The sequence below is a fragment of the Chitinophaga vietnamensis genome, from assembly GCF_902167635.1.
Classification (GTDB): domain Bacteria; phylum Bacteroidota; class Bacteroidia; order Chitinophagales; family Chitinophagaceae; genus Chitinophaga; species Chitinophaga vietnamensis.
In genome coordinates this window covers 1-57,671 of the sequence record NZ_CABHMS010000010.1, presented here as the reverse complement: position 1 = coordinate 57,671, position 57,671 = coordinate 1, and the positions used below count along the sequence as shown (strand labels likewise).

Here is a 57,671-nt window from a genome sequence, read left to right as displayed (position 1 = left end):
CCAGGGTCTGAGAATGAATTTACCTTCCCAGGTTCTGATGATAGAGCGCTGTACATCGAAATCCAGCCACAGTTGCAGGTTGTCGGCACTCAGCTGATCCCATTCTGTGTGACGCACACGAACGATGATCTTGCTTTGTCCGGCTACAGATACGAGCGGATAAGTAACGCCGTTTTTCACGAGGGAGTTGTTACCACCCACAGTGATACGGATCCTTTCCATTGTACCTTTTTTAACGAGGCCACCAGCGAGCAAGGTGTCGGCGCCGTTACGCAGCGTCAGCAGGTCATACACACCCGGATGAATTGGTAATGAATCCCAAACCTGGCAGGAATCAGCTTTTCCTTTTTTACCATGGTCGTCTTCATCCCATCCGCAGCGATCTTTGTCTTCCCAGTTGTCGTCTGCATCCTTACCGCAGGTGTCCACTAATACCTCTACTTTACGGATATCGAGCAATACTTTGTCGAAAAAGCCCGGATCATCGGAGAGGAAGAGGCTTACTTTCTGCTGGTTAGCCGGAATGGGCTCCTGTGTGCTGGAGTTATCCTTTTTACAGGCGTACATCAGTGTGGCACAGGTAACAGCTATCGTTGCCATTAAAAGCCCCGGCTTGCGGAGAGTGTTTTTCATAAATGTTGATGGTTTTTAAATGCAAGTAATGATTATAATTTTTTAAAGTATCTGGTTGAAAAATACTTGTCTTTATAGAACGCCCTGTCTGCTCTCTTATTGCTATCGCTGGCGCTCTATAATAGATGAGGCCGGGTCTTAAAAGTTTAAATCCCCCGGAAAAAAATTCCCGGGGGATCAGCTATTTTTTAATTATATATTAAAGATGAATGAATTATAAAGAATGATACTGTAATATCGTTGCCCCCAAAGGCGGCACCCGGAGCGAAAGCGTATAGTCCTTCCCGTTATATAGTTGTTTTACGGCAGTTTGCATACCTGTATTCACCACGCCGCTACCATAATATTTAGGGTCATCGCTATTGAGTATCTCCTGCCATTGCCCGCCCAGCGGCACTCCCACGAGATAGCCCTCCCGGGGAACCGGCGTCATGTTCAACACCACCAGCAACACATCATCCGGCCGGATACCTTTACGCAGGTAAGCCAGCACACAGTTGTCATAGTCGTTCACCGTGATCCATTCAAATCCTGCTCCGTCGAACTGCTGCTCATACAAAGCCGGCGAGCCGGTATACAGCTTGTTCACATCTCTTACAAAATCCTGCAAACCCTTATGGGGCGTATATTTCAGCAGATGCCAGTCCAGCTCCGTCTTGTAATTCCATTCAGACGTTTGCCCGAACTCATCTCCCATAAACATCAACTTCGTTCCCGGATGCGTGAACATATAACTATACAACAGGCGCAGGTTCGCAAACTTCTGCCAGTCGTCGCCAGGCATTTTATATAACATGGGCGACTTGCCATGCACCACCTCATCATGACTCAGCGGCAGCATGAAGTTCTCGCTGAAAGCATATACCACGCTGAAAGTAAGGTCATTCTGATACCATTTGCGGTGCACGGGGTCTTTCTTGAAATAATCCAATGTATCGTTCATCCAGCCCATCATCCATTTCATGCCAAAGCCCAGGCCTCCCATGAATGTAGGCCGCGACACGCCATAAAAAGAAGTGGATTCTTCTGCAATGGTCTGTACATCCGGAAACAGCGCGTAGATCGTTTCATTGAGCTTCTTCACAAAACTGATGGCCTCCAGGTTTTCATTGCCGCCCAGCTCATTGGCTTCCCAGGCGCCCTTATCGCGGGAATAATCCAGGTGAATCATAGACGCCACCGCATCTACCCGCAAACCATCTGCATGGAATTTGTCGAGCCAGAACACCGCATTGCTCAACAAAAAGGAACGTACTTCATTGCGCGCATAATTAAAGATATAACTGTTCCAGTCAGGATGATAACCCTTACGCATATCCGCATATTCGTAGGTATGCGATCCGTCGAAGCGGAAAAGGCCATGGCTGTCGTACGGAAAATGAGACGGCACCCAATCCAGGATTACGCCGATGCCGGCATGATGGAAGGCGTCGATCATCTCCATAAAATCCTGCGCAGTGCCAAAGCGGGAAGTAGGGGCATAGTAGCCGGTAAGCTGATATCCCCAGGAACCATCGAAAGGATGTTCCATCACGGGCATCAGCTCCACATGGGTGTAACCCATATCTTTCACATAGGGCACCAGCATGGAAGTGATCTCTTTATAAGAATAGAACCGTTCATGATCGGCAGGATCAGGCTTGCGCCAGGAGCCGAGATGCAGTTCATATACGGAGTAAGGACTATGCAGGGAATTGTGTTGTTTACGTTGTTGCATCCACTCGGCATCTTTCCAATTATAGTCGAGCGAATGCACGATGGAAGCGGTTTTGGGGCGTAGCTCCCACATATGTGCGTATGGGTCGCCTTTAAAAAGTTCTTCGCCGCTGTTGGAGCGGATAAAATATTTATAGAGAAATCCAGCCTTGACACCCGGCACAAATCCTTCCCAGATGCCGGATTGATCCCAGCGTGGAAAGAGCGTGTGACTGTAGCGGTCCCACGAATTGAAGTCTCCGGTTACGGCTACGAAAGCTGCATCCGGCGCCCATACGGAAAAGTAGGTGCCTTCTTCCCCGTCGAGGGTCAAGGTGTGCGCACCGAATTTTTCGTATAGCCGGTAGTGTGAGCCCGACTGAAAAAGTGCAATATCTGCTGATGTAAAGAGGGAAAAGGGTATAACGGATGGCATAACGCGATAAGTATCTCCGGTCATAAGATCTTTTATTGGGTGTCTGGATGTTAACAAGATAGTTTAAATTTCGCGAAATGATAAAAAAGAAAAAGGCGCCTGTGGAGGCGCCTTTTTCTTTCTATAATAAGCGGGTTTAGAATTTACGCTTGAACGGTGGTTTGGAGCCGCCGGAAGATTCGCGTCTGTCGCCACGGGGCCCACCTTCGGACGACCAGCGTTTGCGCGGGCCATCGAAACTGCGTCCACCGCCGCCACGGCTACGTTTGTCGCCATCCTGCGACATTTCAATCCTCACGGAGCGGCCATTGTATTCTACCTTCTTGAAGGCCTGGGTCACTTTATCTACCACATCATTTTCAACTTCAAAGAAAGAATATACGCCTTTCAGATCGATGCGGCCAATCTTGTTACCACGCACACCGGTATTGTCGCAGAGGTAGCGGAGCATATCGCCGCGGTTGAAATCGTCCACAGAACCGAGGTTGATGAACAGGCGGGTAAACTTGCCGCTGCCCCTGCTGCCACGGTCTTCGAAGGAACGTTTTTCTTCTTTCACGTTCAGGTCCGGAGCATCCTGGTAGTATTCCAGGAACTGGTTGAATTCGAGAGAAGCAAAGCGTTTGATTAACTCTTCTTTGCTCATGGAAGCAAATTCTTCGTTGATGCGTTCCAGGTAGGGATCGATCTGTTCTTCGTTCACGGTAACGTTGTGTACGCGGTGAACGAGGGCGAACAGTTGTTTTTCACATACGGCGAAACCATCCGGCACTTCGGCTTTGGTGAATTTCTTGCCGATCACCCGCTCGATCTGACGGATCTTGCCGATGTCGCGGCTGCTGATGATGGCGATCGATACGCCGGATTTGCCCGCCCTGGCGGTACGGCCGCTGCGGTGGGTGTAGTTCTCTACGTCGTCAGGCAGTTCGTAGTTGATCACGTGTGTAACGTTGTCAACGTCGATACCACGGGCGGCCACGTCTGTCGCTACCAGCACCTGGAGGGCTTTTTCGCGGAAACGTTTCATTACCTTATCGCGCTGTTGCTGCGTCAGGTCGCCGTGCAGGGCATCGGCATTGTAGCCGTCTTTGATCAGTGATTCCGCGATCTCCTGTGATTCGATCTTCGTACGGGTGAAGATAATACCAAAGATATCGGGGTTGTAATCCACGATACGTTTGAGGGCGGCATATTTTTCACGCGGACGAACCACGTAGTATTCATGTTCAATATTGGCGTTACCGCTGTTCTTGTTGCCCACAGTGAGCTCGAACGGATCTTCCATGTACTTCTGTGCAATGCGGCGCACTTCCTGTGGCATGGTGGCGGAAAACAGCCAGGTAGTTTTTTCTTCCGGTGTGTTGGAGAGGATGCTGTTGATATCTTCCTGGAAGCCCATGTTGAGCATTTCATCCGCTTCGTCGAGTACGGCGTAGCGTACGTTTTCGAAGTTGATGGCGCCACGGTCGATGATATCGAGCAGGCGGCCCGGGGTAGCTACCACGATGTGCACGCCTCTTTTCAGTTCACGCAACTGCTGAACGATGCTGGAACCTCCATAAACGGCTACGATACTTACATCGCCAAGATATTTGCTGAAGTTCTTCAGATCGTTGGTGATCTGCAAACAGAGTTCGCGTGTAGGGCAAAGGATCAGCCCCTGAGGTTTGTGCAGTTTCACGTCGATCTGTTGCAGCAGTGGCAGGCCAAATGCCGCCGTTTTACCGGTGCCCGTCTGGGCAAGGCCTACAAAGTCACGGTCTCCACTCAACAATACGGGTATCGCTTTTTCCTGGATGGGGGTTGGGGCAACAAAGCCCAGGTCCGTAATCCCCTTCAAAATAGGCTCTTGTAAGCCCAGTGATTCAAATGTTGTCATTGATTTGCATTGATCAGGCTCCGTCGGGAACCTTATGTATAAGCTCCTAGCTGTTGGCTATCGGCTGTTAAATTTTTTCGTTCTTACACCAGCTCGCCTTCGAGGTCGTAGTCAAATGCCTTGGTGATGCGCACTTCCACAAAATCGCCGGGTTTCAGGCGCCTGGTGGTGTTGATGATCACTTCATTGTCCACTTCCACTGAATCAAATTCAGTGCGTGCAAGATATCTGCCGGATTCTTTCTTATCTACAATTACCTTAAATACCTGGCCTATCTTCTCCTGGTTCTTCTCCAGCGAGATCTCCTGTTGTACTTCCATGATCTCCTGTGCCCTTCTCTCCTTTTCTTCTGCCGGCACATTATCTTCCAGCGCATAGGCGCTGGTGCCTTCTTCGTGGCTGTAGGTGAATACACCCACCCGGTCAAAACGCATTCTTTCCAGGAAGCCTTTCAGTTCTTCCACATCGTCTTCCGTTTCACCAGGAAAACCGGCGATGAGCGTGGTGCGCAGGCAGATGCCCGGCACTTTCTCCCGGATGGCATGCACCAGGGTTTCGATCTCTTCACGGGTGATCTGGCGCTTCATGGCCTTCAGCATCGCATTGGACGCGTGTTGCAGCGGCATATCGAGGTACTTGCAGATGTTCGGAAATTCGTTCATCACATCCAGTATCTCCATCGGGAATTTGGTCGGGTAAGCATAGTGCAGACGGATCCACTCCAGGCCTTTCACGCCGGCAAGCGCGCGCATCAGGTCACCCAAACGGCGTTCTTTATAAAGATCGAGGCCATAATAGGTCAGCTCCTGCGCGATCAGCATGATTTCTTTCACACCGGAATGCACCAGTTTTTCGGCTTCGGTCACTATCGCTTCAATCGGCTTGGAAACGTGCTGGCCGCGCATCAGCGGGATCGCACAGAAAGCGCAGGTACGATTGCAGCCTTCTGCGATTTTCAGGTAAGCATAGTGAGATGGAGTGCTCAGCAATCGTTCTCCGATCAGCTCTGCTTTATAGTCGGCATCGAATTTCTTGAGGATCAGCGGCAGTTCCATGGTACCGAACCAGGCGTCCACACCTGCGATCTCAGACTCGAGGTCGCCGCGATAACGTTCGCTGAGGCAGCCCGTAACATATACTTTGTCGAGCTTGCCGCGCTCTTTCAACGATACCTGCTCCAATATCGTGTTGATCGATTCTTCTTTGGCTTTGTCAATAAAACCACAGGTATTCACCACTACTATATTATGATCGCGCTTTGCACTTTCATGCACTACATCGATGTCATTGGCCAGGAGCTGTCCGCTCAGAACCTCTGAATCTACCATGTTCTTGGAACAACCAAGTGTAATAATGTTAACCTTGTCTTTCTTTAAAGTTTTCGTCTTCAAGGGCGAATGTTTTAGAGTATGCGGTTCAGTGCATTCCCTGAACCGCTTACCGCCACGAAGACACACAGACACTAATTGAATAAAACAGCAGACTTACTGTACGTGACTTGAGCCTTAGTGGGGGTTGAGTAAGGAAGGTGCAAAGGTAACAAAAAGAATTGATAATTATGAAATTTAAGATAAGCGATTGCAAGTGAAGGATTTGTAACCGCTTATCTCAGGCCTCAGGCATGTAGATTTGCCAGCGCCTTATCGGCACGTTCACGCGCCAGCTTGCGTTTATAATGGTACCACCATTGCGGGGCCATCTTGATCATCAGGTTATTCATACCCCGCAGGCCTACAATATGATAGAGGCCATTGAGCTTGCCGGTGAGCGATTGATCCAGGGCGCGCAGGCTCATGGCAAAACCGCTGTCCATATATTCCATATGGTGCCAGTAGCCGGCCGGCATGAACATCATATCGCCGTGCTCGAGGATAGTGGTATACCCCTGGGCATGGTTCAGCGCCGGGAACTGTTCCGTATCCAGCTTCTCATGCCAGTTCACAAAATTGGCAGCGCTTTCCACTGTAAAGGGCATGCGATAAATAAAAGGCGACTGCTTATTCTCCAATAGCAACACTCTTTTACGGCCAATGAACTGGGTATGGAAGATGTGCGACAGGTCAATATCGTAATGCATGTGGGCTACCGAGCCCGCCCCGCCAACAAAGAGCATGGGGTATTTTTTGAGAAAACCTTTGGCCAGCTGATCAGGCCAGGTAAAATCTTCAACCAGCTGCGGGGCATGCTGGAAGATATTGAAGAGGAAGATGCGCAGCTCCACAGGGCCACGCTGGATCATGTCCAGGTAGTCGCCGAAGGTGATATAATCATCCGCACCGTTCACCAGGGTGTTGGCGCCAGCCCGCTGATTGTTATAAACCCCTACTGTTTTGTCGCCTACTATGGACTTAAAATAATCCCAAGTCCACTTATTAAAGGCTGGCCAGTTTTTGCTTAAACCCGAAATAACAACTGGTTTGCGCGGCTCGTAATACTTCTTTCTGAATTCCTCCGGTGTAATGTTTTCAACTCGATCTATGTTTGTGATGATCATAACTACGAATTGTTAAATTAGGGTACAAAAAGGCTACTTCTATAAAATCAAATTTAAGTAAAGGCAGGTTTTAACACAAGTTACAAAAACCGATCCGGGGAGTGGAGCGCCCGGATCAGTTTCGTTTAAAGTAAAATTTCAAATAACTATCAATCAGTTTCTCAAACGTTCATTACAGCATATTCGTTATCAGCTATTTAGGCTGAAGAGAGAATCTACAAATGCTTCTTTATTAAATACTTGCAGATCTTCCATTTTTTCACCGATCCCGATATATTTTACCGGTATTTTGAACTGGTTGGCGATGGCCAGCACGACCCCGCCCTTGGCGGTACCATCCAGTTTGGTGATGGCAAGCGAGGTCACTTCTGTGGCGGCGGTAAACTGGCGGGCCTGCTCTACTGCATTCTGGCCGGTGGAACCGTCCAGTACCAGGAGCACTTCGTGTGGCGCGTCAGGGATCACTTTTTTCATCACGCGCTTGATCTTGCTCAGCTCGTCCATCAGGTGCAATTTGTTATGCAAACGGCCGGCAGTATCGATGATGATTACGTCCACGTCTTTGGCGGCGCCGCTCTGCACCGTATCGAATGCTACGGCGCCAGGGTCGGAGCCCATTTGCTGCTTTACGATGGGCACGCCTACCCGGTCGCTCCAGATGGTCAGCTGGTCTACTGCCGCAGCCCGGAAAGTATCTGCCGCACCTAATAACACGGATTTACCGGCCTTCTTAAAGTTGTAAGCCAATTTGCCGATGGTGGTGGTTTTACCAACACCATTCACACCTACTACCATGATCACATAAGGCTTTTTATCGGCGGGCACATCGAAATCGCGGAAGCCGCTATCGGGCGCATCTACCAGCAGTGCTGCAATTTCTTCTTGCAACATCTTGTTTAATTCACTGGTTCCCAAATATTTATCCTTAGCTACACGTTGCTCAATACGGTCGATGATCTTTACGGTAGTATCCACGCCAACGTCGGCAGAAACGAGGGCGTCCTCGAGGTTATCGAGCACTTCGGTATCAACGGTAGACTTCCCCGCGATAGCCCGGCCGATCTTGGTGAGGAAATTCTCTTTGGTCTTCTGTAGTCCCTGATCCAGGCTTTCCTTCTTCTCCCGGGAAAATAATTTATTGAAAAAGCTCATAGTACGTTTATTGGGTACGGGTGTTATGCCCCGTTTTTAATTGCATTAATCACATGCGGTATCCAGGTCGCTAAAATACGTCTTTTGTGTTAACATTTGTTGGACCACACCAATAATGTAGAGAACATGTGCATTACTACAGACCGCTAACAACACAAAAAGCCGTCCGTTTAACGGGACAGCTTTTCAGTATGATTAGTAAAGCCGAATTACTTAGCGTTGATGTGCTCCTGCACTTTATCTTTGTGCACGATCGCTTCTTTAAAGGTGTAAGCACCAGTTTTAGGAGAACGTACAGCTTTTACTACTTTCGTCCACACCTTAGCGTCAGCTGCTGCTTTAGCATCTTTCACTTTCGCGTTCTTGGATGTTCCTTTTGCCATGATATGTATTGTTTTTATGGTCAAATGGCTATATGGCTTTGCAACAAGCCATTAACCACGAACAATTAACTATTTAATTTCTTTGTGTACAGTCACTTTTCTCAGAATAGGATTGTACTTTTTCAGCTCCAGACGTTCCGGAGTGTTCTTCTTATTTTTATTAGAGATGTAGCGGGAAGTACCAGGAAGACCTGAGTTCTTATGCTCAGTGCATTCCAGGATTACCTGCACTCTATTACCTTTTTTTGCCATTTTGTATACAAATTAAGTGAGTCCTAGAATTAAATTTCCTGACCAGCTGCACGCAATTCCTTCACTACTGCATACAAACCTCTTTTGTTGATGGTTCTCAAACCGTCAGCAGATACTTTCAAAGATATCCATTTGTCTTCTTCCGCCAGGAAAAAACGTTTTTTCTGCAGGTTAGGCAGAAACCTTCTCTTTGTCTTGATATTGGAGAAGGAAACATGGTGACCTGTAATCGGCTTCTTTCCTGTCACCTGACATACTCTTGCCATGATCTAAAAATTTAGGAATGCAAAAGTCGGACTTTTATGCGGATTTTGCAAATATTATTAAATGAATTTATTAACAAATTTGAAAAATACTGCCTGCAAAGGCATTCCGACACCAAGACCCACTCCTGCATCAAATTGACAATCAAATAGTTAGGAGCAAATTTCACATCTGTCCCCCAACATTTTTTATTTCTTATAATAATACCACCAGGCTACGCAACACGGCTCCTAATCTTACCGCGTCGAGTACACGTTGCGGTTCGGTGCCATGTTTTACCACAGCTTCTTCATGGGAGGTAACGCACATTTCGCAACCGTTCAGCGCCGATATCACGAGGCTCAGCAGCTCGAAGAACTCTTTACCTAATACCGGGTTAGCCATGATGCTCATCCGGATACCGGCCGGCGTGCTAGTATAAAACTCCTTGTTCACGAAATGCCTGAAGCGGTAAAATACGTTATTGGCATTCATCAGGGAGGTGCAGCTGATCACCTCAGCGATTTCCTTGTCGGTAGCGCCTTCCTGCTGTGCGAGCTTTTCAAAAGCGGCCTGCAGGGCCTGGTGCTTTTCGTTTACCGCAACTGCCACGCCAATGAAGTAAGCCTCTTTTTTAGAAAGGGTGGCTGCTCCCAGCGAGTTAGTCACGTTGATCTTCAGATCTTTCAGATAACGGGCATCAGCCGTAGCCAGTGCCTGTAATTTATCGGATGCCTGCGCGCCTGCCAGTCCTACAGACTCCAACAGTTGTGCTACGGTATCCTGGTTAGTAGTTGCAAACATAATTGCGGTTGCTTTTAAAGTACGCCGGGCCGCTGGAAACGGCCCGGAGAAACTTATATATAAATAAATCGGGAAAACTTAAGCAGTGAGGGTAGCTTCACCTTTCTGCCAGTTGCAGGGGCACAGCTCATCTGTTTGCAGCGCATCCAGTACACGCAGTACTTCTTTCACGCTACGGCCTACAGACAGGTCGTACAAAGACACCCAACGAACGATACCCTGAGGATCTACGATATAGGTAGCACGGTAAGCAACTTTCTCGTTCGCTTCGAGGATACCCAGTTCAGTGGCGAGGGATTTGGAAGTATCCGCCAGCATAGGGAATTGCAGGCCACGCAGGTCTTCATGATCTCTTCTCCAGGCAGCGTGAACAAATTCGCTGTCGGTAGAAGCACCGATCAGTACTGCATCACGGTCAGCGAAGTCCTGTGCATGTTTGTTGAATTCGGCGATTTCGGTAGGACAAACAAAAGTGAAGTCTTTAGGCCACCAGAACATCACCATCCATTTGCCGGAGTTTTTCAGTTCTTCGGAAGACAGTTCATAGAACTCTTTACCTTTCTCAATGGAAACAACAGCCGTTTTTTTGAATTCGGGAAACTCAGACCCTACGGATAAGATAACATTTTTCATGATGCTATTATGATTTTTGATTTACAGACAATCCTTAAAAATAATTTCCGGCGCAAAGATCACTTTACCTTCATTATTAATCAAATAGATTTTTAAGATGTGACATTGAAATTCTCTATATATAAGCTTTTTCAGTGCGGCCCGCCATATACTTAAAAAAGTTATTGTTGAGGTAACATTTTTATGGTATTTCCGTAACAATTTGGCACGTTATTTAGTTATATAAGCGGATCTAATTTTAAACCGAATGGAGATGAAAAAGAAATATATTTTTCTCGTGATCATTACGATAGGACTTGCTTTGATTCCGTTTATCAAAAACAGCATCATCAAACAGGATGAATTTGACGCTACCAGAGATCTGTTCATCTGATGTTTAGCGGGTCCATTGCCGTTCAGAAAGCCCCCATTCCGGGGTCAGGGCTCCATGTGCTTTCAGGTTCGTAATGCTTCCATATAGCAGCGCCTACCTTCCTCAGCAGCTGCCAGGCTTCGTTATCCCGTTTCCAACTTTGATCCGCATTGTTTTTGGTAGTGATACAATATATATAGTCGCCATGCGGCGCATTTACCATAATCACTTCGGAACGTACCTCATCCACTGCGCCATTCTTCGACGCTGTTCTCACATTTGGCGGTACTTGTAATACCCCTTCTGTATCCCAATAATTGCGGGTAAGGTTGCGGTACATCCGCTCGCTCGCCGCCTTGCTGATCACTTCTCCCTTATATATCTTCTCCATCAATGTGGCCATTTCGCGCGGGGATGTCTGGCCCCAGCCAAATACTTTCCGGATCGCTTCCCTGCCGGGTGTGCGGGAGTTGACGCGCGTATTCACAAAACCATTCGACTCCAACCACTTGTTGATCTCTGTGCCGCCGCCAGCAAGGGATTGCAGCCAAAGGCTGGCGGTGTTATCGCTCATGGTGAGCATGAGCATCACTACTTTATCCAGGTAGATCTGTTCACTGTCTTTAAACGATCCCAATATATCTTCTCCTGCATATAACAACGAATCGCGGTAGCGCAGCAGCTGGCGGTATTGCAGCTCCCCTTTGGCTATTTTGTTGAAAACGCCGATCAGGATAGGTATTTTAACCATGCTGGCGGTGGGGAACACTGAATCGGCATTGATGGCGACTGTTTTTCCGGAAGGAAGATGATGTACGTAGATGCCCGCCTGGCCATGAAAGGACTGCAACATGGGCGTGAGGATGTCGGCAAGCTGCTTGTCGGTTTTCTGGGCGTGGAGGCTGGCGCAGAGCGGCAACAACAGGAGCAGCAAAAGGGTCTTTTTCATACGTGGAAGTTTTATTTGTGTTTCATTCCCTGGCGCACCACAGCGCACCAGGGAATGAAATGTTTACGTTACTTCATTGATCAGGTCCGCGAAGTTGCGGATACCGATCTTCTTGGCCGACGTATAGCCTTCAGCGTAGGCCACTCCTACCATCTTGCCGAGCATCTTGGCGCGGTACACCACACTGTCGAAGAAGCCTTGCGAAGAGATATACGTTTGCGGCTCGTTATCTTTCGGCGCCAGGAACTGTGAGCTGAAACTCTTGATAGCCTCCAGTTTGCGCTCGATCACGGGGGTGATATCCACTATAAAATCCGGTTCGAGGTAGCGGTCCTGCAGGAAGTGGAACACCTGTTTGGGACGCCATGCGGCTTGTGGCTGGCCATCGAGAAAGGTCTCTACTTTCCGGAGACCTGCCAGGAAGCAGCTGTCGGCGATAAGTTGCGCGGCGCGGCCATGATCCGGGTGGCGGTCTTCGATGGCATTAGCCAGTACAATATCAGGCTGATATTTTCGTATAGCCGTGATAATAGCCATTTGTTCTTTTGTATCGTTGCGGAAAAATCCGTCGGCGAGGCCGAGGTTTTCCCTGATGGCCAGGCCCATCACTTCTGCGGCAGCCTGTGCTTCTTTCTCGCGCAGTTCAGGCGTGCCGCGGGTACCGAGTTCTCCACGGGTAAGATCTACCACGCCTGTTTTCATGCCTTGCTGCGCGTGTACCATCAATGTGCCGGCACATCCCAGCTCTACATCGTCGGGGTGTACGGCTATCGCAAGTATATCCAGTTTCATATTCGAAAAAATTGAGGGAGCAAAGATAGGTCAATCTTCGGAGCTGGAAATAAATACGCCTATCTCACAGTCCTTGCCAGGCTGTTTTTCCTGCAAGGGCTTGCCGGACAATATTTCCAGGCCACGGAAAGTTTTCATATCTATTGCGTATAGCCGTGAGCCGTTAGTAGGCGTCGCCTGCTTGTTATTGACGAAATAACAGAACGCGGTATCGGTACCATGATGTTTACGCAGGAGGCTATCGTATGCGGGCGACTGACTACTCAGGAATTTCCTGATCCGGTTGCGCGCAAAGGTGATCGTTTCTACATACACCACTCCGTTTTCAGCACGGGCTCCATATTTTGCCACTGTTTTAGGGCCGGCTCCTTTTGCAACAGTGATGATGGCGATCTGGCTGGGCGCCATCTGTTGCAGGGCGCCCGATGCCACTACGGCGCTATCCAATACAAAAACAGGATCGTTATCACTTTGCGATTGTGCAAAGGCGTGGCTGGCAGCAAACAAAAATAAGGCAGTGAGTAAATGCTTCATGTTGACGAAGGTAGCCAATTAATTATAGGCGCGGTAGTGTTGGTACATTTCAAGTTCCTGGACGATCACCTCGATATCTTTATCTTCCTGTTTGTCATATTCACTTTTGAGGTTACCACCGAAGAAGAAAGCCACCGTTTGCCAGAGGCGGGCATTGAAGCCGCCTTTCAGCTCCTTGATGATATCATAACAGTTCTGTCCTGTTTCGCGGTTGATCAGTTTCATGAGCACCTTGCCCTGATATACAGAGAGGTTCTGTAGCTTATCGCCAAACTGGGCTTTGAGTTCTTTTTCTTTGGAAGCGAGGTATTCTTTGCGTTCTCTTTTGCTGGAAAGTGTGGCCAGGTGCATGTTTACATCCTTCAATACCCTTGCGGCAGATTTAGCATAGGGATATGTTACATATACCGCATTACGCAAACGGCTCCAGCGCTCCTGTTGTTTGCGGATGGCGCGCGGCATCTTATCTACCACATCAAAAATCGCTAATGTAATCACGGGGATAGTATCGTGCCCAACCACGATGGCATGCAATGCAATGGAGTCGGCGCCATGGGCTTGCTGGGCCATGGCCGTGCGATGGCACAAGGTTATGCCAAACAACAGGGATAAAGAAAAAAGAATCTGTTTTAACCGACGCATACCACTTTTAACGCTACTTGCATGTGTAATGTTACCACAAGTTAAACAAAGATTTCAGATTTATCAGCATCCGCTGCGCTATTCCTGTAGCGGCTTCATTTTCAGTTTATTGACCGCAAAATCTGTGATCGCTTTCTCTACCGAAGGTACATCTTTGCTGGTAAGATAGCTGCCGATCACATGTGCGCCCGCATTGGGTATGGCGATCGCTTCTTTAAGACTGTCGGGCGTTCCGAGCTGCTTTTCCATGTTAAGTATCGCAGATACTTTTACGGTAGGATCCTGGTGTTGTTCATCTTTATAATAATAAAGATTGAGCACCGGCTGGTGTATCTTCTTAAATGTCTCTTCCGTCATTGTGGTCTCGAGCAGGTTTTCGAGTTGCACCACAGCTTCGAGGCGGTAGCTGTTATTCCAGTATTGCGCATGTACGCTATTGGTGTCGTTGGAGCGGCGGAAATCGCCTTTGGATGCAACCCTGGCCAGTTGCAGGCCCCAGGGGTCGTTGGCAAGGAAGGCGAGCTTGTCGTTGATGGCGATATTGGGCGACATATTGATCACGGCATATACATCATTCGGAAACGCCGCAGCGAGTTGCAGGGCAAGCGTACCGCCAGTGGAGGTACCCATCACGATCACTTTTTCACCCAGGGCCTTGCCGATGCTGAGCGCGGTTTTGGCATCTTCCCAAAGGCCGGTGGCAGTCATATGCAACAAAGGATCCGAGGTATCGATGCCGTGGCCGTCGAGGCGCGACAGATAAAGGTTACAGCCGAAACGCGCTGCGAAATTGCGGTGCACCGGATCGCCTTCTTTCTGGCTGGCAGAAAAACCATGCAGGTATACTACTGCGTAAGGTGTTTTATGATGAAGGGAATCGGCCCAAACGATGCGGGCCTCATTATCAGGCTTGAGGTGATGGGCCGCTTCCCGCTGGCTGATAAACTGTTCCAGCGCTGTTCCCGCCTGGGGCACCACGGGCAGGGTGTAGCTATAAACGGGCGTGGCAGGCTTAGGTCCCAGCAGGACAAGGGCAGTAAGAGCGGCTATAACGATCAGGGCTATACGTAACCATCTTCTCATAAAAAAATCCGGATTTTCAGATGAATGAATTTATGTATTCAGGTATAAAAGGAAACAACTATTTCAGGAATTAATAATCATTTCACTTCGCCTGCTCCATATCCATACATCGGAAAATCCGGATCAAGGATGCTGTTATTATCTTCTCACACGCTGCCAGATGCTCAGGGCCGTACCAAAGATGGTGATCAGTACGCCTATCCACAGCACATTGATGTAAGGGAATACCAGTGCTTTCATCACCACGTAATCATTGAAGGTAGCAGCTTCTTTCACCTTCAGCTCGATCTTGTTATCTGCCGGCATGATCTTGCTGAAACGCACATTGAGGGCCAGCGGCGCGAGGGTATCTTCCACGCTGTATTGATAGCTGCTGTCGCGGATGAAGTAGATCGGTTGCAGTTTGAAGTGATCGTCTGTTTGAGTATATACTTCGAGCTCCGCGCCCACTGCGAGATCGCCGGCTTTAGGCGCGTAGTTGCGGTTCTGTGGTTTGGTGTTCAGTCCTTTCAGCACAATGAAACCTTTGGAGAAGAAAATAGAATCGCCCTGTTTCACTTCGTGTGCCACATATTTGGAAGTATCTGATTTCGCATCTTCTTCCTTGTTGGGAGCGCCGGTCACATAGGTGAAGATATCTTTGGTAAGATAGTGGCGGGAAGAAGGATTGGAAGAAAGGCTGTTTTCTTTTTTATTGACGAAAGCATCCGGGTAGAGGCTGAAGCGTTCCAGCACATTGCCGGTGGCTTTGTCTCTCCTTTCGTAGCGCGTTACATAATATACTTTCGGATCGCCGGCAGCGGTGGAGTCGCCTACGTAGGTAACGTGATAGTCGCCCATCTGCACCGGCATATTCTTGGGCAGCATGATGTTTTCGCGCGGATTCTGTTTGCTTTCTTTCCGGAAAAATCCATCTCCCAACATCTTCATCTTATCGATCGAGATCACTTCTTTTTTGGCAGAAGAAATGAGCGCGCCAAGTAACACGAGACCGAAACCGATATGGGCTACGGAAGCGCCGGCATTTTTTATTTTGCCTTTCAGGCCGGTGAAGATATAGCCAAGATTGCCTACCACTGCGTAGATGCTGGCGAAGAGCATCAGGTAGATGGCAGTGAGGAAACCGGCGCCATAGTCGCTGTACGTGATGTTTCCTTTCCAGATGACCAGCAGTGTGAGCGCTAATGAAATGATGGTAGGCGGCAGCAGTTTTTTAGTGAGCTGGCGGCGCGGCGTATCCTTATATTTCATGTATTGTACGATGGCAGTGAGCACGCCCAGTACAATGGCGATCCATATTTGTATCTTGTTATAATGGAACATCACATCGGAGGGCGGTGCGAGGTCGTCCAGTTTGAACAGGCTTTTCAGGCCGGTGAAGTTGAGCAGTTTGTTCCATACGGGGATGGAGGTGGTGAAGGTGATCTGGATTGCTGCAATGAGCAGGATCAGCGAGCCTACAAACAGCCAGAACTCACGGGAATAGGTACTTTCTTCTTTACGGTCGCCGGGTATCTCCTTTCTCCTCGCGATCATCATCGCGAAAGAAGGTATGGCGAAAACGGCCATGAATACGAGCAGCTGGCCGCTCATGCCGAGGTCGGTGAAGGAGTGTACGGAAGTATCGCCCAGTACGCCGCTCCTGGTGAGGAAGGTGGAGTACAGGATCAATATAAAGGAGATGATGAAAAAGAACATGGTGGATTTGAGCGCATGCCCGGTAGATCTGAAAGCCAGGCAGGTGTGCAGACCGGCCACCATGGTGAGCCAGGGCACGAGGGATGCGTTCTCAACAGGATCCCAGCCCCAGTAACCGCCGAAGTTGAGCGATTCATAGGCCCAGGCGGCCCCCATCATGATACCGGTACCGAGCAGCATGGTAGCGAAGAGCGCCCATGGCATGACGGGTTTGGTCCAGCTGGTGTAATCGCGGGTCCAGAGGCCGGCGAAAACAAAAGCGAAAGGCACGATCATAGAGGCGAAACCGAGGAACAGGATGGGAGGATGTATCACCATCCAGTAGTTCTGCAACGTAACGTTGAGCCCATTACCATCTTTGATGAAGCTGAGGTATTCCGCTTGCTGGAAGATAGGCGCCATCTGGTTTTCTTCGGCCTGGCGCAGCAGCAGGAAAGGATTGCTGCCCACTTTATAACCGAGGATAAAAATGCCGAGCAACATGCTGCTCATCATTAATTGTGCAACGGACATGACCGACATCACAGGCGCTTCCCATTTACCGGAAGTGCGGATGAGTACCAGGCCCAATATGCTGTTCCACATACTCCAGAGCAGGAAGCTACCTTCCTGGTCGGACCAGAGGCTGGATAAAAGATATTGATAGGGCAAGTCGCGGGAGCTATTGCGCCAAACATATTTGTATTCAAAAAGGTGGCTGTGCAGAATATAGTACAGTATTGAGAAGACGGCCAGTACGGCGGCGGATTGTACCACGAAAGCCCAGCGGGCCAGTGATTTCCAGGATGTCTTTAATGTTTCTTCCTTTACAGTTACAGTGCGGTAATAGGCTACAGTGGCTACCATCGATGCCACGAATGACAATACGGCGAAGAAATGGCCCAGCTGGCCCGGTAATAAATGTTCCCCTACAAACTTCATAATAAATATTTAGGGATTTTCGATTTTTTGATTTAGGAATTTATGCCCACATAAATTCTTAAATTCAAAAATTCGAAAATCAAAAAATTACATTGTTTTCGTGCCCATTGCCACCTGGTCGTTCTTGTATTTGGACGGGCATTTCATGAGAATCTTGTTGCAATGGAATTCGGCGCCTTCCATTTTTCCGGTGAGGACCACAGATTCGGCTTTTTCGAAATCGGTAGGTTTGGCGCCGTAGAAAACGACGCGGCGGGTTTCGCCGGTTTTATCTTTTACGTAGAAGCTGAACAGGTTGGCATCTTTTAATGGATCATAGCTCATCACTTGTGTGGTATCCAGTTTGCCGATCACATGGAACTCCTTCCCTTCTTTCTGGCGGGCAGTAGCAAAGGTTTCATAGGTGCTGAAATCGCCTACCATAGTAACGATCACGCCTATTGCCACCGCAATAACCACCAGCAGAATAATATTTGTTTTTTTCATATGAAAATTATCTACCAAGATTTCGCCCCGACGGGGCTTTATTATCTACCCTCTTAATTGATCCGCAAAATTAACGCAAAATGACTTGTGCAAGATACTTTTTACATAAAAGGTAGACGATGTTCGCAAAAAAAGATCGCTTACATCAGAAGAATAGTATCTTTGCGCCGAATTTAGAAAAGTAAGACGCTATCATGACTGATTTATCTCAATTTGACCCTAACTCAGTGGGCTTGCTGTCGAACAACATCTTCGGCCTGCCATTTTCAGAAGAAGATGCCAAACTGGTGCTGCTGCCCGTTCCCTGGGAAGTAACCGTATCTTATAGCAATGGTACGGCCCGCGGTCCGGAGCACATCTTCAGGGCTTCTTTACAGGTAGACCTTTACGATGCAGACGTAAAAGACGGCTGGAAACAGGGCTTCTACATGCGCGAGCCAGATAAACACCTGCTCCTGCGCAGTGACTACCTCCGCAAAGAAGCAGAACTGTACCTGAAATTCCTGACAGAAGGTGGAGATATCTCAGAAAATGAGTTCCTCAAAAAAACGCTGGTAGACGTTAACAATGGCACCCGCGCTATGAATGAATGGGTGTACAACCAGACCCGCGACCTCCTCGCGAAAGGCAAGCTGGTAGGCCTTGTTGGCGGCGACCACAGCACGCCGCTCGGCTACTTCAAAGCCATCGGCGAACATAAAGGCGATTTCGGTATCCTTCAGATCGACGCACACTGTGACCTGCGCGATAGCTATGAAGGATTCAAATACTCACATGCTTCCATCATGTTCAACGCCCTCGCAGAAGTGCCACAGCTCAAAAAGCTGGTACAGGTGGGCATCCGCGACTATTGCGAAGAAGAAGTAGATTATATCAATGATCATGCTGACCGCGTGAAAACTTTCTTCGACAAAGACATCAAAGAAAGACAATTTGAAGGCGAGACCTGGAAGGCTATCTGCGACAGCATTGTAGCGGAATTACCGCAACAGGTGTACATCAGCTTCGATATCGACGGGCTGGATCCCAAGTTGTGCCCGCATACTGGCACACCAGTGAGCGGCGGCTTTGAAACAGAGCAGATATATTATCTCTTCAAGCGTGTATTGGCCAGCGGCCGTCAACTGATCGGGTTTGACCTGAATGAAGTGAGCGCCTCTCACGACGAGTGGGATGCCAACGTAGGTGCGCGTGTGCTGTTCAAGCTCTGCAACCTGCTGGTGAGCGCTCATTCCTAAACGATACGTACATGTACAAACTGCGCATATTACATCCCAACGCGGCCAGCAGGCTAAGGCTCCTGCCTGTGATGCACGGCCTCGTCGGGATTTTATTTCTCTTCAATGCCATCGGCATTTATCGCGGACAGCAGCCCAACTGGTTCCTGGTGGTGTTTTTCATCGTACTGGGCTTTGCAAGCCTCGCCTTCCCTTTCATGGCCAGGCGTTTTAAAAAATTCACCGAAGCTAACGTGGTAGCGCGGATGGTACAGGTATTTATCTGTCTTACCGGCAGCCTGTATTTTCTGTCGCACCTGCAACCATTGGCAGGCGTACTGCTTTTCATTACCGGATTGGGCATGGCCTATATCGGCTGGGTGGAGTACCGCATCTTCCAACCCGTGTTCATCAGCATGGATACTACTGGCATTATGCTGCCTACCACCTTCTCTCAAAGGCTGATTGGCTGGAACGAGCTGAATAACGTAATTTTGCGCAACGACCTGTTCACGATCGACTTCAGGAACAACAAGATCCTGCAACTGGAAATACTGGACGAACCGGGAGCCACACAGCGGGAAGCGCTCAATGCCTTCTGCCAGAGCAGGATCCATTAATATTCTAAATACAGACCATGTTAAAACAGACGCCTTATATATTGTATTCCGATGGAGAGGGAAATATCTTTGAAGATACCTCCCTCCATGTAACCGGCCGCAGTGGCTGGGATGCGTGGCCCATCGAAGCAGATGAATGGATTGAGTTGCCCGATGGCGGAAACCTGTATGAGCTGCCAGGCCGCCGTGGCATCGGCATCAATGCGAAGACCGGCGAAATGGAGCTTTGCGACAAAGGCTGGGCTGTAGCGGCTTTCATACCACCGGCACATACCGGCTTTTATCTCGCAGCCTATGAGACCATGCCCGATGCGCCCACCCTGCCGCTGTTCTGCTACACTGCGGTAGGCTGGCTCGATGGTAAATTTTACGTACCGGCCACACGCATCGAAGCGGATATCCGCCAGGAGTGCGCCGGCTTCGATGATAAAAAAGTGAAGCAAGGCGTGAAACAGTTGCTGGAAGCGTATCCGCATAACCGGCTGGTACAGCACCTGGCCGACAACTGCGCACTGACCTACCATTGCCCCGCTGCACGTAATTATTTTATGGGCAGATGGGAATGCCCGATCCCTTCTTCCCCCGCCTGTAACGCCAATTGCGTGGGATGCATCTCTTTCCAGCCGGAAGAAGAAAGCATCGTATCTACACAGGACCGTCTGCGTTTCAAGCCTACGGCAGAAGAGATCGTGGAATATACCGTGCCTCACCTGGAAACAGCGCCCTATCCTATCGTGAGCTTTGGCCAGGGATGTGAGGGCGAGCCGCTGCTGATGTGGGAAACCATCCGTGAATCGATTATCGAGATACGTAAGCATACCCCTAAAGGCAGCATCAATATCAATACGAACGGCAGCAAGCCCGATGCCGTGAGAGCCTTGTGTGAAGCGGGTCTTAACAGCATCCGCGTGAGCCTGAACTCCGCGCAGGAAAAGTATTATACCCCTTATTACCGCCCTAACAATTATCGTTTTGAAGATATCGTTGAAAGCCTGAAAGTGGTACGCGAGTTTGGCGGCTGGACCTCTATCAATTATTTCGTGTTTCCTGGTATGACCGACAGTGCAGATGAATATGAAGCGCTGCGTAAGCTGATCCGTGAAACCGGCCTGAATATGATCCAGTGGCGCAATTTCAACATCGATCCTGACTGGTATCTTGGCAAATTAAATATTACGGAAACCGGCGAATGCCTTGGTATCAAACAGCTGCAAGAGCTGATCCGGGAAGAGTTCCCGGATGTGAAGTTCGGTTATTTCAATCCGCCGATGGAGCGTATCACCGGCGATTATATGAAAGACTTCGCTCATTGATCTCCATATTCTTCCAGTTCCAGTATGTGCCCATCTCTATGCGCGCCATCATCACCGAAACGGTATTTGCGCGCATAGGCTGATGGCGACATGCCTGTCACTTTTCTGAAAACCCGGTTAAAGGTGATGGGGTTGTTGTAACCGGTAGCATAAGCTACAGAGGCGATACTGTCGAACTCCCCGCTGATGATCTTCTTACAGGCAGCATTGATCCTGATCTCGTTCAGAAAACCCAGATATGTTTTGCGTGTGTGTTTCTTGAAGTATTTGCAGAAGGCATAAGTGGTGAGATGCGCCACCGATGCGATCTTGCCCAGTGTAATGTTTTCGGCGTAATGTTCCAGTGTATATTGATAGATATCGTTCATGCGGAGACCTTCCGATTCGCTGTAAGCATAGCGGGAAAAGCCCGTGGATAGCGACTTCCAGTCTTTCACCTGTTTGGAGAAGAAGAGCAGCATGCTCACGAAGGCGAGCAATCTTTCCGGGCCGTGCAGGCGGGAGATGCGGAGGATATCTGCCGCTGTTCTCTCTTCATAAGCCGCGGGCAATTGCAGGCTGGTGCGGGTGAGAAGGAGGAATTTTTTTACGGTATCCATCTCTGGCAGTGCCAGCAAGCCTTTGAGGGCATTGTCGTGATCGAAGAAGATATGAATGGCGTGGATGTTCTTTTCCTGAAGGTTTTCAAAATACTTTGCATCGCCCTTGAACATGTGCGGTTGGTTGGCGGCGATCACATAGATCTCTCCGGCTTTGAAGGGCTGGGTGTAGTTGCCTGCGATGAGCGTGCCTTCCCCTTTGATGATAAGTGTTACCTGCGCTTCCTTGTGGCGGTGCAGGTAGTTGTAGAAATAGGGAAGTATGTCTTCCTGTATTACTACAGAGCCTTCGTCGGCAACAGGTACGGTAAATTGAATGACTTTCATTAACCAATTTTACTCCTTTTTTGCCAAAAACCGTATTTGCAGGACAATATTTGTTTATCGTTTAACAATTTTTAATAATCCTTTCGAGAGAAGGAATGACAATATCTGATCAGTTTTGGTTAATCGTGATAAAGAAAATCTTATTTACACCATCTATTTTTGATTTGAAATCATGCTGAATTATTATATCAACCACTTATATCAAAGAGGAACAGGAACATATATTTCCTACGGCAACACTTTATCTATTCAACCAGTAATTCATCATCTATGCTTTTAAAAAAGAGGAATAGCTGCCTGCTATTAATGCTGCTATTGTGCCATGTTATTGCGGTGGCGCAACAGGGGCTTATTTTACGTGGTAAGGTCACTGCAGAGGATGGCAGTGTGATCCCCGGCGCCGCGGTAAGAATGAAAGACAACAAAAGCAAAGGCGCCGTAACGCAGGAAGACGGCAGCTTCAGCTTCAATGCCGGTGTGAACAGCGCAACGCTGATCGTTACCGCCATTGGTTTTGCGCCACAGGAAGTGAATGCCGGCACAGGCGCGCCTGTTACGGTGAAAATGCAGAAAGATACCAAAGCGCTGGACATGATCGTAGTAACGGCACTTGGTGTGAAGCGCGACAAACGCAACCTCACCTTCAGTTCGCAGGAAGTGAAGTCGGAAGAGATCACCCGCACCAAAGAGCCGAGTGTGCTCAATGCCCTTACAGGCAAGGTTTCCGGCGTACAGATCACTTCCACCTCCGGAACGCCTGGTAGTTCTTCCCGTATCGTGATACGTGGCGCTACCTCCATCCTGGGCAACAACGAAGCGCTGATCGTGATGGATGGCGTACCTATCGATAACAGTGAAACCAATAGCAACCCCGGTGGTGGCGGTGGTTCCAGCCGCTTATCCGATATCGATCCGGCTATCATCGAAAGTGTGAACGTATTGAAAGGCGCTGCTGCTACTGCATTGTACGGTTCTGCCGGTGCGAGAGGCGTAGTGATGATCACCACCAAAAAAGGCCTGGTGAACAGCAAACCAACCATCACTTTCAATTCCGACCTGGGTTTTGACTGGGGCATTCTTCCGGAGAGACAGAATAAATATACGCTGGGATCCGGAGGAAAATATTATGACGGAGTAACCAACAAGGCCGGTGCGTCCTGGGGTGCCCGTATAGACACATTGCGCGTGAACGGCCAGCCAATCAAAACACATAATCTGATGAAGGAATTTTACAGAACAGGCATCTACACCAATAACAGTTTGTCTGTAACCGGTGGTACAGATAAATCAGGTTACCTGCTGTCCTATTCTTATCTCAATCAAACCGGTATTGTTCCGAACGATGATTATAAAAAACATAATCTCTTCGCAAAATTCAATACGACCATCTTTGATAAACTGACAGCCACATTCCAGCTAGGTTATTCCAATGCTGAAAAGAACACACTGCCGGAAGGTTACGGTCTTACAAGCCCGCTGTTAGTACTGAACGCAGCCCCTGTCTCCTACGACCTGAAGCCTTACCTGCAACCCGATGGTACGCAGCGTCTATATCGGGTGCTACGCAACAATCCTTACTGGATTGTCGACAATGTGCTTAACCACACTAATACCAACCGTTTCATGCCAGTGCTGAATTTCTCCTATGCACCTAACAGCTGGTTATCAGTAACGGAAAGGCTCGGAGCAGATATCTATAACGTACAGCAAGATTTTCATGTGAATACAGGTGATGTAAGCTATGTAACGGGTTACATACAAAATACCAACACTGCTTACCGTTATTACAGCCATGATTTCATTGTGCAGGCGAGGAAAGAGTTTGGCAAATTCAATACCAGCCTGATGGTGGGTAACAATATGCAATCCACTTACAGCCAGGATGCCACGCAGGCCGGCCAGGGGCTTGCCATCAGCGGGTTCTATAACATTTCCAACGCGAGTAAAGTTACATCAACAGAATCACATGTGCTCTCCCGCAAAGTAGGGTTTTATGCACAGGGTGATGTGGAGTTCAATCGTTACCTGATACTGGCCTTGTCTGGTAGATTAGATGGTTCCTCTGTACTGTCTACGGATCATATGTATTACCCATATGGATCAGCAGCACTTGGTTTTGTTTTTTCCGAACTGCTTTCCCCTTCATTAAAAGAGAAGATCAACTTCGCCAAACTGCGGGTATCGTTTGCAGCTGTGGGCAACGACAATGTATTGCCTTACAGTAATAAAACACCTTATACACAAGCGAGCAAACAACCAAATAGTGACTATTCCATTGGCGGTTACATGAGCGGATTGTCGTTCCCTTATCTGGATCAGAACGGCTTTGTACGAGTAAGCACATTAGGTAATCCGAACCTCCGCAATGAATCCATGAAGGAGTTTGAAACGGGCCTGGAAACGCGCCTGTTCAACAACCGTATTGGCTTTGAAGGCTCTTACTTCCATCGCAAAATGACCAACGGCCTGATCCCGGGCGCGCAGATATCTCCTGCCACCGGCTACACCGGCACTACACTTAACTCTGCAGAGATGACCACCAATGGTGTGGAGTTGTTGCTCAATGCCACTCCGGTGAAGAGCAAAGATTTCAGCTGGGATATAACTGCCAACTTCTCCAAAATAAAAACAATGGTAGACAAAATCGCTCCCGGCGTACCTAATACCAATATCGGGTTTGTATATGCCATTGAAGGCCAACCTTACGGAGCTTTCTTTTCCGACAAGTTTGCCAGAACAGCTGACGGGCAATTACGTATAGACGCCAACGGTATACCAGTAAGAGCAGACGCTCCCGGCATTATCGGCAATATCAGCCCTGACTGGATAGCTGGATTGAGCAACAATTTCCGTTATAGGGATCTGTCGCTCAGCTTCTTTTTTGACATGAAAAAAGGCGGCGATATCTACAACCAGGACGAACAATATGGCTATGCATATGGTACGGCCAAAGTAACGGAAAACAGAGATAAACCACTTGTGATCAAGGGCATCAGCGACGTAACCGGCAAAGAGAATACGGTAGCGGTGAGTGCGCAATCGTACTATTCTGCCATGTACAACATTGGTGAAAACTTCATCCAGGACGGTACTTATATCAAACTGCGTAATGTGTCTTTATCATACAATTTCAAACGTGCATTGCTGGCTCATTCCAGACTGAAGGACCTGTCGCTTACAGTAACCGGCCGCAACTTGTGGGTGTACAAACCTCATTTTACCGGTCCTGATCCGGAAGTAAATTCTTTTGGTTCCGGCAATGGCAGCATAGGTATGTATGCGTACTCTACGCCCACCACACGCAGCATCCTGTTCAGTCTGAAAGTATCATTCTAACGGTGACGCCTATATTATTTTGAATGGAAAAACTCTGATCATGAAAAGAATCAAGCTATATATATGTTCCCTGGGATTACTGGCTGCCACAACCAGTGGTTGTAAGAAGTTCCTCGATGTAAACAATGACCCGAATAACCCATTGGATGTATCGGAAAACCTGTTGCTCGGTCCAGCCGAAGCCAACGTGTCCAATGTGATTGCTTCCGGCAATACCTCCATGCTCATTACCGCCTGGATGCAGCAAACCGCGCAAAACCAAGCCGTTCCCAACAGTGACGTATATCAGGTGAACAGTGGTACTTTCAGCGGCTACTGGAGCTCCTTCTACAATGTTACTTTATACAATCTCTATCTGTTGCAGCAAAAGTCGGCCAAGAATGGCAATTCCGCCTATACAGGTATCGCGAATGTATTATTTGCTTACACACTAGGCAATGCAACTGATCTATGGGGCGAAATACCCGACAGCAAAGCATTTCAGGGCGGCGAAAACCTGACGCCTGCTTACGATAGTCAACAACAGATATATACCCACCTTCAGGTATTGCTCGATAGCGCCATCACGCAACTCACAGCTAACCGTGGTGGCAAAAAACCCGGCAAAGATGATTTTTTTTACAAGGGCGACCTCAACAAATGGCTCAAAGCAGCTTATTTGCTGAAAGCACGCTTTTATATGCATCTCAGCAAAGCGCCGGGCTTCACGGCAACTGCACAAGCCGACCTTGCATTGAATGCGCTGCAAAACAGTATGACTGCTAATTCCGATGATATGGTATTTCCGTATGATGGCAGTCCAAATTCATCTTGTCCTGTTTTTCAGAACTATAGTACCTTATCGTCTTCCACAGTGGTATTATCTTCTAAACTGGTGGATTCGCTGGTGAAACGCAATGATCCTCGCCTGCCTAAGTTAGTAGCTCCCGCCCCTTCAACAGGCCAATACAATGGTAGGATTCCTGGCGATGATATGCCTGGTGCTATTATTGATTACTCCACCCCCGGCCCCTTCTATGGCAGTGCTAATTCCGGCAATTATGTCCTGAACTACACAGAAGCCATCTTCCTGAAAGCCGAAGCCACCTTGATTAAATCAGGTTACGCAGCGGCATCACCGATCTACCGCGAGGGCATCAAAGCACATTTCATCAAACTCGGCATCGATACCACCGGCACAGCCGCACAGGCCTATCTCGCTGCACGCGGCTACCTTACCGCCGCTGATGCCTGGGAAAAGCTGATGGACGAAAAAGCTACCGCCAACTTCCTCTCCATCGAAAACTACACCGACTGGAGAAGAACCGGCTACCCTCACCTCAACCTCGTGAAGAACGCCGTTACCACCACCATCCCTACCCGCTTCCTCTACCCGCTGACGGAAAGGTCCTCCAATCCCCAACCACAGCAGGATGCAAAGATCACAGACAAGGTATGGTGGAATCAATAGGAAATTGTCCTGCTCAGGATTATAAGGATTAAAAGGATTAGCAGGATTTTATTACAGAATTAAAAAAGGATTCGCGAAGATCATGTCGATTTGATCTTCGCGAATCCTTTTTTAATTCTGTAAAAAAATCCTGCTAATCCTTTTAATCCTTATAATCCTGAGCAAGACTAACTTCGCGTTTCAGCCACATAAATCCTGCGGCAGACAAGATGCATCCTCCGGCTGTGATGAGCCACCAGGGCTGGAAGCCGAGGCGCTGCACCACGAAGGCGCCGGAAGTGGGAGAAACAATATTGGCCAATGAATAAGAGATCGTATACAACGCCGCATATTGGCCTCTGTTATGATCTTTGCTGCGAGATATCCAGAAACTGTTCATGAAGGGCAAACAGAACATCTCCCCGAAAGTGATGGTGACCATGAAGATGACCGCCACCAGCCACAATGGCGGCATCAACGCCAGTAACACATAAGCAATACATACCGTTAATGCCCCGCGGGCAATAAAATAAAGATTGGATCTGGTGCCTTCCAGTCGGTACACCATCACCATCTCGATGAGCGCGATCATGATACCGTTGATAGACATGTTCAGCCCGATCGACCATTCCTCCATGTGCAACACATCCTTGAAATAAAGCGGAACAATGCTGGAGAACTGGAACAGGCAGATCGCGTTGATGGTACCGAAGATGATAAACCAGATATAGATACGATCGTGCCATACATGGCCGCCGGGTAGTTTTGCTTTCTTTTCCTGTTTGGGCGGCGCCGGCACTGGTGGCAGGAATACGCGCATGAGCAAGGCCGCGCCCATGCAGGTGCCGCCATCTACCCAGAAGAGCAGGTTGTAACTGTGTTGCGCCAGCAAGCCGCCGATGGCGGGCCCTACAGACCAACCGAGGTTCACCGCCAACCTGTTGAGCGCATAAGAACGGGTCCGGTTCTCCGGCAAGCTGTAAGCCGCTATGGCAATACTGTTGGCCGGACGGAAGGCGTCGCCAACGGAGCTCATCACAAACACACAGGTACAAATCTGCGGAAAGGTGTGCATCTGGCCCAATAAAATAAATAATAAACCGTTAGAGAAGAGGCTCCAGAATTGTACCTGGTAAAAGCCGATCCTGTCAGACAGCCATCCGCCGAGCAGCGCGCCAACAATAGCGCCGCTGCCAAAGCAAGCCATCACCAGGCCCGCCTGCGCGATGCTGAAATGCAGGTGCTTGGTAAGATAAACCGTCATGAACGGTATCACCATAGTACCCGATCTGTTGATCAGCAATACCAATGACAGCCACCAGGTGGCGGGAGCCAGGCCGGAATAAGCATTTCGATAAAGTCCGATGGTTTGTTGGATAGGTTTCATAAGCACTCTTGCAATTTAACAAGATTGTGGCAGGATTTTTTCTGCTTTATAATATTTTAAAGCAAGATGTAAGCAGAATATATAACTTTGAACCAAAGTGGCGGCAAAAACTATGGAGAAAAAAAACAGCAAAAAAAATCTACAGGCACTGGGCGTAACGATTGGCGTACATGCGTTACTGTTAGTAGCATTTGCGTTCGCGGGCTTCTCCGCGCCGCCGCCATTGCCCGACCAGGACCTGGGTATGGAAGTGAACCTCGGTACCTCCGATGATGGAATGGGAGATGTTCAGCCGCTGAACCCCAATCCGCCTGCTGCCTCCGCGCCTGCGCCCGCCCCCGCAGAAAGCGAAGCCACTGCTGCCAAAGACAATGCAGAACCTCCACGGGATATCGCCACACAGGATGAAGAAGATGCGCCCGAAATCAAGAAGCCGGAGAAACCCGTAGTAAAGCCTCCCAAAGAATTACCGAAAAAACTGGAGCCCAAACCGGAGAAGCCAGCGAAAAAACCCAGCGAAAATCCGCCCGCTCCTGCCCCGCCAGCTCCCAAGCCCAAAGCAGTATACGGCGGCGGCGCCACCGCCCATGCCAATAGCGGCAATGGCGCAAATGGCTCCAACAATGCTACCGGCGAAGGTAATACCGGCCGGCCGGGCGACCGTGGCCAGCTCAATGGCGATCCTAACGCTAAAGGCTATACGGGCGGCGGACTCGGTGGCGGACGTTCCGATTTCCGCCTCAATGGCCGCAACCTGATCGGCAGGCCCAATGTTACTTACGACAGCAACGAATCCGGCTATATTGCCATCAACATAAAAGTGAATCAGCAAGGCAACGTGATCTCCGCCACCTTTAACATGCGCGGTTCCACGCTCAGCAACGCCCAGCTGATAGATATTGCGAAGAAAGCCGCTACACAGCTGAAATACAATGCCAACCCGGACGCGCCGGAAGAACAGTTTGGCACCATCCGTTTTTATTTTAAAGCAGAATAATATTTTTTGTCAGGGTGAGTGAGAGAGAAGTGTTGGGAAAATTTTTCACAACGGTTAAAATCTATTGCTCCTTTGTTTCCTATTTTCCATCCTATGCGTAGAGCAACAACGCGCCATAAAGCGTTATTCCGAAAAACCTTTTATCTTTTCAAGCCAACAATGACTGTTACTAACCGTATCTTTCTTTTGTGCGCGATCCTTATGTTTGCCGGCTGTAGTATTGCCATGGCACAGTCTTTCGCCGGATATCATACCAGCCATTATGCCGGTATCTATGGCGTGCTGTCCAACCCCGCCAGCGCTGCCGGCACCCGCTACCGCTGGGATGTGAACATCATCGGCGCAGATGGCAAAGCAGGCAATACCTACGTCAAATACCCGAAATCACTGCTCTTCAATATACCGGATACCTTCCGCAAGAACCAGGATTTCTTTCTGGATACATCGGCCAAACGCAAACAGAATGGCTGGGAGATGGCCGAGATACTGATGCCCTCCGTCATGTACTCAATCGATGAAAGGCAGACGGTATCCTTCATCTGGCGCATCCGCAGCAGCGCCAATGGCGGCCCGCTCAGCACCGAGCAAGCCAATTTCTTCGGCAACAGTTTTCCGAATGCGGCTTATACAGGCCGCAATTACACCATTGAACATGCGGCCGTAAGCGCGCATGCCTGGAATGAATTTGGCTTCAGCTATGCCCGCGTGATCAAAGAAACTTACAGTGGCGTATGGAAAGCAGGTATCACTTTGAAATACCTGGGCGGTATCGCCGCCGGCTATGCGGCAGTCGATAATGCCACCTTCGGCCTCAATACCCGTCGTGATGCAACTATCTACAGCGGCACGCTCAAATACGGCTATAATGAACAGGCCGACCACTGGCAATCGCCTGCCATCAGCAATTTAAAGCTATTCGAGAATCCCGGTATAGGCGCGGATATCGGCGTGATCTATGAATACCGTCCCGACAACGACGGCTTCGGCAAATATTCGGGCGACCACTGGAACCCCGGGGCCGACGAATACAAACTGCGTTTAGGCCTCGCCATCACCGACATTGGCGGTATCGGCTATACGAAATCCAAAACCAATACAGATCTCAATCTCACCAAAGATCATATTAATCCAAATGCCCTCACCTACCGCAAGAATGAAAGCCTGCAACAATATGCGCGACGCCTGAATAGTTACTTTACGCCGATCGATTCCAATGATCATTTCTTCATGGCGTTGCCTACTACCTTGCAGCTCTCCGGCGACTATAACATCGACGGACGTTTCTTTGTGAGCGCCAATGCGGCCATCGCGCTGAACGGCGGCCAGCACTCGCTCGCCAAAACCTACGCCCTCACGCTGTTCCAGATAACGCCGCGTTATGATACTGATATCTTTGGCGCTTACCTCCCCTTTGTCATCAACCGCAACGGGCAGGCGGATCTTGGCGCAGGCATACGCATTGGGCCATTGTTGATCGGCTCTACCAGTATTTTTACAAACCTCCTCAGGCATAAGGTGGATCATGCAGATGCTTTCGTAGCTTTGCGGGTAATACCGATCCATTTCAAACGTGGCGGCGGCAGTGGTGGCGGCATATTCCATATGCGCAAAAAACAACTGGGCTGCCCGGTGAATAACTAACAACGAAACATTAGCCATGCACACGTACGCCGAAACGCTGGATTTCCTTTACCAGCGCCTGCCCATGTTCACCAAAGTGGGCGCCAGCGCCTTCAAAAAGGATCTCCATAACACCATCGCATTACTCGAACTGAATGATAACCCGCATCACCGCTTCAAATCGGTGCATGTGGCAGGCACCAACGGGAAAGGCTCTTCCAGCCATATGCTGGCCGCCATCTTCCAACAGGCCGGTTACAAAACAGGACTGTACACCTCTCCTCATCTCCTCGATTTCAGAGAACGTATCCGGATAAACGGACAAATGATATCAGAAGCATTTGTCATTGATTTTACGGAGAAGATGCGGATGCATCTCGACACCATCTCTCCCTCTTTCTTCGAGCTTACCGTAGCCATGGCCTTCGCCTATTTTGCAGCCGAGCAGGTAGATATCGCCATTATAGAAACCGGTCTGGGCGGGCGTTTGGACAGCACCAACGTGATCAGGCCGGAGCTCTCGCTCATCACCAATATCAGCTATGATCACAAGAACCTGCTAGGCGAAACCTTAGCCGAGATCGCCGCTGAAAAAGCAGGCATCATCAAGGCCGGCGTGCCGGCGGTGATCAGCGAAACGCAAACTGATATCAAATATATTTTTGAACAAAAAGCTGCCGCGGAAAATGCGCCCCTGCATTTCGCCGACCAGGAATGGATGGCCGATGGCAGCCGTATCAGCCTCTCGCAGCTGGAACTAACGTTACTGGATACACGCCAGCAGCAGATGCATCATTTCAAGCTGGACCTCAGCGGCCAATACCAGGAAAAGAATGTGATGGGCGTATTGTCTGCCATCAAAATACTGCAACAGCGCGGCTGGCATATTACGCAGGAACATATCCATGCGGGCCTGTCGCACGTGAAGAAACTCACCGGCCTGCGTGGCCGTTGGGACGTGGTGAATGAACATCCGCTCACTGTGCTGGATGTAGGCCACAACGAAGCGGGCATCATCGAGATCATGCAGCAGCTGAAACATGTGAATTACCAGCAGCTGCACATTGTAGCAGGCTTTGTGAAAGATAAAGAAGTAGAAAAGGTATTGCCTTTGTTCCCGTCTACCGCACATTATTATTTCTGTAAGGCGCAGATACCCCGCGCCCTCGATGAGGTGACACTGGCGGAAATGGGCGCTGCATGCGGCCTTGAAGGCCGTGCCTATGCCACCGTGCAAGAGGCATTGCAAGCTGCCAAACAGCATGCGCATCCCGATGATATGATACTCATCTGCGGTAGCTTCTTTATTGTAGCGGAGGCGATGTAATTATTTCACCTGCATCTTCCCGAGATGCAGCAAGGCATAAAAGATACAGGTCACATGCAAACTTTGCAGCAGCTGGTGTTCCAATACCAGCTGTTGCACTTCTTCCAGCGGCATGAGCACTACTTCAATTTCTTCATTATGATCCAGCTGTTGTTCGCGTATCTTTTTACCGCCCGTGGCGAGGAACATATGCGTAAGATTATTGCTGGATGCAGGATTGGGGGCGATGGAACCTAAGGGGATCAACTCTTTGAAAGCGTAGCCCGTTTCTTCGAGCAGTTCTCTTTCCATGGCGAATTCCGGTGAAGGGTCGGTGGCATCCATCGTGCCGCCGGGTATTTCCAGCAAGGTTTTGCCGATACCCTGGCGGAATTGCCGGATCATGATCACCTGTCCATCTTCTGTAAGTGCTACGCCGTTTACCCAGTCGTTATATTCTAATACATAATATGGTTCGATGATTTTGCCGGAAGGCGTTTCACATTTGTCTTTGCGGGCGGTGAGCCAGGGGCTTTTGAACAGGTATTCAGAAGCGAGCGTTTTCCAGTCCAGGTTACTCATAGATCAATATTTTTACCAGCCCATTCTTTCTTTGAGTCCGGTGATATGTGCAAGGTGATGGCGTCCGTGCCAGGAGTAGTTGGCGATGTGGCCTTTCAGGTTGTACTCGATGCCGGAAGCCGGATGAATAAAGGTGCGTTGCAGCAGTTCCGGCGCCAGGTGATCGTAGAGATTGACCCAGCGGGTATGCAGGGCATGCAGCAGCGTGATGGATACGTTCACCGGCGTGTGCGCTACGTCCGGTAGTTCGGCCCAGCGGTCTTCTTCATAAGGTTTGATCACGGGCTTATCTTCCGTGAGCGCCAGTTTCAGGCGGGTAACAGCGTTGATATGACTATCGGCCAGGTGGTGCACCACTTGTGCTACCGTCCATCCGCCGGGCCTGTAGGGCGTTTGAAGCTGGTGCTCGTCCAGGTCCTGTATGGCGATTTCCACGAGAGATGGCAGATAACGGATATCGTTGATGAAGCGTTTGATCTCTTCAGGAGAATAGTCCTGTTTCATTTCAAAGCGGCCTATCGGATATTGCAGTGCTTCCATAACAACAAATTTTAGCTATGCTTCGCGGAGGTCTTTTCCGGTAAGGTGGATGAACACATCTTCGAGATTGGCCTTCTTCACTTCTTTCTTACGTTCAAACCCTTGTGATACGAGCTTGTCGATAAGCGCGTCCGGTGAATCCAGTGCGATGATCTCGCCGCTGTCTACGATGGCGCAGCGATCGCAGAGGAACTCCGCTTCATCCATATAGTGGGTGGTGATCACTACGGTGGTGCCTTGTGCGCGTACCTGCTGGATAAGGTCCCACAAGTTGCGGCGGGCCTGCGGATCGAGGCCGGTGGTGGGCTCGTCCAGGAAAATGATGCGGGGCTTGTTAATGAGCGTGGTAGCGATGGAGAAGCGCTGCTTCTGGCCACCAGAGAGTTCTTTATACTTGGCGTTGGCCTTGTCTTCCAGGTTGAACATCGCCAGCAATTGCTTCGGATGTACAGGCTGATTATACAGGCCACCGAACATTTCGATCAGTTCAGTAAGCGTAAGACCGGGATAGTAACCGGAGCTTTGCAGCTGTACGCCGATGATCTTTTTAATATTGTTAGGATCTTTGTCGAGATCATATTCCCCTACCCTCACTTCGCCGCTGGTCTTTTCGCGGAGTGTTTCGATGATCTCCAGCGTCGTGGATTTGCCGGCGCCGTTAGGCCCCAGCAGCCCGAATATCTCTCCTTCATACACCTCAAAACTGATGCCTTTTACCGCAGTGAATTCCCCGTATTTCTTCACGAGGTTACGCACTTCGATGATCTTTTTCTTTTCCATGCTGCCAAATTATAAATTAATTACGAATTAAGAATTAAGAATTACGGCCCATAGCGTAGATCTATTAGATTAATTACGAATTAAGAATTACGGCCCACAGCGTAGATCTACGCTATGGGCCGTAATTCTTAATTCGTAATTCGTAATTAATGTTTAATAAATACCTGTGTGAAGAAGGTAATCCGGCCATTGCCCTTGGCAGTGCCGATCCCGATGAGGTTATAGTCGCCCAGCATATTGCGCCGGTGGCCCGGACTGTTGATCCATCCCTGCACTACCTGTTCGGCATCGAGGGTGCCGTAGGCAACATTTTCAGCGGCGGCGCCTACGCGGCCCATCTGTTTGGTGATGATGGCAACGCGGTTCTCAAAGCCTTCATGGCCGAAACCGGTGCTGCCATTGGCCATATTGCGGCTGTGGCGGCGCGCCTGCACGCTGATGCTTTCATCCAGCTGCAAGGGCTTCAGTCCTTTGGATTGACGGAACTTGTTGGTGTAATACAATATCTGCTCCTCGAGGTTTCCACCGCCATTGCTGCTGCTGTCGGCGCGGCTCGCACCACGTGTACATGCACTCACCTGGAATGCGGCGAACAATGCTACCAGCAATAAAAAGATGTTGCGGCTTTTCAAAATTGACATAAGGGAAATGGTTAAGAATTTAAAATGATGAATAAATAAAAGACTGATACCAGCCCGGTTCGTTTAACAAGTCTTGTACCAAAGTGTGTAAAAAAAAGAGGCCTGATGGCCTCTTTTTTTATTGCTGGTTGACAATGTCTTTCCAGGTTTCCATCATATTTTTCGATCCGATGAAGATCGGTATGCGTTGATGCAACTGCGCCGGTTTCAGCTCCAGCAGCCGCTGACGGCCATTGGCCATCGCCATGCCACCAGCTTTTTCCATGATGAACGACATCGGATTACATTCGTAGCAAAGCCGCAAACGCCCGGATGCATACTTGCCAAAGGCAGGGTACATAAAGATACCGCCCTGGATAAGCGTACGGTGGATCTCCGCCACCATACAGCCTACGAAGCGATGACGGTAGATGCGGTCATGTTCATCGCGCGCCATGAAATGATCGATAGACTTGCGGATTTTTTCTTCGTAGAGATGATAATAACCAACGTTCACCGAGAAGATATCACTCTCCGGCGGGCATTTGAGATTGGGGTGCGACATGCAGAACTCACCGATGGAAGGGTCCAGCGTAAAGCCTTGCACACTGCGGCGCGTAGCGTATACCATCATGGTAGAAGAGCCATAGATGATATACCCCGCTGCAATCTGCTGGGTACCGGGCTGCAGGAAATCTTCCAGCTCACATTCGCTGCCTTCGGGCGATAAACGGCGGTATACCGAGAAGATCGTTCCGATAGACACGTTTACATCGATATTGCTGGAACCATCCAGTGGGTCCATGAGCACCACATATTTTGATTTTTTCGAGTGTTCGTCGGTGAAAGCGATGAAGTGCTCATTTTCTTCGGAGGCTACCCCGCAGCAATAGATGCTGGTTTCCAGGGAGCTGATGAACTGCTCATTGGCAAATTCATCGAGCTTTTTTACAGACTCGCCCTGTACGTTGGTTTTCCCGGCTTCGCCAAGGATATCCGCGATACCGGCTTTGTTCACCTCCACATTTACGCGTTTCGCAGCCAGGCCAATGTCTCTCAACAAACCTGATAACTGCCCGGTAGCACCGGGGTAATTACGCAATTCCTGGATCGTAAATTCGTCCAGTGTCATAACCTTCTGCTTATGATTCATAACGTTAGTAGGTTTTCGGGGCGAAATTACAGGAATTGCCACTATTTTAACGAAACTGTCATTTCTCTGTAAACAGATTTTAAAACAATTCTAAACTTGCCTTATTTTGCCAAATAATTTTTTAACAGAAGACAAACTATCACATGAAGGTTTTCAAGTTTGGTGGTGCAAGTTTAGAAAGTGTTGAACGTATCCGCCAGGTGGCGCAGATCGTGCAATCATTCCCCGACGACAAGCTGTTGATCGTGATCTCTGCCATGGGCAAAACGACCAATGAGCTGGAAAAGGTGGCCCAGAACTATTTCCTGCGCAAGCGCGAGATAGCCGCACAGCTGCTGTATAATATCGAACAGCAACATAAAACAGTAGCAGAAGCGCTGCTTGGCAACAGCCAGCACCCCCTGTTCGCGCAGCTGCAACAGTTCTTTACCGAAGCTGAATGGACATTGGGCGAAAAACCCCTGCGCAGCTACGACTACTATTACGACCAGCTGGTGAGCCTCGGCGAACTGCTCAGCACCGCCATCGTGAGCGCCTACTTCAATACTGTCGGGCTTTCCAACACCTGGCTGGATGTACGTGATGTTTTCCGCACCGATGATACCTTTCGTGATGCCAATATCGACTGGGAATATACCCAACGCCAGGTGACCGACAAGGTACTGCCGCTGTTCAATACCGCCAATATCGTGATAGCACAGGGCTTCATCGGCAGCACCGACCAGAACGAAAGCGTGACACTGGGCCGTGAAGGCTCCGACTACTCCGCCGCTGTTTTTGCCAATATGCTGAACGCCGAAAGCCAGACCATCTGGAAAGATGTGGAAGGCCTTAAAAATGCAGATCCCAAGCTGTTCCCCAATACCGTGAACATTCCCGAGATCAGCTATGGCGAGGTGATTGAGATGGCCTACTATGGCGCCCAGGTGATCCACCCGAAAACCATCAAGCCACTGCAAAATAAACAGATACCCTTGCTGGTTAAATGTTTCCTCGACAAGAACCTGCCCGGCACCGTGATCCGTGAAGTGGCCGACAGCCGCCAGCTGCCGCCTATTATCGTATTGAAAAAGAACCAGGTGCTGCTCACCATCACCTCCAAAGATTATTCATTTATTACGGAAGATAAGATCAGCGATATCTACGAGATATTCCATGGCCTGAAAGTGAAGATCAACCTGATGCAGAACGGCGCGATCAGTTTCTCCTGCTGTATCGATAATAACCCGGAAAAGATAGAACTGCTGATCAAGACCTTACACAGCGATTTCAAGATCAAGTATAATGAAGGATTGGAATTGCTGACTGTCCGTTATTACCAGGACGGCCTGCTGGAAGAACTGAGCAATGGCCATACGGTGCTGTTGGAACAACGCTCGCCGGTGACCATCCAGCGCCTGCTGAAGCGGTAAATTTATCGACCCAAGAATTTTTTTACTCCCTTGTGCAACTTTTTTCAGGCTGGTACGTCTTTAATGCAAACAAAGCTCCGGTATGAAAAAAGTTGCTGTCTTTATAGCCTTCTGCGCCCTCGGCCTGCTTGCTGTGGCCTGCAAAGGCAAAATCAATACGCAAACCCTGTCGGCCAGCAGGCCGGACATAATGCCTGTTTACCTGATCACTGTAGGACATATCCTGGAAAATGAACCGTCCCCCGCCACCCCTGCCTGTACGCCCGGCAAGGTAAGTACCCGGACAGCCCAGGTCAAAGACGCATTAATTTCCATCTTCCAATTCACTCAACATAGATAGGGCCGGAATCAATTCCGGAAGGAATCAACATTGCTTAGAGAAAATAACTGAACGATAGTATGAAAAAGTTCATTGTCGTATTGGGAATGCTATTTCAAATTGTATATGTATCCCATGCCCAGCAATCCCCTGCTGGCACAATCAACCTGAAAGTCACGGATAAAACTGGTAAACCACTTCCTTTCGCCAGCGTATTGCTGCGGCATGTAAAAGACTCTGTACTCGTTAAAGGCGAACTCACTACCGAAGACGGCAACGCCAAATTCGAAAAGATACCTGACGGCAACTATTTCGTACAGGCGTCACAGTTAGGATATAATACACATTATTCAGCATCATTCAACATCGGCGCAGGCCACAAGAACATCTCCCTCAACACCGTGCAGCTGGAATCATTGGCAAAAAATCTCCAAGCTGTGAACGTGACCGCCCAGAAACCTTTCATTGAAAGGGAAGCCGGCAAAACCGTGCTGAACGTGGAAAGCAGCCCTACCGCCGCCGGTAACACCGCGCTGGATATCCTCCGCCGCGCACCGGGCGTACAGCTGGACCAGAACGAACAACTGCTGCTGAAAGGTAAATCCGTACAGGTGATGATAGATGGTAAACTCACTTATCTCACCGGCGATCAGCTCACCGATATGCTCAAGAGCACCGCCGCGGAAACCATCGCGCAGATAGAGATCATGACCACTCCTCCCGCCAAATATGACGCCGCCGGTAACGGTGGTATTATCAACATCAAAACAAAAAAAGGCAAACTCACGGGTATCAACGGCTCAGTGAACGCAACACTGTCGCAAGCCTACTACGGCTTCTACAGCGCTGGCGGCAACTTCAACTGGAGAACCACGAAGTTCAACCTCTATGGTGACTTCAACCGCGGCGACCGTCCCTTCCGTGTTACCCGCGAGTACAGCCGGAATGTGAAAGACAGTATCATGACCACCGCACTGCGCCAAAGCGTAGCGCATCGCAACGAGTTCATCAACAATACCTACAAAGCCGGACTGGACTACTTCCTGGACGACAAAAACACCGTAGGCGTGCTGGTGAACGGCTATGCCAACTCTTTCGGCAACAGGATCATCAGTCAAACCAGGCTGGGCCAGGTTAATCAGCAGCCGGACTCTGTGCTGCATTCACTATCACGGAACGATAACCACTTCGATAACGTAGCCGTTAACGTCAACTACAAAAGCGTACTGGACACCGCCGGTGGCCGCGAACTAAGTGTGGACCTGGATTACGCCCGTTTCAACAACCACCGGCACCTAACGCTGAACGATAGTCTGTACGACATGCACTCACAAAAGTTCCGCAACTTTAACGGCATACAGAACTTCGGCACCACGCAGATCACTATCAAAAGCGCCAAAGCCGACCTCTCCTGGCCACTCGGCAAGCAAAGCAAAATCGAAGCAGGCGTAAAAGCCAGCTTCGTTACCACCAGCAACATATTCCAGTACGATTCCCTGCTGAATGGCCACTACATTACTTCTCCAGGCCTGAGCGATCAGTTCAGGTACCAGGAAGATATATATGCGGCATATGCCAGCTATAAAAAAGCCTGGAAAAAATTCAGCATGCAGCTCGGATTGCGCGCAGAACAAACCAATTCCGAAGGTACCTCCTATTCCGTGAAAAGCAGCGTGAAAAGGACTTATCTTGATTTCTTCCCCAACATCAACCTGGAAGAAAAGATCAACGACAAACACAAGCTCAACCTGGCCTATACCCGCAGGATCGAAAGACCGGAATACAGCCAGCTCAATCCGTTCCTGTTCTATCTCGACCGGTACACCTTCGGCCATGGCAATCCCTACCTGCGTCCGCAGTATTCAGACAACACAGAGCTGTCGTACATCTTCAAGGATAAATATATCCTCACGCTGGGATATAACCGGACAAAGGATTTCATTGAAGAATTCATTGAACAGAACGACAGCACCAAAGCCAGCATCAGCGTAGCGATGAACTATAACTGGAGCAAGGCCTACACCGTATCGCTCACCATCCCCGCTGATTTCACCAAGTGGTGGCACATGGATAATAACATGAATACCGGCTACAGCCAATTCCATTTCCAGGGCATCAATGGCGGCGCCGCAGTAACACGCAGTTCTTTCACCTACTATATCAACAGCACCAATACATTCACCTTACCGAAAGACTACAAAATAGAGCTGACGGCCTTTTATGAGTCGCCCTTCGTATATGCGCTGTTCGACGGAGTAGCGCGGCATAATATGAACATTGGTATACAGAAGACTTTCCTCGACAAAAAGGCTACGATCAAACTCACTGCCAATAACCTCTTGCAAAACCAGTTCTACAGGGGCAATGCGAAATATGCCAACCTGGATATGTCTATCTACAATACCTGGCAGTTTAAAACATACAGTATTTACTTCAGCTATAAATTCGGCAGCAGCTCCATCAAAGCAGCGCGTGACCGCCAAACGGGGACTAGCGCGGAACAGAAGAGAGCGGGTTGATAACATATAAAAAGGAAGGCGGCCAGTCGGCCGCCTTCCTTTTTATACTAATATCTTCATCATCTGTTGTATCAACTGCATCACCGCCGTGGGATAGACGCCCAACACTACCAGCAATACAGTTAGCAATCCTAACGTTATATTTCCAGCTACCGGTAACGAAGGCGTGATCATTGTTGGCATCTCTCCTTCGCGGGGCGCACGGAACATGGCCGCAATCAGCCGGATGTAGTAATAGAGCCCGATCACACTGTTCGCTACCAACATGAATAACAGGAACCAGAGATGCCCGTTCACTCCGGCCATCACTACATAAAATTTACCAATGAAACCCGCAGTGAGCGGGATGCCCGCCAAAGACAGCAGCATGGCTGTAAACACCGTAGCGATCCAGGGATAACGCCAGAAAAGACCCTGGTAGTCTGCAATCGTTTCCGCATCCTGGCGGCTGCTCGACATCACAATGAGCACACCGAAGGCGCCGATGCTGGTAATGAAATAAGCCACCAGGTAGAAAGCGATAGCCTCCAGACCCGTTTGCACACCGGACAGAAAAGCCACCATGATATAACCCATATGTGCAATAGAAGAATAGGCCAGCATCCGTTTGATGTTCTGCTGCGTAAGCGCCAGCCAGTTGCCCGTAAACATCGACGCTACCGCAATGATGGCCACTATCCACCAGAGCATCGGCCAGCTGCTGCCGTGTATATCCTGGTAAAAACGGATCAACACCACCAGCATGGCCCCTTTGGAGACTGTAGCAATAAATGCCGCCACCGGCAAAGGCGCGCCTTCATAGATATCCGGCGCCCACATATGAAAAGGTACGATGCCTAATTTAAACCCGATACCGATCAGCATCAATGCAAAACCGGCTATAACGGTAACGGGTAAACGACCTGCTTTGGTGATGGCGTCACCGATACCCGGAAAATCGAGATGGCCGGAAAAGGCGTATACGAGCGCCATGCCGAACAACAGGAAAGCGGACGACAGCGCCGCCAGTATCAGGTATTTGATGCCTGCCTCGTCAGAGCGTTCACGGGCGCGCAGGTAAGCAATCAGGCCATAAAGGCTGATGCTCAGCGTTTCCAGCCCCAGGAACAAAGACATGAAATGCCTGCTCACCACCAGCACCAAAGCCCCGATGGTAGCCAGTATCAGCAAAAGATAATATTCTTCCTTACGCTCTTCCCGCTCTTCAAAATAATTGAAAGACAAGAGCAGGATGATAAAACCCGCTACCAGTATCAACCCGGAATTGAAAAGGGAGAACTCGTCGATCACCAGCAATGGCGGTATCTGGTGCGGCAGGTAGCGGATAGCAGGAAACACCGATAACAAGGCCATTACAAACGCCAGCACCGTAAAGAAATATACCAGGCGGTGGTTACGCCAGGCGGCCACCAGCAGCATCGCTATCACCGCCGCTGCGCATAGCGTGATCAATGGGCCAAGACTGATGAAATCTGCAAACGACATATGCTAAGGATTAAGAGATCTGAAAGAAAAGGATGCCGCTGTAATGCCCGGCGGCACGGGATTCCGGGACATCTTCAATACCGCTTGCGGATATACGCCCAGCCAGAGTATGACCAGTATCAGGGATACCAGGATCAGCAGCTCGCGGCGGCTCAGGTCGGGCAAAGCATACTGCCGCTCATTATGCCCGAAAAATACTTTCTGCATGATGCGCAGCGAATAGGCGGTGGCCACCACCAGCCCTGTCGTTGCCAGCACCGTGAGCCAGTGGCTTGCCTGCCAGCTGCCCAGCAGTATCAGGAATTCCGCAATGAAATTGCCAAGGCCCGGCAAGCCGAGAGAGGCCATCACAAAGATCATGGTGGCCGTGCCCATCACTGGCATGATCTGCCAGAGGCCACCCATCCTTTGCAGGTTACGGGTATGCAAACGTTCGTACAAAGCGCCGGAGATCATAAAGAGCGCGCCCGTGCTCACGCCATGTGCAATCATTTGCATGATCACACCCTGGTAGGCGATCTCATTGAAGGCAAAAGCCCCTAATAGTACGAAGCCCATATGGCTCACGCTTGTGTAGGCCACAAGGCGCTTGAGATCTGTTTGCGCATAGGCCAGCATACCGCCATAGAGGATGCCCAGCACGCCCAGCAGCATGGCCCAGGGCGCAAATGCAGCGGCGGCATTGGGAAACAAAGGCAACACAAAACGCAGGATGCCATAGGCCCCGGTTTTCAGCAACAGCCCCGCCAGTATCACGCTGCCGGCAGTGGGCGCCTCCGTATGCGCATCCGGCAGCCAGGTATGAAATGGTACGGCAGGTAATTTTACGAGGAAGGCAATGAGGAAGCCCAGCATCAGCCAATGCGCCACAGCGGCCGACATGGGCGTTTGCAGCAGCTCATTGTAATCAAACGTATATACGTTGGTGTTAGCCCCGTGCACAAAATACAAGCCCAGTATAGCCAACAACATCAGCAAGCCGCCCGCCTGCGTAAAGATGAAAAACTTGTTGGCCGCATATTCACGATGCTCATGCCCCCAGATACCGATCAGGAAATACATCGGTATCAACATCATCTCCCAGAAAAAATAAAAAAGAAAAAGATCGAGCGTCAGGAATACCCCGGTGATACCGGCCAATACAAACAAGAGGTTGAAATGATAGAATCCAATGCGGGTGCGTATTTCACGCCAGGAGATCAGCACGCTCAATGCCCCCAGGAAGAAGGTGAGCACCAGCATTAACAAACTGAGTCCGTCCAGTGCAAGATGCAGGCTGATGCCAAAATGCGGCACCCAGCCGGCGCGGTATTCATACCACCAGACACCCTGTTGCAGGGCGTTCAAACCACTATGCCCCATCCATATCCCCAGCACGATACCAAAGTTCACCAACAGGCTGCAAAGCGATATCCAGCGGCATAGCGCCGGATTGACACGCGCCGCGGCCCAGGACAGCAGCGCCCCGGCCAGCAGTATCAGGATGAGTGTTAGCAGTATCATAAAATACGTTTATCCGTTAACGTTAGTATTATTCGTATAGCCGCCATATCAGTACTGACAGGATCGTGACGGCTCCCAGCACCACGCCCATCACATACCAGCGCAGCAGGCCGCTTTGCGTACGTGCGAGAGCGTTATGGCATCTCTCCATCAGCCAGGCCAGGCCTGTGTAGAGCTTATCCACCAGGTCGCGGCGATTCATGCGCGACAAACGCACAAAGGGCCGCACTAACAGCATATCATATACGAAATCGAAATCCCATCCCCTGGCCCAACAGCCGCGCAGCCAGGCAATAGCGGGCATCTCCAGGAAATCGGACATGCCTTGCGGCCGCCGGATCACCCAGGCATAAGCCAAACCGATACCGCTGAGCGCGAGCAGTGCAGACAACACCTGCGAAGTCCACTCCATACCCGCCGACTCATGCAGCATTTGCACCGGCGGCAATACCGGCTGTAACCATTGACTGAATAAAGCAAGATGCCCCATGGTATGCGGCAACTCGATAAAACCGGCTACGGTAGATAATACCGCCAATATGTACAGAGGTATCATCATGGCCGGGCCAGGAATATGATGCACCTGCGTTTTTGCTTCTCCATAAAACACCAGGAAGAACATGCGGAAGGTGTACATGCCTGTGAGCAGCGCGCCCAGCAAGGCGGCCAGCCAATAGCCGGTATGCCCGCCTGCGGCCGACCACGACAACCAGATGATCTGGTCTTTACTATAAAAGCCGGCTGTTACCAAGGGGATCGCCGTCAGCGAGGCAGCGCCGATGAGAAATACCCAGTATACCGCGGGCAACAGCTTCTTCAATCCTCCCATCTTAAACATGTTCTGTTCATGATGCAAAGCCACGATTACGCCGCCCGCAGCCATGAACAACAGGGCTTTAAAAAAGGCATGCGTAACGAAGTGAAAGATAGCGGCCGACCATGCCCCTACTCCCAATGCGAGGAACATATATCCTATCTGGCTGATGGTGGAATAAGCCAGTACCCTTTTGATATCGGTTTGCACCAGTGCGCTGAAACCCGCCAGCAGCAAGGTGATAGCGCCTATCACCGCGGTAGCGGTTTGCGCCAGCGGTGATAATTCAAATACAGTATGCATGCGGGCAACCAGGTACACGCCAGCCGTCACCATGGTGGCAGCATGTATCAATGCGCTCACCGGCGTGGGACCTGCCATCGCATCGGGCAACCATGTTTGCAGCGGCAGTTGCGCTGATTTACCAACAGCGCCGCCCAGCAGCAATAATGCGATCAGTGTAACAGTAGCATCGCCGGAAGTCCATAGCTGTCCGGCCTTTCCGAGGATCGTTGGAATGTCCAGCACACCGGTATGTTGAAACAGCAGGAACAACGCGATAGCCATCGCCGTATCGCCGATGCGGGTAACAATGAAGGCCTTCCTGGCAGCATAGCCATTGGCCGGATCCTTATACCAGAAGCCGATCAGCAGGTAACTGCAAAGCCCCACGCCTTCCCAGCCAAAATATAATAAGAGTAAATTATCTGCCATCACCAGCATCAACATAGCGCCCACAAAGAGGTTCATGCAAGCGAAGAAGCGGCCGTAGTCCGGATCTCCTTTCATATAACCGGTGGAATATACATGTATGAGCAAGCCTACGCCGGTGATCACCAGTACAAAAATGCTGGACAACGCATCCATGCGCAGATCGATGCCGGCGCTGAAAGTGCCTGCCTGTAGCCAGTTCCAGGCATGCTGCACTTGCTGGCCGCCCTGTGTGGCGACGATCAGGAACGCGATCAGGGCGGCCATACCAATACTGCCACAGCCAATAACGGAAACGGCTATACACCCGAAACGCTTCCATCCCAGCATCAGGAGAAGCGCACCCAGGAAGGGAAAGGCCGGTATCAAGAGCGCAGACATAAATATTTTGGAATTTATTGATTGACGGATGTATTGATTTAGCCTCTCATGCGACTGGCTTCATCGCTGTCGAGTGTTTTGAGTTGATGATAAAGCTGTAGTATCAGTGCCAGTCCTACCGAAACTTCTGCCGCTGCCATCGCCAGGATGAACATGAACATCACCTGCCCGTCAGCGCTGCCCCAGCGCGAGGAGGCCACGATGAAGGCCAGTCCGGCCGCATTGAGCATGATTTCTACCGATAGCAGCATAAAGATCAGGTTGCGGCGGATGAGCATACTGAGCAGGCCCAGTACGAACAGAATGCCCGCCAGCAGCAGGCCCGCGTTAGTTGGATGCATATTCATGATGCACTGTTTTCAAGAAAACGATGTAATGTTTTTGCTTTCTTCCTGCCGAGATGATAAGCCCCTACAATGCCTGCCATCAACAACATGCCCGTGAGCTCCACCGCCAGCAGGTAAGGACCAAACAAGGCCATGCCCACGGCTTTCGGCGGCACTACCTCTATGCCCGCCGCCGCATGATGCGGCGCCAATACCAGGTACACCAGCTCGCCCAACAATACGGCGCATAGCGCCGCGGGGATCACCCAGATGCGCGGCTTGAGCCATAGCCGCTCTTCTCTGTCGGCCTCGGAACCCAGGTTCAGCATCATCACAAAAAAGATGATGAGCACCATGATCGCTCCTGCGTAGATGATCACCTCCAACGCCGCCATGAAAGGCGCACCATAGAGATAAAGGATCACCGCTACCGACAACAGGGATACCACGAGATACAGCAAGGCGTGCATCAGGTTGTAACGCGTAATCACCATGATGGTCGATAACACCGCAATGGCCGCAGCGATATAGAATGCAGTTTCCATGAGCTATCTTTTTAAGGCAGCAGGCTTTTGATATCTACCGGCGGCAGCTCATCCTGGGCATCTCCCTTATCTTTATTCTTGATCGCCAATCCTGCCACTTTGTAATAGTTATAACCAGGATATTTTCCCTGGCTCTGTATCAACAGGTCTTCTTTCTCGTACACCAGGTTCTGACGGTTGTATTCTGCCATTTCAAAATCCGGCAACAGCTGTATAGCGTAGGTAGGACAAGCCTCTTCGCAGAATCCGCAAAAGATGCAGCGGGAGAAATTGATGCGGAAAAATTCCGGGTATCTTCTTCCAAATTCATCTTCCGTTGCTTGCAGGGAGATACAATCCACGGGGCAAGCGGCAGCGCAGAGGTAGCATCCTACACAACGCTCCTCCCCGTCCGGATCACGTGTGAGCGCAATGCGGCCACGCCAGCGGGCCGGCAGCGGCGCGTGTTCTTCCGGATACTGATATGTTTCCCGTTTGTGAAACATATGCAGGAATGTTAACCACATGCTTCTGATCAGGCTGAACATGATATGAGGATTTAAGAATTTACGGATTTTTGGATTTACGGATTTAATGATTGAGCCAGAGCGCGATGCCCGCCGTTACCAGCAAATTGGCCAGCGACAAGGGGAAGAGCACTTTCCACCCGTATTCCATCAGCTGATCATAACGCGGCCGCGGCATGGAAGCGCGCAACAGGATGAACAGCATAATGAACGCAAACGTTTTCAATACAAACCAGATCACCGGCGGCAAAAATGCAGGTCCCAGCCATCCGCCGAAGTATAAGGTAACGACCATAGAAGATATCAGGGTGATGCCAAGATATTCACCGATGAAGAACATGCCGAACTTCATACCGGAGTACTCCGAGTGGAAACCCGCTACCAGCTCGCTTTCCGCCTCGGGGATATCAAAAGGTAAACGGTGTGTTTCAGCAATGCCTGCAATCAGGAATATCAGAAAACCGATGAACTGCGGAATGATGAACCATATCTTCCGCTGTGCTTCTACAATCTCTCTCAGGTTGAAAGAACCGGTGAGCACCACCACGCCCATCAATGCCAGTCCCATGAACACTTCATAGCTGATCATCTGCGAAGCCCCGCGCATGGCGCCCAACAGCGCATACTTGTTATTGGAAGCCCAGCCGCCCAGCACCACGCTATACACACCAATAGACGACATCGCCAGGAAAAAGAGCAAACCGATATTGAAATCTGCCACCACAACATTTGGTCCAAAAGGTACCACAGCAAAGCTCATCAGCACACTGGCCACTACTACGGCAGGAGCAAATACAAATACAACCTTATCTGCAAATGGCGGGATCCAGTCTTCCTTGAAGAATAACTTGATCGTATCCGCCAGCACCACCAGCAACCCGAAGGGGCCGGCGCGGTTAGGGCCGTAGCGGTCCTGCCAGAGGGCCAGCATCCTGCGTTCCAGCCATATCAGGCCGGCTGCTGTATTGAGCAGCACGAAAAGAACGCCTCCTATGATCCACCAGTAGTTTGTCATGGTACTTATATTTTAATGAGCTGCGGCACTTCCGCTACCTGCATCTGCGGCAGGCCTACGGGTATGCCCGCAGCGCCGCGTTGCAGCGTATCGTTGATCACCACCGGCAGCGCGTATTGGTGTCCTTTATCCATAAAATACAGGAGATGCCCGGCCGCCACCTGGAAACGTTTGGCATCTTCGCTGTGCAACATGATATACGGCGCCGGTATGCGCTCGGCCACGCCCGGTGTGTGCACACTCAGCTCTTCCGAGCCATAGATGTGGTACAGCGGTACCAGCAACAGATGACCAGCCAATGGAATAAAAGGCTGCGGCACCTCGCGGAAATACGGCGTATGCCCGTTACCGTTAGCAGGCAGCGGTTCCAGCAAACGTTTGCCACTGTCGCCATCGTGCAGCTGCCCGCCGATCTCCTGTTGAAATTTGTTGACCGACTGCACCGAGTTCCACCCGGGCCACCAGAAGAAGGGGATCATGGAAGATGGGGGCTCTCCCCTGTAACCCTCCATGGTAAAGGAAAGCGCGGTATCGGTATCTTCCGGCGGCTTCGGTTCGCTAACGTTCACATTGGCGAGCATCGCAGTGCGGCCGCTGTAACGGTGCGGCTCACGCGGTATCTTTTGTCCGGCCATACGGAAATCCGCATGCGGCGTCAATGACTCGATGCCGGCAAATATGCGGTGGCTGCGCACAATGGCGGCCACTACTTCATCCAGTGATTGTATATTTTTCAAGGGATCATGACCATTGAAAGCGGCGATCTCCAACAGCCAGCGCCAGCTTTCTTTGATCTGTCCTGATGGCGCGTACACCTGCAAGAAGCGCTGGGCGCGGCCTTCGTTGTTCACAAGCGTTCCGTCGGATTCTGCGAAAGTGCCTGCAGGCAATATGATATGAGCTTTTTCGGCAGTGGCATTGAAGAGATGATCCAGCATGATCACATTTTTACAACGGTCGAGGAATTGGCTGGCCATGTGTTGATCGAGCCGGCGATAGAGATCATTTTCCAGGATGATGACCGTATCGGCAGTATCGTTCATCACATTTGCCACTGCGGAATCCAGTCGATGGCCGCCAAGCATTTCCAGTCCCATGCTGTTGCATTCAGGCACTGTAAACGACAGCATCGCATCAATGCCGGCATGTTTCAGCGCCCAGGCAACGTTGGCGGCAGCTTTCACCACTGCCGTGCTGCCGCTGCCGTAGCCAGCGATGATTAAAGGATTTTTAGCCTGCCGCAAGGCTTTCGCAATCGTTTCCGCCACTTCAGTGCCTTTTTCCGACATGCCGCTTACAGTGGGCAGATGATCATTAATAAGGTGACTAACGGCGAAGCCTATACGTGCAATATTATCAGGCGCAGTATGCCAGGCAGCGGCAGCCAGTTCATCCAGTTTTGTTTCCAGCACATTGAGGATGAACAGCGGCCCTTTCGCTTCCTGTGCGGCTTCGCGCACAGCGGCATCCTGCCATTGCGGCACATGTGTTTGTTTCATGGCTGCTTCCACGGGTATACGGCGCACCGCCTGCCGTACCTGCAATGCCAGCATCGGCGCGGTGTTGGTAATGTCTTCTCCCAATATCAACACCGCATCTGCATTGGCAGCCTCATACATCGAGGCGGCACGCACCGGTCCCTGCTTCAATATCTTCATCATCAGCGATACCATATCATGATCGCTGTCGGATACGCCGAGATAAAAATGGTCGGCGCCCACCAACTGCCTCAGCAGGAAATTAGATTCCAGCGATGCCCTTGGAGAGCCGATGCCTATTACCTTTCCGGCCTGCATACGGTTGCGTATATGCTGCATCACGGAAAGGCCATTGGCCTCATGGCCGGGCGCATGGCGCACCAGCGCTTCTTTGATGCGGTTACTGCTGTTCACAAACTCATAGCCGTAGCGGCCACGGTCGCAAAGAAAATAACCATTCACAGCATGATTGTAGCGGTTAGTGATCTGCCGCAGGGTGCCGTAACGCTCTCCTGCGGAGATGTTGCAACCAAGGCCGCAGCCCTGGCAGATAGAAGGGGCATAGGTCATGTCCCATTTGCGGGTGTAATGTTGCTTCAATGTTTTATCGGTGAAAACGCCCGTGGGGCATACTTCTGCGAGGTTGCCGCTAAATTCGCTTTCCAGTGTACCTTCCTGCTGACGACCAAAGTACACATGATTATGGGCGGCAAAAACATCCAGGTCTTTGCCGCCGGCGAAATCTTTGTAAAAACGCACACAGCGATAGCACTGTATGCAACGGTTCATCTCATGATTCAGGAAAGGTCCGAGATATTGGTTGTTGTAAGTTCGTTTGGTAAAATGATAATCGCGGTAAGAGTGGCCGGTCATCACGGTCATATCCTGTAAATGGCAAGAGCCTCCTTCATCGCAAACGGCACAGTCGTGCGGGTGATTGGTCATCAGCCACCCGATCACATGTTCCCGGAAATTTTTCGCCTCACTATCGTTCACGGATATACGTAGCTGGTCTTTCACCGGCTCCATACAGGCCATGATGATCTTGCCTTTCTGGTCTTCCGCATCTTTGAAAACCTTGATGGCGCACTGCCGGCAGGCGCCAACAGAGCCCAGCGCCGGGTGCCAGCAGAAGTAAGGCAGGTCGAGGCCAAGCGATAAACATGCTTCGAGCAGGTTCTTGCCCTCCTTCACTTCGTATGCTTTGTTGTCAATGTGTATGATGGGCATAAGGGCATTTTTTTTCGTTGATATGTTGTTCAAAATCTTCCCGGAAATATTTCAGCGCACTTTGCAAAGGCTCCATGGCGCCGGGCGCGAGGGCGCAAAAGGTATTGCCGGGGCCCAGCAGCTGCGTATGCTGTTCCAGCAGTTGCAGGTCCTGCATGGTGCCCTGGCCCTGTTCCATGGCATAGAGTATTTTCTCTGTCCATGGCAGGCCTTCGCGGCAAGGTGTGCAGAAGCCGCACGACTCCTGCGCAAAAAAATGTTCCAGGTTATGTACAAAGCCTACCGGGCAGGTGTGATCGTCGAGCACCACCATGGTGCCGGTTCCCAGCCTGCTGCCGGCGGCGGCTACGCCATTGAAATCCATTTTTACATCGAGGTGCGCATCGGTGAGGAAGTCGGTGGAAGCGCCGCCAGGCAAGGCTCCGCGGAAACGGTAACCATTCTTCATACCACCGGCATGTTCTTCCAGCAGCTCGCGCATGGTAATGCCCATCGGCAGTTCCCAGGCGCCGGGCTTGTTTACCTTGCCGCTCACGCCATAAATTTTAGTGCCGCCATCGCTGCTCTGACTGAGCGATTTAAACCAGTCGGCGCCATTGTTCATGATATGGGGCAGATAAGAAAGCGTTTCTACATTATTGACGATCGTAGGCTTGCCGAACAAACCGCTCACCTGCGGAAACGGCGGCTTGGCGCGGGGTGTGGCGCGCTTTCCTTCCAGTGAATTAAGCAGCGCTGTTTCTTCTCCGCACATGTAACGGCCTACGCCGGTATGCAATTGCATTTCCAGGGAGAAGTCCTTACCGCATATTTTTTTGCCGAGATACCCGGCAGCATAAGCATCAGCGATGGCTTGCCGCATCAGCACAGCGGCGGATTTATAGGCCCAGCGCAGGAATACGAATGCGTCCGTGGCTTGTATGGCATAAGCCGCGATGATCATGCCTTCCAGCAGCTGATGCGGATTACCTTCCAGCAGCCAGCGATCTTTGAAAGTGCCGGGCTCCATCTCATCGGCATTGGCGATGAGATATTTAGGTCCAGGCACATCCATCGGCACAAAGCTCCATTTCATACCGGTGCTGAAACCCGCGCCGCCACGGCCTCTGAGGTTAGCCTCTTTTACAAGCGCGGTCACCTCTTGCGGCGTCATCGTCTGCAACACCTTGCGCAGTGCGGAATAACCGCCCACAGCTTCATACTGCCGGAGGTCCAGCGCAGCGCCCGAAAGCGGGATATGTTGTGTGAGCGGCTTTTCCATTGTCGGATTTTTTGATGTACGGATTTATTTATTTTATTGGTGTATTGTTGTTACGGGTATTTAGTTAATATGTTTTTCAGATCATTGTCGTTGATATCATTATAGAGATCATTGTCGATCATCAGGGCGGGCGCATGATCACAACAGCCGAGGCAGGCATTGGGCAGTAAGGTGAAACGCTCGTCTGGCGTGGTTTGCCCGTAGCTGATCTGCAATTGTTCCATCAATGATTGTTTGATCGTATTATATCCCATCACCCAGCAACTGATACTGTCGCACAGCAGGATCACATGCCTGCCTACCGGCCGCCGGAAGATGAGGTTGTAGAAAGTGGCTACACTGTCTACCTCTGCGGCGCTCATATCCAACAATGCGGCGATATCGTCTACATGTTCATCAGATACCCAGCGACGTTCTGCCTGCACGATCTTCAGCGCTTCTATGCAGGCCGCTTTTTTTACCGGCACATGCAGTAGCTCTTCCTGTATCTTTTCTATTTCGTGAGATGATAGCATAATTGATATTTACATATTTGAGGATGTGAGAATTTGAGGATTTATCTGTCAATATCAGCCAATACATAATCCATTCCGCCGAGGATGGAGAGCAAGTCAGCAACGGTATAACCGCGACTGATATACGGTATCATCTGCATATGCGGGAACGAGGGCGTGCGCACGCGTACACGATATGCCGATGTATTGCCGTCGCTGATGAGATGATAGCCATTCCATCCTTTGGTGGCTTCTACGCAGCTCATGGCTTCGCCGGCGGGGATCACAGGCCCCCAGCTGACATTGAGGAAGTGATGAATAAGCGTTTCAATATCCTGCATGGTGTGCTGCTTCACCGGCGGGGTAGCAAGCGGGTGGCGCGATTTGAAATCGCCGGGCGGCATGAACTCCAGGCATTGCTGCACGATGCGGAGGCTTTGCCGCATTTCTTCCACCCGCACTACCGCACGGTCGTAGCAATCGCCATTTGCTGCAACCGGGACCTCGAAAGCAAAATTTTCATAACCGCCGTAGGGCCTTTTCTTGCGCAGATCCCATTCAAGGCCACAGGCGCGGAGTCCGGGGCCGGTAACGCCCCACTCTATCGCCTCTTCGAGCGTATAGATACCGATGCCTTTGGTGCGTGTCTTGAAGAGGGTATTCTTCATTACCATGTTATCGTATTCTCGCAGTTTACGCGGGAAATAATGGATGAAGTTGCGCACCAGCTGCTCCCATCCCTGCGGCAGGTCCTGCGCTACGCCGCCGATACGGAACCAGTTGGGATGCATGCGCCCGCCGCAGATAGCTTCGATGATCTCGAAGATCTTTTCACGGTCGGTGAACATGTAAAATACTGGTGACAGCTGACCGAGGTCTTGTGCAAAGGTGCCATACCAAACGAGGTGACTGGCGATGCGGAACAGCTCACAGAGCATAACACGGATGATCTGTGCACGCAGCGGCACGTCAATACCGCCGAGGCGTTCTACTGCCAGGAGGTAAGCGAGGTTATTGTTCACGCCGCCGAGATAATCAATGCGATCTGTATAAGGGATGTAGGTGTGCCAGGATTGCCGCTCGCCCATCTTTTCAGCGCCGCGGTGGTGGAAGCCGATATCGGGCACAGCGTCTACAATATCTTCTCCGTCGAGCTGGAGGATGATGCGCAATACGCCGTGGGTTCCCGGGTGTTGCGGTCCGATGTTGAGGAACATGAAATCGGTATCGTCGCTATGCCGTTTCAGGCCCCATTCTTCGGGGTTAAATTGCAGGGCGCCCTGTTCCCTGTCTACTTTTTCGTTGAAGAGCTTGAAGGGCCCCATTTCCGTTGCCCGGGCAGGATGCTCTTTGCGGAGCGGATGTCCTTCCCAGGTAACGGGCATGAGTATACGTTTTAACAGGGGGTGACCATTGAACCGGATGCCGAACATATCATATACTTCACGTTCATACCAGTTGGCCGCAGGCCATACGTGGGTGATGCTGTCTATCGACGGATATTCGCCATGGAGGCCGGCTTTGAGGCGGATAAATTCATTGCGGTCAAAAGAAAAGAGGGTATATACAACGGTGAAATCAAAAGGTTTGTGTCCGTTCTGCGCTCTTTTATACGCACGCTCATCGATGGCCGTGAGGTCATAGAGCATGCGATAAGGCATTATAACGCTGGATTTCAGGAATTGCAATACCGTCACTGTTTTTTCTGCGGGCATGGCCAGGGTGGAGATGCCATCACGTGTGTCCTGCGTGGTAAAGGTGTTTTCACCGAAACGCGCTGTTAATATGTCCAGAATGGGTTTGATAGTAGTAGTATTTATAGGTGATGCGTTAAATTTCGTCGGGTGTTTTGAATTGTGTCATCTGCTGCCGTTTTTCGCGGAGCTGTTCTTTCATGGAGATTTTTTCCGGCTTCACTACGCCTTGTTCGCCGATGATCCAGCTGAGCGGCCGTTTCTCTTTACCTACGCTGTCGCGCAGCATCACGAGCCCCTGCATGAAAGCGTCGGGCCTTGGCGGGCATCCGGGCACATACACATCTACCGGTAAAAATTTATCTACGCCCTGTACTACGCTGTAGATGTCATACATACCGCCGGAATTGGCGCAGGAGCCCATGGAGATGACCCACCGCGGTTCCATCATCTGTTCGTACAGGCGCTGAATGATAGGCGCCATTTTGATGAATACGGTACCGGCGATGATCATTACATCGGCTTCGCGGGGTGTGCCGCGTATCACTTCAGCGCCGAAGCGGGCGAGGTCGTATTTGGGCGTCATGGCGGTGGCCATTTCTACGAAACAACAGGAGAGGCCGAAATGGAATGGCCACATGGAGTTCTGCCTTCCCCAGGCGAGGAGTTTTTCAACAGAGGTGAGCATCACGCTCTGTTGTATCACCTCTTCCATGGAAGTATTGCCGGCGGTTTTGCCGGTAGCATCGTTTGCCTGTGTCATCCACCATTTCATGGCTGTTGATTTTAATAAAGAAAAAATCAACCCTGGCTGATGTTACATTGCTGCTGCTTGTTGTGCCTGAATGTCCGGATAGTTGTGACTTGCTGCGGGTGTGTTGGAAATGCTGCTCTTTCTGAGTTTTCTGTAGGCGCGGAGAATTTTTTTGCCGTCCGGGCCAAAATCCAGTGCGCCATTGCGCCATTCGTAAATGAGTACGGCCAAAAGGATGAGGATAAATACAGATACGCCGATAAAGCCGGTCCAGCCTACTTCTTTGTAAGCGATAGCCCAGGAGATGATCATAACTGTTTCGATATCGAAAATAACGAACAGCATAGCGATGAGATAGAACTGGGAGGGAAATCTTAAACGTGCCGATCCTGTAGATACAATACCTGACTCATAAGCTTCTCCGGTGGCGCGGTCTTTATGCCGCTGCCCCAGTGAATATGACAGGGCCAGGATGATACAGACAAGTATCAAAACAATACCACCATACACCAAAAATGGCCAAACGGGAATGGAATTAGAAACAGTGCTTTCCACAATGTCCGCCCTCCGAGCGATAAAATTGTAAAGACCGTTAAATGTAATGTTGTAACTGCTGACTAGGATTTCATAACATGAAAGGTCCGTGCTAACGGCAAAGGCTATATGAATTGAAATTACGAAGATCCTGATGAAAAAACAAAAACACTTTTGCACCATCAGGTGTGCGTACCATTGATATAGCATTCCAGGCTGGTAATAATATAGCGCTGGTCATCGATGATGTATTTCACCACATCCCCGATGGAGATCATACCAATGAGCCGGTCTTGCTCATCCACTACCGGCAGGTGACGGATACGCTTGTCAGTCATCTTTGCCATACAATCTTCAATGGAATCTTCTTCAGTAACAGTGATAGGTCTTTCGGTCATAATTTCGCTGATAAGCGTTTCTTTGGATGCCCTGCCTTTCAGAATAACGCGGCGTGCGTAATCTCTTTCTGAAAATATCCCAAGGAATCTTTCGTTCTCATCCACAACTGTCAATGCGCCCACATTACAATCAACGAGCATTTGCAGGGCTTCAAAGACAGTATTGTCAGGATGAACAGAATAAACTGCATGACCCTTGGCCTGCAGGATGTTGCGTACTTTTCCCATGGCAAGCCTTGTTTAAGAAGTTAAGAAATGAAAAACCAATATTTCTAAGTTAGGCTTTTTACGCGGTAAAAGCAAGGCAGTGGAAAATTAAATAGATAGCGTAGAATGTACACAAAGGGATTTTCGAATTTATTGATTTTCGGATTTATTGATTTAATTGAAGCGAAGGCGAACAATATTGTCATCTTCGCTTCAATTAAATCAATAAATCCCAAAATCAATAAATCCAAAAATCCTGGTAATCCTTTCAATCCTTATAATCCTGAGCTAAGCCCCTTCACATCCGCTGCATTCTCTTGCAGAAGGTCGAAAACGATGATCTCGTTCTCGCCTTTCTTCAGCCAGGGAGCAGGGCAATAAAGGCTGCGCTGGGGGCCGATCTCCCAATAGCGGCCGAGGTTATGGCCATTCACCCATACGATGCCTTTTTTGAAGGCGGACATGTCAATGTAGGTGTCGCCGGTATTGCTGAGTTGGAAAGAGGCTTTGAAGAACTGGCCTTTTTTGGCAGGGTGGCCGGAAGATAACGTTAACGACTGTACGAATTTTTCCTGCATGGGCAGGCTATATACGTCCCAGTTCATGAGCGTCATGCCGTTCAGTACTACACGGTCGGTGATGCCTTTCCGGTCGATCAGGGCTTCGGCGAAGTTGATACGGCCCATGCCTTCCACCAGTATTTCCAGTACCGGATCTTTCACGTCAGTTTTGGGCAGATTGATAGATTGCTCTCCCAGCCTGCGGTCCAGGCTGCCGATGAACTGGCCGTTCAGGAAAACGGTGGCGTAATCGTGCAGGTCCCTGATCACCAGCTTGCCGCTCTTATGACCGATCAAAGTTGTTTTGTACAGCATGAAACCATAGTCCTGGCCATAAGCCTCGAAGGGCTTGGGTTGCGGCGAACGCACCGGCGCTGGCAGGTGATCCCATACAGACGTGAACGGCTTTAACGTAAAGCCCGGTATGCTGATAGTTGGAACAGGCGCAGGTACGGGCGGCAGTTGCTTACCCTTGGGCAGGTATGAACCAATAAGCTGACGCAAAGCCTGGTACTTTGGCGTGGCATTGCCTTGCTCGTTGATCGGCGCATCATAGTCGTAGCTGGTAACATCCGGCTCATAGCCTTTACCGCCGGAATTAGCGCCGGCCGTGTAGCCGAAGTTGGTACCGCCATGCACAACGTAAAGGTTGAAAGAACGTTTGGTATCCATCAGGAACTTCACTTCTTTGGAGATACCATCGATGCCGGGCCGCTGCCATGGCTCGCCCCAATGGGTTAACCAACCGGGATACGACTCGCTACTGAAGGCGGGTACATCCGGATTCTGTTTTTTTGCTGCGGCAAAATCTTCTTCCGATCCGCCGGAATCCAGTCCTATGGCCGCTCCCGGCACACCGCCTGCTTCCAGCATGTAAGCCGTAGCGCCATCAGCAGTGTAGAACGGAATGTTGATGCCATTCTTCACCCAGAGGTCTTTCAGTGTATAGAGATATTGTTTATCGTTGCCATAGCTGCCATACTCATTTTCTATCTGCATCATCACCACCGGGCCGCCATTGGTCACCAGCAAGGGTTTAACTTCTGCGGCGAGGTGCTGCACATAACGTTCTACTGCCTCCATGTAATGCGGATCAAGGCAACGCACTTTGATATCAGGCGTTTGCAGCAGGTAAGGCGGTAAACCGCCAAACTCCCATTCTGCGCATACATAGGGGCCCGGGCGCAACAGCACCCACATGCCCTCTTCTTGCGCGATCTTTATAAATTCTGCGATATTGTGATTACCGGTAGAGAAATCAAATTGCCCCTTCGTGGTTTCATGATAATTCCAGAAAACATAAGCGGCAATCGTATTACAGCCCATTGCTTTCGCCATCTTTATACGATGACGCCAGTATTCATGCGGAATGCGCGCGGGATGCATCTCTCCGCTGATCATCTGGAAGGGCTTACCATCCAGCAAAAATTCCGTCTTGCTTAATGCAAATGTATGCTTGCCTTGCGCGTACGCTGCCTGGCCCATCCAGCAGGACAAGGCCAGCATACTGCCTAGTATAACTTTCTTCATTGTTCAAAATATAGTTGCGGATAAGTGTACAAAATACATCTTTTCATTTAATTATTCATTTGATTTATTTTAATTGCATAAAGGCCCCCGCGGTACCGCGGGGGCCTT

At 50.1% G+C, this 57,671-nt stretch carries 51 protein-coding genes (1 of these 51 running past the window's edge); 11 read left to right on the top strand and 40 right to left on the bottom strand.

What is annotated here, in order from left to right; all coding sequences use genetic code 11:
• From FPG75_RS23470 to FPG75_RS23385, 18 genes are all read right to left on the bottom strand, one after another.
• Nucleotides 1-633 carry the 5' portion of a DUF4382 domain-containing protein gene (locus FPG75_RS23470; protein ID WP_143310483.1) on the bottom strand. The gene continues 273 nt to the left of window position 1, outside the view, so only the first 633 of its 906 coding nucleotides appear in the window; the start codon lies at nt 631-633; its stop codon lies beyond the left edge, outside the window.
• Between the two features lie 214 nt (nt 634-847).
• A complete protein-coding gene (gene glgB / locus FPG75_RS23465; protein ID WP_236652885.1) occupies nt 848-2,764 on the bottom strand; it encodes a 1,4-alpha-glucan branching protein GlgB in 1,917 nt (638 codons plus the stop codon).
• 136 nt (nt 2,765-2,900) lie between these two features.
• The gene (locus FPG75_RS23460; RefSeq protein ID WP_143310481.1) at nt 2,901-4,643 is read right to left on the bottom strand and encodes a DEAD/DEAH box helicase; all 1,743 of its coding nucleotides are present in this window, start codon (nt 4,641-4,643) and stop codon (nt 2,901-2,903) included.
• A gap of 83 nt (nt 4,644-4,726) precedes the next feature.
• Entirely contained in the window at nt 4,727-6,034 is a 1,308-nt protein-coding gene (gene rimO / locus FPG75_RS23455; RefSeq protein ID WP_143310480.1) for a 30S ribosomal protein S12 methylthiotransferase RimO, read from the bottom strand.
• Between the two features lie 224 nt (nt 6,035-6,258).
• Complete coding sequence (locus FPG75_RS23450) at nt 6,259-7,137, bottom strand: cupin-like domain-containing protein (protein ID WP_143310479.1); 879 nt, start codon at nt 7,135-7,137, stop codon at nt 6,259-6,261.
• A 189-nt stretch (nt 7,138-7,326) separates the two neighbouring features.
• Nucleotides 7,327-8,289: a signal recognition particle-docking protein FtsY gene (gene ftsY, locus FPG75_RS23445; protein WP_143310478.1), complete on the bottom strand. Its 963-nt coding sequence runs from the start codon at nt 8,287-8,289 to the stop codon at nt 7,327-7,329.
• Between the two features lie 209 nt (nt 8,290-8,498).
• Nucleotides 8,499-8,672: a DUF4295 family protein gene (locus FPG75_RS23440; RefSeq protein ID WP_143310477.1), complete on the bottom strand. Its 174-nt coding sequence runs from the start codon at nt 8,670-8,672 to the stop codon at nt 8,499-8,501.
• 69 nt (nt 8,673-8,741) lie between these two features.
• A complete protein-coding gene (rpmG, locus tag FPG75_RS23435; RefSeq protein ID WP_143310476.1) occupies nt 8,742-8,924 on the bottom strand; it encodes a 50S ribosomal protein L33 in 183 nt (60 codons plus the stop codon).
• A gap of 29 nt (nt 8,925-8,953) precedes the next feature.
• Nucleotides 8,954-9,190, bottom strand: a complete 237-nt coding sequence (gene rpmB, locus FPG75_RS23430) for a 50S ribosomal protein L28 (protein ID WP_073086206.1) — start codon at nt 9,188-9,190, stop codon at nt 8,954-8,956.
• Between the two features lie 193 nt (nt 9,191-9,383).
• Entirely contained in the window at nt 9,384-9,971 is a 588-nt protein-coding gene (locus FPG75_RS23425) for a carboxymuconolactone decarboxylase family protein (protein ID WP_143310475.1), read from the bottom strand.
• Between the two features lie 78 nt (nt 9,972-10,049).
• Complete coding sequence (locus tag FPG75_RS23420) at nt 10,050-10,604, bottom strand: peroxiredoxin (protein WP_143310474.1); 555 nt, start codon at nt 10,602-10,604, stop codon at nt 10,050-10,052.
• 395 nt (nt 10,605-10,999) lie between these two features.
• The gene (locus tag FPG75_RS23415) at nt 11,000-11,905 is read right to left on the bottom strand and encodes a serine hydrolase (RefSeq protein WP_143310473.1); all 906 of its coding nucleotides are present in this window, start codon (nt 11,903-11,905) and stop codon (nt 11,000-11,002) included.
• A gap of 63 nt (nt 11,906-11,968) precedes the next feature.
• Nucleotides 11,969-12,697 (bottom strand): bacillithiol biosynthesis deacetylase BshB1, encoded by a 729-nt coding sequence (gene bshB1 / locus FPG75_RS23410; protein WP_143310472.1) that lies wholly within the window; start codon nt 12,695-12,697, stop codon nt 11,969-11,971.
• Between the two features lie 30 nt (nt 12,698-12,727).
• Nucleotides 12,728-13,231, bottom strand: coding sequence for a hypothetical protein (locus tag FPG75_RS23405; RefSeq protein ID WP_143310471.1), 504 nt, complete (start codon nt 13,229-13,231; stop codon nt 12,728-12,730).
• 18 nt (nt 13,232-13,249) lie between these two features.
• Nucleotides 13,250-13,801 carry a DUF4294 domain-containing protein gene (locus FPG75_RS23400; protein WP_143310470.1) on the bottom strand — a complete coding sequence of 184 codons (552 nt, stop codon included), beginning with the start codon at nt 13,799-13,801 and terminating at the stop codon, nt 13,250-13,252.
• Between the two features lie 150 nt (nt 13,802-13,951).
• Nucleotides 13,952-14,956, bottom strand: coding sequence for an alpha/beta hydrolase (locus FPG75_RS23395; RefSeq protein WP_143310469.1), 1,005 nt, complete (start codon nt 14,954-14,956; stop codon nt 13,952-13,954).
• Between the two features lie 138 nt (nt 14,957-15,094).
• Nucleotides 15,095-17,575: a cytochrome c biogenesis protein CcsA gene (gene ccsA, locus FPG75_RS23390; RefSeq protein WP_143310468.1), complete on the bottom strand. Its 2,481-nt coding sequence runs from the start codon at nt 17,573-17,575 to the stop codon at nt 15,095-15,097.
• Between the two features lie 87 nt (nt 17,576-17,662).
• On the bottom strand, nt 17,663-18,061 hold the full coding sequence (locus FPG75_RS23385; protein ID WP_143310467.1) for a cytochrome c maturation protein CcmE domain-containing protein: 399 nt from the start codon (nt 18,059-18,061) through the stop codon (nt 17,663-17,665).
• A gap of 194 nt (nt 18,062-18,255) precedes the next feature.
• Here FPG75_RS23385 and FPG75_RS23380 point away from each other — a divergent pair, with 194 nt between their 5' ends.
• Genes FPG75_RS23380 through FPG75_RS23370 form a run of 3 tightly spaced genes read left to right on the top strand, consistent with a single transcriptional unit; the run spans nt 18,256 to nt 21,211 of the window.
• Nucleotides 18,256-19,299: an agmatinase family protein gene (locus FPG75_RS23380; protein ID WP_143310466.1), complete on the top strand. Its 1,044-nt coding sequence runs from the start codon at nt 18,256-18,258 to the stop codon at nt 19,297-19,299.
• An 11-nt stretch (nt 19,300-19,310) separates the two neighbouring features.
• Entirely contained in the window at nt 19,311-19,898 is a 588-nt protein-coding gene (locus FPG75_RS23375) for a hypothetical protein (protein ID WP_143310465.1), read from the top strand.
• 17 nt (nt 19,899-19,915) lie between these two features.
• Nucleotides 19,916-21,211, top strand: coding sequence for a radical SAM protein (locus tag FPG75_RS23370; protein WP_143310464.1), 1,296 nt, complete (start codon nt 19,916-19,918; stop codon nt 21,209-21,211).
• Here FPG75_RS23370 and FPG75_RS23365 read toward each other — a convergent pair.
• Nucleotides 21,205-22,137, bottom strand: coding sequence for an AraC family transcriptional regulator (locus tag FPG75_RS23365; protein ID WP_143310463.1), 933 nt, complete (start codon nt 22,135-22,137; stop codon nt 21,205-21,207). The two genes, FPG75_RS23370 and FPG75_RS23365, sit on opposite strands and share 7 nt — an antisense overlap.
• Before the next feature lie 270 nt (nt 22,138-22,407).
• Between FPG75_RS23365 and FPG75_RS23360 the strand changes: the two genes are divergently transcribed.
• Together FPG75_RS23360 and FPG75_RS23355 are read left to right on the top strand one after the other, a co-directional pair.
• Nucleotides 22,408-25,473: a SusC/RagA family TonB-linked outer membrane protein gene (locus FPG75_RS23360; RefSeq protein ID WP_143310462.1), complete on the top strand. Its 3,066-nt coding sequence runs from the start codon at nt 22,408-22,410 to the stop codon at nt 25,471-25,473.
• A gap of 40 nt (nt 25,474-25,513) precedes the next feature.
• Nucleotides 25,514-26,923, top strand: a complete 1,410-nt coding sequence (locus tag FPG75_RS23355) for a SusD/RagB family nutrient-binding outer membrane lipoprotein (RefSeq protein ID WP_143310461.1) — start codon at nt 25,514-25,516, stop codon at nt 26,921-26,923.
• Between the two features lie 142 nt (nt 26,924-27,065).
• Here FPG75_RS23355 and FPG75_RS23350 read toward each other — a convergent pair whose 3' ends face one another.
• Entirely contained in the window at nt 27,066-28,289 is a 1,224-nt protein-coding gene (locus FPG75_RS23350) for an MDR family MFS transporter (RefSeq protein WP_143310460.1), read from the bottom strand.
• Between the two features lie 112 nt (nt 28,290-28,401).
• Here FPG75_RS23350 and FPG75_RS23345 point away from each other — a divergent pair, with 112 nt between their 5' ends.
• From FPG75_RS23345 to FPG75_RS23335, 3 genes are all read left to right on the top strand, one after another.
• Nucleotides 28,402-29,286, top strand: coding sequence for a hypothetical protein (locus FPG75_RS23345; RefSeq protein WP_143310459.1), 885 nt, complete (start codon nt 28,402-28,404; stop codon nt 29,284-29,286).
• A gap of 159 nt (nt 29,287-29,445) precedes the next feature.
• On the top strand, nt 29,446-30,927 hold the full coding sequence (locus FPG75_RS23340; protein ID WP_143310458.1) for a DUF5723 family protein: 1,482 nt from the start codon (nt 29,446-29,448) through the stop codon (nt 30,925-30,927).
• A gap of 16 nt (nt 30,928-30,943) precedes the next feature.
• The gene (locus FPG75_RS23335) at nt 30,944-32,233 is read left to right on the top strand and encodes a bifunctional folylpolyglutamate synthase/dihydrofolate synthase (RefSeq protein ID WP_236652884.1); all 1,290 of its coding nucleotides are present in this window, start codon (nt 30,944-30,946) and stop codon (nt 32,231-32,233) included.
• On the opposite strand, the gene FPG75_RS23330 is transcribed toward FPG75_RS23335, so the two are convergent.
• From FPG75_RS23330 to fbp, 5 genes are all read right to left on the bottom strand, one after another.
• Nucleotides 32,234-32,794: an NUDIX hydrolase gene (locus FPG75_RS23330; protein ID WP_143310457.1), complete on the bottom strand. Its 561-nt coding sequence runs from the start codon at nt 32,792-32,794 to the stop codon at nt 32,234-32,236.
• Between the two features lie 12 nt (nt 32,795-32,806).
• Nucleotides 32,807-33,334 carry a YfiT family bacillithiol transferase gene (locus FPG75_RS23325; RefSeq protein WP_143310456.1) on the bottom strand — a complete coding sequence of 176 codons (528 nt, stop codon included), beginning with the start codon at nt 33,332-33,334 and terminating at the stop codon, nt 32,807-32,809.
• Nucleotides 33,335-33,349: 15 nt separating this feature from the next.
• Nucleotides 33,350-34,114 (bottom strand): ABC transporter ATP-binding protein, encoded by a 765-nt coding sequence (locus tag FPG75_RS23320; protein WP_143310455.1) that lies wholly within the window; start codon nt 34,112-34,114, stop codon nt 33,350-33,352.
• Between the two features lie 146 nt (nt 34,115-34,260).
• Nucleotides 34,261-34,755, bottom strand: a complete 495-nt coding sequence (locus FPG75_RS23315) for a CAP domain-containing protein (RefSeq protein WP_143310454.1) — start codon at nt 34,753-34,755, stop codon at nt 34,261-34,263.
• Nucleotides 34,756-34,873: 118 nt separating this feature from the next.
• Complete coding sequence (gene fbp, locus FPG75_RS23310; RefSeq protein WP_143310453.1) at nt 34,874-35,887, bottom strand: class 1 fructose-bisphosphatase; 1,014 nt, start codon at nt 35,885-35,887, stop codon at nt 34,874-34,876.
• 143 nt (nt 35,888-36,030) lie between these two features.
• Here fbp and FPG75_RS23305 point away from each other — a divergent pair, with 143 nt between their 5' ends.
• The 3 genes from FPG75_RS23305 (at nt 36,031) to FPG75_RS23295 (ending at nt 40,137) form a co-directional block, all read left to right on the top strand.
• Nucleotides 36,031-37,299, top strand: a complete 1,269-nt coding sequence (locus tag FPG75_RS23305) for an aspartate kinase (protein WP_143310452.1) — start codon at nt 36,031-36,033, stop codon at nt 37,297-37,299.
• 82 nt (nt 37,300-37,381) lie between these two features.
• Nucleotides 37,382-37,639, top strand: coding sequence for a hypothetical protein (locus tag FPG75_RS23300; RefSeq protein ID WP_143310451.1), 258 nt, complete (start codon nt 37,382-37,384; stop codon nt 37,637-37,639).
• Between the two features lie 59 nt (nt 37,640-37,698).
• The gene (locus tag FPG75_RS23295; RefSeq protein WP_143310450.1) at nt 37,699-40,137 is read left to right on the top strand and encodes an outer membrane beta-barrel protein; all 2,439 of its coding nucleotides are present in this window, start codon (nt 37,699-37,701) and stop codon (nt 40,135-40,137) included.
• A gap of 42 nt (nt 40,138-40,179) precedes the next feature.
• Here the strand turns inward: FPG75_RS23295 and FPG75_RS23290 are convergent, their stop codons facing one another.
• The 15 genes from FPG75_RS23290 to FPG75_RS23220 form a co-directional block, all read right to left on the bottom strand.
• Nucleotides 40,180-41,622: an NADH-quinone oxidoreductase subunit N gene (locus FPG75_RS23290; RefSeq protein WP_143310449.1), complete on the bottom strand. Its 1,443-nt coding sequence runs from the start codon at nt 41,620-41,622 to the stop codon at nt 40,180-40,182.
• 3 nt (nt 41,623-41,625) lie between these two features.
• A complete protein-coding gene (gene nuoM, locus FPG75_RS23285) occupies nt 41,626-43,125 on the bottom strand; it encodes an NADH-quinone oxidoreductase subunit M (RefSeq protein WP_143310448.1) in 1,500 nt (499 codons plus the stop codon).
• A 28-nt stretch (nt 43,126-43,153) separates the two neighbouring features.
• A complete protein-coding gene (gene nuoL / locus FPG75_RS23280; RefSeq protein ID WP_143310447.1) occupies nt 43,154-45,031 on the bottom strand; it encodes an NADH-quinone oxidoreductase subunit L in 1,878 nt (625 codons plus the stop codon).
• A gap of 38 nt (nt 45,032-45,069) precedes the next feature.
• Nucleotides 45,070-45,378 (bottom strand): NADH-quinone oxidoreductase subunit NuoK, encoded by a 309-nt coding sequence (nuoK, locus tag FPG75_RS23275; protein WP_143310446.1) that lies wholly within the window; start codon nt 45,376-45,378, stop codon nt 45,070-45,072.
• On the bottom strand, nt 45,375-45,902 hold the full coding sequence (nuoJ, locus tag FPG75_RS23270) for an NADH-quinone oxidoreductase subunit J (RefSeq protein ID WP_143310445.1): 528 nt from the start codon (nt 45,900-45,902) through the stop codon (nt 45,375-45,377). The genes nuoK and nuoJ overlap by 4 nt, the downstream gene beginning before the upstream one ends.
• Before the next feature lie 11 nt (nt 45,903-45,913).
• Nucleotides 45,914-46,429 (bottom strand): NADH-quinone oxidoreductase subunit NuoI, encoded by a 516-nt coding sequence (gene nuoI / locus FPG75_RS23265; RefSeq protein WP_143310444.1) that lies wholly within the window; start codon nt 46,427-46,429, stop codon nt 45,914-45,916.
• A gap of 43 nt (nt 46,430-46,472) precedes the next feature.
• On the bottom strand, nt 46,473-47,423 hold the full coding sequence (gene nuoH, locus FPG75_RS23260) for an NADH-quinone oxidoreductase subunit NuoH (RefSeq protein ID WP_143310443.1): 951 nt from the start codon (nt 47,421-47,423) through the stop codon (nt 46,473-46,475).
• 5 nt (nt 47,424-47,428) lie between these two features.
• Nucleotides 47,429-50,131 (bottom strand): NADH-quinone oxidoreductase subunit NuoG, encoded by a 2,703-nt coding sequence (nuoG, locus tag FPG75_RS23255; protein WP_143310442.1) that lies wholly within the window; start codon nt 50,129-50,131, stop codon nt 47,429-47,431.
• Nucleotides 50,112-51,392, bottom strand: a complete 1,281-nt coding sequence (nuoF, locus tag FPG75_RS23250; protein WP_143310441.1) for an NADH-quinone oxidoreductase subunit NuoF — start codon at nt 51,390-51,392, stop codon at nt 50,112-50,114. Before nuoF ends, nuoG begins: the two co-directional genes overlap by 20 nt.
• 50 nt (nt 51,393-51,442) lie before the next feature.
• Complete coding sequence (nuoE, locus tag FPG75_RS23245; RefSeq protein ID WP_143310440.1) at nt 51,443-51,907, bottom strand: NADH-quinone oxidoreductase subunit NuoE; 465 nt, start codon at nt 51,905-51,907, stop codon at nt 51,443-51,445.
• Nucleotides 51,908-51,948: 41 nt separating this feature from the next.
• Nucleotides 51,949-53,706, bottom strand: coding sequence for an NADH-quinone oxidoreductase subunit C/D (gene nuoC, locus FPG75_RS23240; RefSeq protein ID WP_262712072.1), 1,758 nt, complete (start codon nt 53,704-53,706; stop codon nt 51,949-51,951).
• Between the two features lie 10 nt (nt 53,707-53,716).
• Nucleotides 53,717-54,355, bottom strand: coding sequence for an NADH-quinone oxidoreductase subunit B (locus FPG75_RS23235; protein ID WP_143310438.1), 639 nt, complete (start codon nt 54,353-54,355; stop codon nt 53,717-53,719).
• 42 nt (nt 54,356-54,397) lie between these two features.
• Nucleotides 54,398-54,826 carry an NADH-quinone oxidoreductase subunit A gene (locus FPG75_RS23230; protein ID WP_236652882.1) on the bottom strand — a complete coding sequence of 143 codons (429 nt, stop codon included), beginning with the start codon at nt 54,824-54,826 and terminating at the stop codon, nt 54,398-54,400.
• A 224-nt stretch (nt 54,827-55,050) separates the two neighbouring features.
• Nucleotides 55,051-55,494, bottom strand: a complete 444-nt coding sequence (locus FPG75_RS23225; RefSeq protein ID WP_143310437.1) for a CBS domain-containing protein — start codon at nt 55,492-55,494, stop codon at nt 55,051-55,053.
• 254 nt (nt 55,495-55,748) lie between these two features.
• Nucleotides 55,749-57,563 carry a glycoside hydrolase family 35 protein gene (locus FPG75_RS23220; RefSeq protein ID WP_143310435.1) on the bottom strand — a complete coding sequence of 605 codons (1,815 nt, stop codon included), beginning with the start codon at nt 57,561-57,563 and terminating at the stop codon, nt 55,749-55,751.
• Nucleotides 57,564-57,671 lie beyond the last annotated feature (108 nt).

Coding starts and splice junctions, on each gene's coding strand:
- glgB (WP_236652885.1), bottom strand. CDS start 2,764: ATGCCATCCGTTATACCCTTTTCCCTCTTTACATCAGCAGATATTGCA.
- FPG75_RS23460 (WP_143310481.1), bottom strand. CDS start 4,643: ATGACAACATTTGAATCACTGGGCTTACAAGAGCCTATTTTGAAGGGG.
- FPG75_RS23450 (WP_143310479.1), bottom strand. CDS start 7,137: ATGATCATCACAAACATAGATCGAGTTGAAAACATTACACCGGAGGAA.
- ftsY (WP_143310478.1), bottom strand. CDS start 8,289: ATGAGCTTTTTCAATAAATTATTTTCCCGGGAGAAGAAGGAAAGCCTG.
- FPG75_RS23440 (WP_143310477.1), bottom strand. CDS start 8,672: ATGGCAAAAGGAACATCCAAGAACGCGAAAGTGAAAGATGCTAAAGCA.
- rpmG (WP_143310476.1), bottom strand. CDS start 8,924: ATGGCAAAAAAAGGTAATAGAGTGCAGGTAATCCTGGAATGCACTGAG.
- rpmB (WP_073086206.1), bottom strand. CDS start 9,190: ATGGCAAGAGTATGTCAGGTGACAGGAAAGAAGCCGATTACAGGTCAC.
- FPG75_RS23425 (WP_143310475.1), bottom strand. CDS start 9,971: ATGTTTGCAACTACTAACCAGGATACCGTAGCACAACTGTTGGAGTCT.
- FPG75_RS23420 (WP_143310474.1), bottom strand. CDS start 10,604: ATGAAAAATGTTATCTTATCCGTAGGGTCTGAGTTTCCCGAATTCAAA.
- FPG75_RS23415 (WP_143310473.1), bottom strand. CDS start 11,905: ATGAAAAAGACCCTTTTGCTGCTCCTGTTGTTGCCGCTCTGCGCCAGC.
- bshB1 (WP_143310472.1), bottom strand. CDS start 12,697: ATGAAACTGGATATACTTGCGATAGCCGTACACCCCGACGATGTAGAG.
- FPG75_RS23405 (WP_143310471.1), bottom strand. CDS start 13,231: ATGAAGCATTTACTCACTGCCTTATTTTTGTTTGCTGCCAGCCACGCC.
- FPG75_RS23400 (WP_143310470.1), bottom strand. CDS start 13,801: ATGGCCCAGCAAGCCCATGGCGCCGACTCCATTGCATTGCATGCCATC.
- FPG75_RS23395 (WP_143310469.1), bottom strand. CDS start 14,956: ATGAGAAGATGGTTACGTATAGCCCTGATCGTTATAGCCGCTCTTACT.
- ccsA (WP_143310468.1), bottom strand. CDS start 17,575: ATGAAGTTTGTAGGGGAACATTTATTACCGGGCCAGCTGGGCCATTTC.
- FPG75_RS23385 (WP_143310467.1), bottom strand. CDS start 18,061: ATGAAAAAAACAAATATTATTCTGCTGGTGGTTATTGCGGTGGCAATA.
- FPG75_RS23380 (WP_143310466.1), top strand. CDS start 18,256: ATGACTGATTTATCTCAATTTGACCCTAACTCAGTGGGCTTGCTGTCG.
- FPG75_RS23375 (WP_143310465.1), top strand. CDS start 19,311: ATGTACAAACTGCGCATATTACATCCCAACGCGGCCAGCAGGCTAAGG.
- FPG75_RS23370 (WP_143310464.1), top strand. CDS start 19,916: ATGTTAAAACAGACGCCTTATATATTGTATTCCGATGGAGAGGGAAAT.
- FPG75_RS23365 (WP_143310463.1), bottom strand. CDS start 22,137: ATGAAAGTCATTCAATTTACCGTACCTGTTGCCGACGAAGGCTCTGTA.
- FPG75_RS23360 (WP_143310462.1), top strand. CDS start 22,408: ATGCTTTTAAAAAAGAGGAATAGCTGCCTGCTATTAATGCTGCTATTG.
- FPG75_RS23355 (WP_143310461.1), top strand. CDS start 25,514: ATGAAAAGAATCAAGCTATATATATGTTCCCTGGGATTACTGGCTGCC.
- FPG75_RS23350 (WP_143310460.1), bottom strand. CDS start 28,289: ATGAAACCTATCCAACAAACCATCGGACTTTATCGAAATGCTTATTCC.
- FPG75_RS23345 (WP_143310459.1), top strand. CDS start 28,402: ATGGAGAAAAAAAACAGCAAAAAAAATCTACAGGCACTGGGCGTAACG.
- FPG75_RS23340 (WP_143310458.1), top strand. CDS start 29,446: ATGACTGTTACTAACCGTATCTTTCTTTTGTGCGCGATCCTTATGTTT.
- FPG75_RS23335 (WP_236652884.1), top strand. CDS start 30,944: ATGCACACGTACGCCGAAACGCTGGATTTCCTTTACCAGCGCCTGCCC.
- FPG75_RS23330 (WP_143310457.1), bottom strand. CDS start 32,794: ATGAGTAACCTGGACTGGAAAACGCTCGCTTCTGAATACCTGTTCAAA.
- FPG75_RS23325 (WP_143310456.1), bottom strand. CDS start 33,334: ATGGAAGCACTGCAATATCCGATAGGCCGCTTTGAAATGAAACAGGAC.
- FPG75_RS23320 (WP_143310455.1), bottom strand. CDS start 34,114: ATGGAAAAGAAAAAGATCATCGAAGTGCGTAACCTCGTGAAGAAATAC.
- FPG75_RS23315 (WP_143310454.1), bottom strand. CDS start 34,755: ATGTCAATTTTGAAAAGCCGCAACATCTTTTTATTGCTGGTAGCATTG.
- fbp (WP_143310453.1), bottom strand. CDS start 35,887: ATGAATCATAAGCAGAAGGTTATGACACTGGACGAATTTACGATCCAG.
- FPG75_RS23305 (WP_143310452.1), top strand. CDS start 36,031: ATGAAGGTTTTCAAGTTTGGTGGTGCAAGTTTAGAAAGTGTTGAACGT.
- FPG75_RS23300 (WP_143310451.1), top strand. CDS start 37,382: ATGAAAAAAGTTGCTGTCTTTATAGCCTTCTGCGCCCTCGGCCTGCTT.
- FPG75_RS23295 (WP_143310450.1), top strand. CDS start 37,699: ATGAAAAAGTTCATTGTCGTATTGGGAATGCTATTTCAAATTGTATAT.
- FPG75_RS23290 (WP_143310449.1), bottom strand. CDS start 41,622: ATGTCGTTTGCAGATTTCATCAGTCTTGGCCCATTGATCACGCTATGC.
- nuoM (WP_143310448.1), bottom strand. CDS start 43,125: ATGATACTGCTAACACTCATCCTGATACTGCTGGCCGGGGCGCTGCTG.
- nuoL (WP_143310447.1), bottom strand. CDS start 45,031: ATGTCTGCGCTCTTGATACCGGCCTTTCCCTTCCTGGGTGCGCTTCTC.
- nuoK (WP_143310446.1), bottom strand. CDS start 45,378: ATGAATATGCATCCAACTAACGCGGGCCTGCTGCTGGCGGGCATTCTG.
- nuoJ (WP_143310445.1), bottom strand. CDS start 45,902: ATGGAAACTGCATTCTATATCGCTGCGGCCATTGCGGTGTTATCGACC.
- nuoI (WP_143310444.1), bottom strand. CDS start 46,429: ATGTTCAGCCTGATCAGAAGCATGTGGTTAACATTCCTGCATATGTTT.
- nuoH (WP_143310443.1), bottom strand. CDS start 47,423: ATGACAAACTACTGGTGGATCATAGGAGGCGTTCTTTTCGTGCTGCTC.
- nuoG (WP_143310442.1), bottom strand. CDS start 50,131: ATGCCCATCATACACATTGACAACAAAGCATACGAAGTGAAGGAGGGC.
- nuoF (WP_143310441.1), bottom strand. CDS start 51,392: ATGGAAAAGCCGCTCACACAACATATCCCGCTTTCGGGCGCTGCGCTG.
- nuoE (WP_143310440.1), bottom strand. CDS start 51,907: ATGCTATCATCTCACGAAATAGAAAAGATACAGGAAGAGCTACTGCAT.
- FPG75_RS23235 (WP_143310438.1), bottom strand. CDS start 54,355: ATGAAATGGTGGATGACACAGGCAAACGATGCTACCGGCAAAACCGCC.
- FPG75_RS23225 (WP_143310437.1), bottom strand. CDS start 55,494: ATGGGAAAAGTACGCAACATCCTGCAGGCCAAGGGTCATGCAGTTTAT.
- FPG75_RS23220 (WP_143310435.1), bottom strand. CDS start 57,563: ATGAAGAAAGTTATACTAGGCAGTATGCTGGCCTTGTCCTGCTGGATG.